Origin of the sequence: Natronocalculus amylovorans, assembly GCF_023638035.1 — an archaeon.
Taxonomy (GTDB): Archaea; Halobacteriota; Halobacteria; order Halobacteriales; family Haloferacaceae; genus Natronocalculus; species Natronocalculus amylovorans.
This window is the reverse complement of sequence record NZ_JAKRVX010000006.1, coordinates 1-56,133: the sequence shown is the minus strand read 5'-3', so window position 1 is coordinate 56,133 and position 56,133 is coordinate 1. Positions and strand designations below refer to the sequence as shown.

Below are 56,133 nucleotides of genomic sequence, written 5' to 3'. Positions count from 1 at the left end.
CATGAGCGATACCAACTCGGATGCAGGTGCAGACGGACCACTAGGTGGCCTCTTTGACGGACTTTCGCGCCGATCGTCAGACCTACTGTTGGTCTTTGGTGCGTTGTTCGCCATCTACGCGCTGTTTACGATTTTTGTCTTTGGACAGGGGATAAACAGCGTTGTGAGTACACTCCGATTCCTCACATTCCTCATACTGGTGTACGGAATGTTGGCGCTTGCACTCAATCTCCACTGGGGATACACCGGACTGTTCAATATCGGTGTTGCAGGGTTCATGGCTGTTGGTGTGTACACAATGGCAATGTTATCTGGTGACCCTGCAGGGAGCCCTCCGGGACTGGGACTCCCGGTTCCGATCGGCATTATTGGTGGAATGGTCGCAGCAGCGCTTGTCGGGCTTGTCGCTGCATTACCTGCCCTTCGGTTGAAGGCGGACTACCTTGCGATCGTTACGCTTGGCCTCTCCGAAATTATTCGGTTAACGTACAACTCCGAAGCATTCAACCAGTGGATACAGGGAGCGACGAGTACAATCACTTCCAGAGTTGGATTTCTTCCAGATGGCGGTGCTGGAACCGGTGCAGGAAGCGGAATTCAGGTACCATCCCCAGCAGGGCCAGTTCGTACGCTCTTTTTTGAGGGTGGGAGAGCAGGTAACCCAACACCACTTGGTGATGCTGTCTTCGCTGTCACAGATCCTATTGGTATCCAACAAAATGTGGTCGTAGAATGGGCGTACGTGCTGGTGCTTGCAGTGGTCTTGCTCGGATTCTATTGGCTCTTATCTCGAATCGGTAACTCGCCATTTGGGCGAGTACTGAAATCAATCAGGGAGGATGAGCTTGTTGCAAGTTCGCTCGGTAAACATGTTGAAATATTCAAAGTTAAAGTATTCATGCTCGGCTGTGCGCTGATGGGGCTTGCCGGAATCCTTTGGCAGGGAAGCTTTGGCTTTGTCAGTCCAAACGACTTCATGCCTGTTGTTACATTCTACATCTTTGTCGCCGTTATTATCGGTGGCTCCGGCTCCAATACAGGGAGCATCATCGGTTCCATACTCTTTGTTGGGCTACTGTTTGAAGGGCCACGTCGTGCACTTGGTGCGCTTGGTAATCGCGTTGATTTTGGACGTGCACCGAACAGTTTCGGTGACGCAGTGGCCCCGATTCTATCTGGAGATATTACGCCATTTTTCGCGTATGCAGTTGCAAACCGATCGGCACTTGTGTTCGTGCTTCTTGGGACCGTCCTCATTATTATTATTCAGACACGGCCTGATGGAGCACTTGGTGGACGAAACGAGCCTGCTGCAGCGGTTGACCTCTCAACGCGTCCAGAAAAACAACCAACAACGGCAACCGATGGAGGTGAGAACCAATGAGCGATGCATCTGACGAGACACACATAGATGAGGCTGTAGAGACCGCCTCAACATCACAGGGTGGTACGGCCACTGTTGAGCCAGAATCACGAGACTCCGAAGTTGAACGAGCGGCTGCGTCCACGCCCCGAACAGTCCCACTATCGGTGGATAACCTTCGGAAAACATTTGGTGGAATTACTGCTGTTGACGGTGTGAGTTTTACTGTCGAATCTGGGACTGTTACTGGGTTGATCGGCCCAAATGGTGCCGGAAAATCGACGACATTCAACCTCATCGCAGGTGCGCTCGAACCAAACAGTGGCACGGTGACATTCAACGGAGAGGACATTACTGGCAGGCGCCCCGATGAAATTGCCAACAAAGGCATGGTTCGAACGTTCCAGATCGCCAGAGAGCTGCCTGAGATGACGGTCCTTGAGAATCTGATGCTTGCACCAAAGCACCAACTTGGAGAAGACCTCTGGCGATCGGTCGTCCCTGGCGCACGGAGTACTGTTGTTGAACAGGAAGCGGAGCTTCGAGAGCGAGTGTGGGAGATGCTTGAGTTCTTTGAGATTGACCACATTGCAGAACAAGAAGCTGGGACACTCTCTGGTGGACAACGAAAACTATTGGAGATGGCCCGAGCGCTCATGACAGATCCAGACCTATTGCTGTTAGATGAGCCAATGGCAGGGGTGAACCCAACACTGGAAGAGAAGATTCTCGACCGGATTCATGACCTTCGAGTGAATGAGGGGCTTACATTCCTCCTTGTTGAGCACGATATGGATGTTATTATGGAAAACTGTGAACACGTGATTGTGATGCACCAAGGAAAAGTACTGGCAGAAGGAGAGCCAGAGGCGATCAAAAACAATGACCAAGTGATTGATGCATACCTTGGGGAGGATATCTAATGGCCACCGAACAGGCAGCTGAAGAGCGCGACGCAGATTCCCTAAATACGGACACAGAGTTACTTGAAGTCCGAAACCTCGACGCAGGATATGGCGATCTTCAGATTCTAACTGCTGTTGATTTGGATGTTACAGCGGGAGAATACGTAACGATCGTTGGACCAAACGGCGCAGGAAAGTCGACCGTTATGAAGTCCGTCTTTGGGCTGACGACGTACATGGGCGGATCAGTTGTATTCAACGACGAGAAGATTCATGGATTTAAGCCGGACGAAATTATCCACAAAGGCATTGGATATGTCCCACAGAATGACAATGTATTCGGAACGCTTACTGTTCGTGAAAATCTCGAAATGGGTGCCTATATTCTCGATGAAGTTCCCGAAGATCGGATCGAACTTCAGTTCGATCGGTTTCCAGTACTCCGTGAACGACAGAATCAGAAAGCAGGGACAATGTCCGGTGGGCAACGGCAAATGGTCGCAATGGCTCGCGCACTGATGCTCGATCCAGACCTACTCCTGCTCGATGAGCCAAGTGCAGGATTAGCACCTGATTTGGTTCAAGAGATGTTCGATCGAATCGACCGAATCAACAATGATGGAACGGCGATCTTGATGGTTGAACAGAATGCAAAAGAGGCGCTTCGCCGCTGCGATCGTGGATACGTTCTTGCGCAAGGCGAGAATCGATACATGGACACGGGTCGTGCGCTGTTAGACAATGAAGACGTAAGACAGCAGTTCCTCGGCGGGTAAGCACGCTAAAAAAAAATCGATTTTGTTCTATCGGATTATTCAGCTTCGAAATCGAGTGTATCAAGTGTCTCGATTCCACCGTCAAGGAACTGGAAGATTTCGTAGGCGACTGCGATCATATCTCCATTATCGTCGAAATCAACACTGCTGGATGCACCTTGGTAGTTGATCTCTTCGCCGTTCTCAACCATTTCAATGGCTTCTGGGAGATCCTCTGGCCCAACGACCTCTCCATCTGGGTTTGCGACATTTCGAATCTCATCGCGGATCGCAGTGCCATCGTTATCCCCTGCAGCAATGTTTGCGAGGATGAGCACCGCAGCAGCGTCGTACGCCTGTCCGTTGAATACACCAGGGCTCCGATCGTAGGCTTCTTCATACGATTCATTGAAGAAGTCGCTTCCAGGTCCATCTGAAAGCGGCGCTGTTCCGATGACGTTCTCCATATCGTTGCCAACCTCACCGGGGAGGTCCGAATCACGAAGTCCGTCCGGGACAATAATGTCGACCCCAGTGTCGTAGTCGGAGTAGTAGTCACGGAAGAGCTGAATACCACTTTGTGGGAACCCAACAACCATTAGCGTGTCAGGGTCTTCATCCAGTGCATCTCCTAGCTGTGGTGAGTATGACGGCTGCTCAGGCTCGAAAGACACTTGATTGAGAACGGTTCCTCCATCTTCTTCAAACGCGGAGACAAATTCTGCTTCGAGCGCTTGTCCATAGTCATCGTTAAGGAATAGTGTTGCAGCGGTCTCAGCTTCAAGCCGATCGCGTGCAACCTCTCCCATCACTTGTCCTTGGAGCGCGTCGCTCGGGCAGGTCCGGAAAATGTAGCCATCATCATCAAGGTCAGTTACACCAGGTGCTGTGCTTGATGGAGACATACCAACAACACCGTTTGGGATAAATACATTCTCTACAACTTGGAAGTTTACATTGGATGCTGCCGGGCCAACGACTGCTGGAACACCAGCATTTACCATCGAGTTTGCTTCACTCACACCAGCGGTCGGGTCGGTCTGTGTATCCCCTTCGACAATATTAATATCGTAGTCCACACCTGCATCCTCAAGTTGGTCTCTAACAAGAAGTGCACCGTCACGAATCGTCCCACCAAGTGATCCAAGATCACCGGTAATCGGCATCAGTACACCGAGCGAGACCTCACGGCCAGCGCCACCGTTGCCGTTGCCGTTTCCACTGTCGTCTCCGTTTCCGTCACCGTTGCCGTTGCCATTTCCGTTTCCGTTTCCAGTACAACCTGCGAGCCCTGCAGCACCGATCGCTGCGGCCCCAGTCACGAACGTACGTCTGTCAATATCACGTACCATAGCATACGGAATGTCAGTGGACTGTATAAACTTAGCCCTCAACACGATATTTTCAGAAAAATAAGAGGTAACAAAACCAAATATACACAGTAGAGCCACTCTTTCCCAGATGCTATCGGTGATATAGCACACAGTGGCAGTCTCTCAAAACGTTTGATTTTGGGGTCGCGGATAGTCTGATCTGTAACACCGGATATGTGTCTCTCAGACTTCAATACAGTCTGGACAGCGCATTTGTCCATTGACGCGACCAAGCGCTGCACTGAGAGACCCACAGACTTCACAAACACTATGATGTGCCCCAAACTCATCCTGTGCGTCAGTTGACTGCTCCCGTTCAGTTGGTTGGTGCTCAGACAAGAACTCGTCAGCATCTATCTCACCTGTTGCTAACAGCAGGTCCCGTTCTGTTACGACACCGATCGGCCCATTTCCATTGACAACCAATACTGACGAGGTATCGTCGGTAAAGAACCGTTCGCGGACGGCAGAAAGAGCAGCGTCGGCTGTTACAATAACTGGATTTTCACGCACAAGCGTTCCGACTGTACGAGTTACTGGATCACCCTCGAGCAACGCTTCAAGCATATCGTGGACTGTGAGTCGGCCGACGGGGTCATTTCCACGAAGAACGATTATGGAGTCCGATTCTTCTTCGGTAAGCAGTGATGCCGCATCAGCGAGCGTATCCGATTCACTGACACCAATAAATTCATGACGCATTATATCTCGTGCTGTGGTAGTAGTTTGCATGGGTGGAGATACACGGCAGGAGAGTAAAAGATGCATGCAGAATCATTATATTTGTGTGCGTCGTACACTCAGCACCTACATTTTTCTCTGCGTAAAATCCGTAGTTTCAAACACACTGCGGTTCCTACGGCGCGTAATGACTATTCCATCGTTTGTTATCGGCATTGCAGGGGGCACTGGTGCTGGAAAGACAACCGTGGCTCGTTTAATTACGGAAAATGTGGGTGATTCGGTCACACGCATTCCCGTTGACAACTATTACAAAGACCTCAGCCACCTTCCGATCGAAGAGCGTGAGACCGTGAACTACGATCATCCCTCCGCCTTTGAGTGGTCGCTTTTGCGAACCCAACTTGAGAACCTGCTTGAAGGGCGATCGATTGAGATGCCAGAGTATGATTTCACCGCTCATAACCGAAAATCCGATCGGACAATCGTTGAGCCAACGGACGTAATTGTTCTTGAAGGTATTTTTGCACTCTATGATGAAAAGGTCACAGAGATGCTTGATCTCCGGCTCTATGTTGAGACTGACGCAGATGTTCGGATTCTTCGGCGTATTCAGCGCGATGTTATTGACCGTGGTCGGAAATTGGAAGGTGTAATGCAACAATATCTTGATACTGTTAAACCGATGCACGAACAATTCATTGAACCAACAAAGAGCCACGCGGATCTGATCATTCCTGAAGGTGCAAATAGCGTGGCGGTGAACCTCCTTGAGGAGAAGATTCGAACAGAGGTCGAAGGGAACAGCAGTCGGAATTGGGAGCGTGATTCAATTGAGAACGAGCTCACAGGGACGTTAGAAATAGAAGACGATTAGCTGAGAGAATTATCCGCGAGTCCGAACAAACTCGTCTGCACCTTCGTAGAACCAGTATCCACCTCGGCGCATTGCCCGACCAAGCGCTTGATGAAGTTCAACAAAGTCTTCAAATTCCGCTTCAGGCACTTCTTCAAAGATTTCTCGCACGGAAACGACCGTCTCATAATCAATCCGGACAGGATCGTCCCCATACTCGGTGACAAACTCGTCTTTATTGAGTGGGAAATCTTCCTGCTCGTCGATTTTCTTTGCGATAATCGCGTGGCCGTAGTTCCGTCCACCCTCACTCCCTTTTTCTCCATCTGGGTCGTGTGGCCAATCCATGCTCACTTGTTACAAACGAGGTGGGATAGTCGTTACGTTCCAGTTTGGGACACGCCGAAGTGAACGGTAATGCCTTTAGCCGGTGCGAAATAACGAGAGGTCAATGGACGATCGGACACGAAACTATCTCCACGGTCGCTTTCGGGACTACTACCGACAAGCGACAATAACACCGCCACCGGCTGCAAATGAGCGTGAGTGGGGCCATATCCCATGGACTGCTGGAAATGGGACAACAATGATCCGACACCAGTCACAGCTTGATCTCGGCGATCTTTCTGATTTCTTCACGCGGACTGCACCACGGCATGCATATTTTTCGGCGGGGCGGTATCGCGATCCTGGTGCTAGTACGATGGGTAACAAAGGCTGGAACGAAGCCGATCTTGTGTTCGACCTTGATGCAGACCATCTTCCAGGTGTGGACCCAGACGAAACGACGTATAAAGAGATGCTTGCAGAGTGTAAAAATATCTTGCATCGACTACTTTCTTTTCTTGAAGATGATTTTGCATTCAACGATATGGAGATTGTCTTCTCCGGTGGACGAGGATACCACGTACACGTTCGGGATGAATCAGTCCGATCGCTCGGTAGTGATGGCCGAACAGAGATTGTCGACTATGTCCGCGGTGTTGCATTGGACACAGAGAGTTTGATCCAAACGGTCTCGAAAGCAGGGACGACCCAACGAATGCTGCGGAACCATGGCGGTTGGGGAAAACGCATTCACGCTGAACTGTTAACACTGACGACTGAGCTCCAATCGATGTCTGAAGCCGATGCGATCGAGCGGCTTGAATCCGTTGATGGGATTGGTGCAGGTCGAGCAAAAACAATCTACGGTGCCGTCGTCCGAAACCCGGATGCAATCGCCGCAGGCAATATGGAGGCCGGTGGGCCAGGTATCCGGATATTGGTGGATGCAATTGTTGAGCAGGTTATCACAGAACAGACTGCACCGATTGATGAGCCGGTCACGACGGACATCCACCGTCTTATTCGACTTCCAGGAACGCTTCATGGTGGCAGCGGATTAGAAGTCAAACGGATCGAACGAGAGGAACTTGAATCATTTGACCCCCTTCGTGATGCAGTCCCACGCAGATTTATTGGTCAAGAAATCGCAGTCAACTGCGAACAGCCACTGACTGTCGAACTTAATGGCGATACTACTAAGTTACCCGAGGGTGTGAGTATCGTACCGGAATACGTCGGTCTCTTCCTCATGTGTCGAGGCGACGCAACGAAAGCACGCGAATAACACCAGCTCTCTACAACGAATGAATCTTGACGAACTCCGATCTGTGCAGGACACCGAGCGCCGAAAAGATAGCCTCCAGCATCTTCGTGACGATTTTTATCAGGAGGTCGCAACCTATCTTTCGGATCTCAAATCAGCGCGCGATCGTCGCGCAGAGCAGGTTGAGAATCCGTTCTCCGATGAGGAGATTCGCCGGATGTCCGATGAGATTGAAACGGCAGAAGATATTTCCGAGTCACTGTACGAGCGACGAGTTGGAAAGGTAGTCAAACTCTCTAGTTTTGCTGCTGCAGAGATGCCTGTTGATAAGGAGGGTATGACTACCCAAGAGTACGAACTGTTTGTTTCACTTGTCGATCGGATTAAAGAGCACAAAGCCGAGATTTTAAGTGTACTTACGGGTCGATCGTCTCCGATGGAGACCAGTTTAGAAACCCAGACAGACACCGCCGAAGAGAAACCTGCGGATGAGACGTCAACGGATGGGATGTTGGCTGATGTGATGGGTACAGACGCAGAACCCACACCAAACCATTCTCCATCACCGACAGCAAACGAATCTACTGCCGGAGAAATTGATTCATCTCCAACATCCGATGTAGATGCAGAACAACAGCATACACCGGTTTCTCCAGCCTCTGCACCTGATGGCATTCCCCCGGAGGGGCCGGTTGGCGGTGCAAGTGCGAATGGGCAGGCAGCGGAGACGCCATCTCCGTCAACCACTGACTCGTCCGACTCGGAAGGTGCTGTTTCCGAGCAGCATACAACACGGTCAGACACTGTGTCTGGTGAGAAAAGTGACGCAAGTGGGACAAGCGCCAAGACAGAGACAGAGACCGATCGACAAACTGTTCGGATCAAGGCCGATGTTGGCTCTATCTTTGGTGTTGATGAGCGCGAGTACACACTGAAAGCAGAGGATATTGTCCAACTACCAGCAGCCAATGCAAAGCCATTAGTCGATCGGGACGCCGCTGAGCTACTCAAATAACAATCTTTGATGCTGTTTCTCGGAACTGTTTTGCAGCCACCGGCCGGAGTGGGGATATGCTTGCTAACGGAGCCGACGCCCCACTGTTTACACTTCCAAATCAGGATGGAGACGACGTCTCACTCGAAACCTATCGTGGCTCACACGTTGTACTCTACTTTTATCCACGCGCAGACACACCCGGCTGTACAACCGAAGCCTGTGGATTTCGCGATGCATGGGATCAGTTCACTGATGCGGGTATCTCCGTGCTTGCAGTCAGTGATGACCCGGTGTCCGACCTGCGCACGTTCGCTGATAAATACGATCTCCCATTTGAGCTCTTGTCTGATCCGGATGGAGACGTTTCAAAACTGTATGACTCATACGGTGAAAAGCAGATGTTTGGGAACACGTTTGATGGCGTCTTTCGGAACAGCTACGTTATCGGTCCTGATGGGACGATTACACATGTGTATGAAGGCGTCTCGCCCGAGGGACACGCCGAAGAGATTCTCTCTGATCTGTCGTCGTAACGTTGTTCGGACAGTCACCAATTAGCTACTGAATCGGCAATCTGTTTTCGTTTGAGCAGCACAAAACCAAAGAAGATTGTTAGAAACCCGAGAACAGTGGTTGCTGTAATTGACTCACCCAACAGAAGCCATCCAGCAATGGTCGCAATAATCGGTACAACGTACGATACAAGATTAATCTCAAATGGACCTAATTCGTTTAATAGTGTGAAATAAATGCTGTAGGCGATTGCGCTCGGAAAAATTCCTAAATATACAAGGGCAATAACTGCAAGCGGATCGTGCAATGGGTTCACGGCTGTTGCTTCAAATACGCCACTCACAAGATGCACACCGATCGCTGCGCCAAGCAATCCCCATGCGGTGATCGTTACGCTTGGAGTCGCTGTTTCGACACGACGCAACAGGACACTCCCGATCGAAATCGAGACGACTGCGATCGAAATCAATCCCACCCCGAATGTGACTCCTCCTGTGAGATTATTCGGATCAGGCTGTGCAACCAATCCCACACCGACGAGTCCGACAGCGATTCCAATAAGGCCGACTGTATCAATCCGGCCACGCTCGAGCAACAACGCAACTGACGCAGCCGTTGTAATCGGTACTAGGCTGTATACAATCGCTGCGATCCCACTCGTCGTGTACTGCTGGCCAACAAAGAGAAGCGCATTGTTTACACCAATAATAAAAAATGCACTGATAGCGACGGCAGTCCAATCACCTCGGGTCTGTGGAAGCGGTTGGGTACTCCGTAACAAAACATATCCTAACAGCACCACTGCAGCAATGTCAAATCGGAGTGCAACAAACCAAAGTGGGGGAAGCGTTTCAAGCCCAACCTCGATCGCAACGTAGGTTGTCCCCCAAAATACTGCTAACAACGCAAAAAGGCCAATAGATCGAAATGATGCCACATCGGTATACGCGCGCTCAACCGTGATATGTGGTCTGCTTTTGACTGTGTGACAGTGTAGCCACCACACCACGTTTCCGGTGAAATAAACTGAATATTCGTGTTGGATTCACGTGGGTGTGTTAGTAGCCACGTGTGATAAGATAGTCCGCGATCTCACAGAGAAGCGTCCGAGCATGGTTATCTGGGAGCACCTCCAGTTGTGCTTTGGAACGATCTGTGAGGTCCTCTGCCATCTCTCGAGCATATGCGATACTTCCGACTGCTTCAAGTTCTGCGACAGCCTCATCGATCGCGTCCTCAGTAACACTCTCTGGATCGGTTGTGTCAATGAGATTGGCAACATCAACACCCTGTTGTTTTGCATGGAGTGTGATGAGCGTCTCTTTATTCTCGACGAGATCTGAACCGCGCTGTTTACCGAGCTTCTCGCTTGGTACGGTAAGATCGAGAACGTCGTCTTGAATTTGGAACGCACGCCCCGAATCAATTCCGTACTGGTACAGTGCATCAACAACGTCACCATCTGCACCCATCAGAACTGCCGGAACAGCAGCGGCAGCGCCGTACAGTACGGCCGTTTTTAGCTCAACCATTTCCAGATACTCCTCTGGAAGGACGCTGTCTCGGCCTTCAAATGAAACATCGAGCGCTTGACCTTCACAGATCTCTGTACACGTTGTTGATAAGAGCCGCATTGATTCAAGTGCATCCTCCGGTGCAGCGCCGGTGTTAGTCATGATCTCAAACGCTTTTGAGTATAGTGTATCTCCTGCAAGAATTGCAGTAGACGTATCGTACTGCTTGTGAACGGATGGAACTCCTCGACGAAGATCATCATCATCCATAATGTCGTCGTGGATCAGGGTAAATGACTGGATAATCTCGATCGAGACTGCTGCTTTCATCATATCAATTGCCCCATCTGAAAGGGTTGGGAACGATCGATATGGGGTTGAAAGCGGTTCCACGTCTGCAAGTGATTCTGCAGCGAGTAACGTCACTGTTGGACGGAGCCGCTTCCCACCTGCTTCGAGAATGTATCTCGATGCTTCGTAGAGCCGCTCTGGTTTCTGTAGCGGTAGCTCTTTATCGATCGCGCTGTTGACGAGCTCACGGCGCTCACCAACTGCGTGCAAGACGCGCTCTTCCGTCGCGTTCTGTGTCATTACTCCACCAATTTGATCATGTTGCCGTTTCGTGTGACATGCACATCACGGCCCAGTTCGTAGCCCTGATTCTCACAGAGATCAACGTACGGTGCAAAGCCTTTGAGGTTCTGGTGCGCTGGAATCACGTGCTGTGGCTGTAGGGCATCCAACATTTCATAATGACCCTCTTCTCGGAGGTGCCCTGAAACGTGGATATCGTCGTAAATCCGTGCACCCTGCATCTTCAGAAGCCGCTCGGATTGGTACCGTTGTCCCTCGTTGGTTGGCTCTGGAATCACTCGTGCAGAAAAAATGACTTTGTCACCATCATCCAGTTCGAATGGCGTTTCACCGCGGCCCATTCGAGTCAACATTGCACGTGGCTCTCCTTGATGGCCGGTGACAATCGGGAGGAAGTTCTCTTTGCCTTCCTTCATAATTCGTTTGAACGTCCGATCAACGGATTTTCGATGACCGTACATCCCCAGATTCTCAGGGAATTCAACAAAGTTGAGTCGCTCTGCGGTGCCGGAGTATTTTTCCATTGATCGACCGAGCAACACCGGCTCACGACCGATCTCCTCTGCAAACTCGACGAGCGATTTCACACGTGCAATGTGGCTCGAGAATGTGGTTGCGACAATACCACCATCATAGTCCTCAATTGAGTACATAACATCTTTGAGATGACGACGTGCAACGGATTCAGATGGTGTGCGGCCCTTCCGGCCTGCGTTGGTACAGTCTTCAATGTATGCGAGGACGCCTTCGCCTTCGCGGCCAATCTCACGGAAGCGTTTCATGTCGATCGGATCACCAAGTACTGGTGAGTGGTCCATTCGCTTGTCGAGGCCATAGACAATCGCTCCCTCTGGTGTGTGAAGGACTGGGTTGATCGCGTCGATAATCGAGTGGGTGACGTTGACAAACTCAAGCTCGCACTTTTCGCCGATCGACATCGTCTCGCCGGCAGACATCTTCACCAGATCGTTCTCTACGGTGAACTTGTTTTCTCCTTGGAGCTGCTGTTTGACGAGTTCGATCGTAAACGGTGTTGCGACGATCGGTGCGTTGTATCGGTGTGCAAGCTTTGAGAGTGCGCCAATGTGGTCAAGGTGGCCATGTGTTGGGACGATCGCTTGCACGTCTCCTTCGAGGTCACTCATGACTCGATCGTCCGGGATGGCACCCATGTCGATCAGGTCCAAACTATGCATCTTTTCAGTCTCGACGTTGTCGTGGATGAGAACCTGCGAGAGGTTCAGACCCATATCGAAGATGACGACATCGTCGCCTGCGCGGACGGCCGTCATCTGACGACCGACCTCCTCATAACCGCCAATGGTTGCGATTTCAATTTCCATGGTTATCGTAGTGTGTTGTGGTTCCGAGCATCGAAATGCCACGTTGTGGCGATGTTGCTCACGTAAATCCGCGTGGGGGCCACGAGCCCCGGCCGGTCTGGTCCGTCGGTGTTCGACCCCGCTATGATTCGGCTGGTGCGATCGAAAATGCACCCGTTTCCGAAACACTTGCCCGCGGGTTTTCGGTATTGGTGGTTGTACGTCCTCTATTAAAAACTCGTGGGTTCGGTTATCGTCTTGTACCGAACGATTCGGTACGTTTATTACTCGCTCGGCGACCCGTTGAAACATGAGTGGACGACCGTTGGACGTACTCGAAGGCGCACTCGCACAGACTGTAACCGTCCGACTCAAAGACGGTGATACGGTCTACGGACAGCTTTCAGGCTATGACCAACACATGAACGTCGTACTTGATGCGGATGACTCCGTCATTGACGAGGCTGTTCTGGGTGACCCTACAGCAGAGCCGATCGAAGACACAACCATTATACGCGGCGATAACGTCGTTTCGATAACTGTATGACTGGAGCCGGAACACCGTCTCAAGGGAAGAAGAACAAGACGACACACGTCAAATGTCGACGCTGTGGCGAAAAATCATACCACGTCCGGAAAAAGGTCTGCTCGTCATGCGGCTTCGGAAAATCCGCAAAACGCCGCGACTACGAGTGGAAGACAAAGGCTGGCGAGTAATCGATACTCGTTTTTCCTTCTCTATACATTCACCAATCGCTGAGCGATTTCTTTCCCTCTTTTTTCGGTTCTATCTCCAACGCTGCACGTACTGACAACGAGACCGACAGCGCTGCATTTTCACGCTTGAATACACAAACATGCATATTTCAACAGCGAGAATGCATCGTTTGAACCAAACACGTGTCTTTTTACCCATTGACTCATTGTATACTGTATATGCCACAGGGCCGGGATTTCGGCGGCTATACTGATGGGCCGACAGAAAAATGCGGTGTCGTTGGGATCTCTTTGGACGATCGTAACGCTGCGCGACCACTGTACTACTCGTTGTACGCGCTGCAACACCGTGGACAAGAATCCGCGGGGATCGTTACTCACGATGGATTCCAACAACACAGCCACGTCGAAATGGGGCTTGTTGGCGATGCGTTCTCGGAGAACGACCTTGATTCGCTCAACGGAGCAACAGGGATTGGTCACGTTCGATATCCCACTGCTGGGAGCGTCAACTCCTGTTGCGCACAGCCATTCTCGGTCTCATTCAAATCGGGATCATTAGGGCTCTCACACAACGGAAATCTCGTCAATGCTGATGAGATCCGCGAAGAACTCGAAAACCTTGGTCATGCGTTCACCTCGGATGGGGATACAGAAGTTATTGCACACGACATTGCGCGAAATCTGCTGGACGAGGATCTGATCCGTGCCGTCAAACGAACGATGGAGCGGATCCATGGCTCATACTCGCTTGCGATTATGCATGATGACGTAGTGATTGGTGTTCGAGATCCACAAGGAAATCGACCGCTCTGCATCGGAGAACTTGAGGACGGCTACGTTCTTGCCTCCGAATCTGCCGTCATCGACACCCTCGATGGTGAGTTAATCCGCGACGTTCGGCCAGGTGAACTCGTCGTGCTTGAGCGCGGTGGCGCAGGATATGACTCATATCAGCTCGTTCAAGAAGAAAACACCGCCCACTGCTTTTTTGAACACGTCTATTTTGCTCGACCGGACTCAATTATTGATGAAAAACTTGTGTATGAGGTGCGAAGAGAGCTTGGCCGACAGCTCTGGGAAGAAAGTGGTGTTGAATCTGATGTTGTGATGCCCGTGCCTGACTCTGGACGTGCGTTTGCCTCTGGCTATGCTGATGCCGCAAACGAAACAACGGCTACCGGAGAGCCTCGTGAGGAAGATGATACCGGTGTTGAGTTTGCGGAAGGGCTGATGAAGAATCGGTACGTTGGACGGACGTTTATTATGCCGACACAGGATGAGCGCGAACGGGCTGTCAGGCTCAAGCTCAATCCGATCAAAAGCACGATCGAAGGGAAAACCGTGACCATCATCGACGACTCGATCGTCCGTGGAACAACATCAATGCAGCTTGTGAGCCTTCTCAAGGATGCCGGCGCAGAAGAAGTCCATATGCGAATTGGTGCACCACCGATCATTGCGCCGTGTTATATGGGTATTGATATGGCAACCAGAGATGAACTTATTGCAGCGAATAAAAGCGTTGCCGAAATTTGTGAGACAATCGAAGCAGACTCACTCGCGTATCTCTCAATTGATGCCGTTGCGTCCGCACTCGAACGCAGTCGTGCCGATCTTTGTCTTGGTTGTGTGACTGGTGAGTATCCGTACGATATTGATGGTGAGACAACTGATCGGGATGTCTCTCGACCAGACATCGGAACACAAGAGCCAGTCACCGCAGACGACTAATCGGTGGGTGTAACATTCTCAGCGGGTGAGATCCGGAGTTGTACTTATTGTCTACGCCAGCGTATGTTTTGGTTATGAGCGATGCAACAGCTCCACGTATCGATCGGCGTGACTGTTTACGCCTTGGTGTTGGACTGACTGCCGCGGCTGCACTCTCGACCCCGGTCACCGCACAAGAAGACCCGTATGATGGTTGGTTTGATGACGTTGATAATTATGAGGGTACGTCGGACTTCCGTGGTGAGGAGACGGTAACAGTCACTGTTGGGGCCGGTGATGACGGATTACTGTACGATCCTCCAGCGATCGCGATCGACGAGGGAGCAACAGTTGTGTGGGAGTGGACCGGTGAAGGAGGCGGTCATAACGTCGCCGAGAGCGATGGCGAATTTGAAAGCGAAATTGTCGATGATGATGGGCATACATTTGAGCACACCTTTGAAGGAGCGGGAATCTTCACATACGTCTGTACGCCGCATGAAGCGCTTGGAATGAAGGGTGCCGTTGCGGTTGGTGATGCGATCGATGAGGAGGCACTCATCGATGCAGACACGGACGAAGATACGGCTGAAGATGGTGATGGCGACGAGGAAGCCGAACCGGCAGCCGGATTTCTTGATGATTTCCCTATCCCACCTGCGTATCTAATTGGCGGTGCAGGGATTGTTGCACTGTTGTCACCAGCGCTGTTTGCAGTGCTGTTAAAATTTGTCTACAATCCTGGAGACGTAGATGGTGACAGTGACGGCAAAGTATACGGTCAGTAAAGCACGTATAAGAACAGATACACGACGATTCCGAGGCTGAACGAGATTAACCACAGAACAGCCGCAATTTTTCCGACTGTCTTGTGCCGTGTATCATAGATCTCCGCCACAGGGCGTGTCCCTGCGAGCAATAGCGCGTAGAAGACGAATGGAACACAGATTACGGCCAACAGTATGTGGATCGCAAGCGTTGGGAGATAGATGTAGAGGTAGACTGTATCCGGCCCCGGGAACTCGCCGGGTCCCAAAAGTGCAACACGATAGAGGTAGAACACGAGAAATCCAGCAAACAGGGCGAACGATGCAAGCATGAATTTTTTGTGTGTTCCAACACGGTTCTGTCTGATTGCGCGCCATCCTGCAAGAATTGTGCCGATCGCCGCAAGGCTCAGCACAACATTAAGATGCGGAATGAGTGCCAGCAATGGGTCGAACCGGGGGATAACTGACTGTGGGATTGCTTGAAGGACAGCCCCAAAGACAAGTGCAAGCGAGATGATGCTCAAGAGTGCAGTAAGTGCAGGGACATTATTTTTGAGCGTGGAACGTTCCATGGCAGCTATTGGGATGCTCGATCGAAAATGGTTCTGACTTGTGTGAACCGTCAGTTGATAGATTCGATCGCCGTGGCGATGTCACACAGAGTCACAGCGCCAGCAAAAGGAAGGGCTTTTATCTTCCCCACGGATACGAGAAAACGCAGAAAACACGCAACGAGCGTGGGTAGCCAAGCCAGGCCAACGGCGCAGCGTTGAGGGCGCTGTCCTGTAGAGGTCCGCCGGTTCAAATCCGGTCCCACGCATCGTTTAGGTGGTACACCCACCCGATGCAGGTGTTGCTCTCAGGCAGCACCCACGCACATTTTCCAAAAACTACAATCTTGACCAACAGGTCACGTGGACCGATCTCGTACCGCAAGTAGGATACACCCACATGGATCACTGACAGCCACGGGTTTAACATCACGCGGTGAGTACAGCATCGGTATGGCGAAATACTCAACAGGTCGATCTGGTGGTGGTGGGGATGGTGGTTCCTGTGAGCTATGCGGAAGCGAAAGCGCAAAGCTCCGCCGGGCAAACGTCGCAGGAGCGGAGCTGTTAGTCTGTAAATCGTGTGCCCCACACGGAGAAAACCAAAATAAAAACAAAAACCGACACCGAAAGAATGCCAACCGACAGCAGGACCAAGGCAACGATCGCCCTGACTCCGAACGGAGTCGAAAAAAGCGAGCCGCCCAACGCGCTGCAAAAATGTATGACGCAGGGAAAGGCGACTCGACACATTGGGAAAAGGAGGGGACAAACTACGAGCGCGATCGGCTCCCGTATCTCATCTCCGGCTATGGCGAGGTTGTCGAGACCGCGCGACAAGATGCAGGCTACACGCTTGAAGGGCTCGCAGAGACGCTTGATGTTTCTGAGAAAGACCTTCTCGCGGTTGAACAGGGTCGGGCAACACGCGCAGGTGTCGGTGGATCTGTCATTCGAGCAATCGAAGAGGAACTTGAGATCGCACTCGTAGACGAGTGACCCAAACCCAGGGTAGCTATTGATCGGCGTTGGCTGCTGTATCTTTTTGTGCGTTGTTGCGTGAGTACATAGCATACAATGACAGGGCAACGTGCTGCGGCAGATCCGACCGTGCGTTCATTCGATGCTGAAATACGTTCGATCGATCGGACAGATGTTGTGTTAGATCACTCATATTTTTATGCCGAAAGTGGCGGGCAGCCGGCCGATCGGGGGACGATCGCAGGCATCTCCGTCGAAGCAGTTCAAGAAGGGGAAGAAGGACATGTGCATACGCTCTCTGCGCCGATCGACGCAGCTATTGGAGAGACGGTTCCGTGTGTGATCGATGCACCATTCCGGACATACTGTATGCGAGCACATACGGCTAGCCATGCACTCTATGGAGCCGGAAGACGATTGTTGGATGATCTGGGGTACGGCGGGTTTGATATTGACGCTGAAAAAGTACGGGTTGATTTTGTTACACCAACTAAGATCGACGACTCAGTGCTGGTTGAACTCGAACGGCTTGTGAATCGTGTTGTTTGGGACTCGCTGTCGGTATCGTGGGAGGAAGTTCCCGTTGAAACTGCTCGAGAGATGGAGGAGATTGCATTCAATACAAAAACTGAAGATGGCGCAATGGCCAACGGAGACACCGTTCGCGTCGTCACGATTCACGGAACTGGTGACGGCGATGATCCGTGGGATGTTGCGGCGTGTGGTGGGACACACGTGGCGAATACGAACGAGATTGGACCGATCTCAGTTCTCTCTCGATCGAATCCTGGTGAAGGAATGACTCGCGTGGAGTTTGCTGTTGGTCCAGTTGGGATCGAACAGCGGAAAACGGTGCATCAGGCTGCGATCGACGCGGCTCATGCTGCCGAAACGGGCATTACGGAGTTACCGAACGCAGTCGATCGACTCACCACCACGCAGAATGAGCTACGTGCCGAAGTTACAGCACTCAAATCAAGGCTCCTCAAACAACACATACGCGGATTCGATCCAGTTGGCAATGGGTGGGCGGTCGGGACCGTAGGTGGGTTTGACGCGACCGACGCCGGCACTGTTGCCAAAGATGTTGTTGGAGATGAGGTGCCTGTTGTTGCTGTTGTTGGGAGTGCCAGTGCCCCGTTTGTGGTTATCGCATCCACCGGGTCTCCGGGTGCGGGCGAACTGGTAAACGATGTTACATCGGAGTTTGGTGGCGGCGGTGGCGGAAGCGAGACGTTCGCACAGGGTGGCGGATTGAGCGGCGATCTTGATGCGGTTGTGTCGTTCCTCACCGAGTGTGCAGCATCGCACGCCCACGAATAGCACACCTGCAAATAGCTAACTTCGGTACGTTCAACCGATTGCCGTTACAGTTTGTAGACAATGATCGGAAAGCTTGACCCAGACGTGCTCGCACGGGTGCTCGCACGGACTGGTGCACCGAACGACGCGGTGCAAACCGGGGCAACGTATGGGGAGGATGCTGCAGCGATCGATCTTGGCGATGCGATCTTGGTCGTTAGTAGCGACCCAATTTCGCTTGCATCCGAATCCGCAGGAACGCTTGCCGTCCCCATTGCGGCAAACGATGTCGCCGCGTCGGGTGCTGATCCGGAGTTTTTAACAAATGTTCTTTTTTTGCCAAGCGATGACCCAGCGCTGCTTAAAACGCTTACAACACAACTAGATGAGGCGGCAACAGCGATCGGTGCAACGATCGTTGGCGGACATACTGAGTATCTCCCCGAACTGTCCCGCCCGACGCTTTCGATCACCTGTTTTGGTCGGACCGATCGGTTCATTCCAACGGGCGGCGCAGCTCCGGGAGACACGATTATACTGACAAAAGGGGCGGCAATTGAAGGGACGGCGATCTTAGCAAGCGATTTCGAATCGACGCTTTTGGATCGAGGCGTTGAGCCCGAAATTATCGAGCGTGCACAAACATTTGTTGATGAGATTAGCGTGTTGCCCGAATCGAGGCTGCTGCGATCGGTTGCAACCGCAATGCATGACCCAACAGAAGGAGGCGTCCGCGCGGGACTCTGTGAGATGGCAGCCGCATCAGCGGTTGATCTACATATCTCACGTGAACAGATTCGGATCCGAGACGAAACCAAACAAATCTGTGACGCAATGGCCGTGGACCCGTTGTCGATCTTCGGCTCCGGTGCACTCCTTGCTGCGGTTCCATCCGAGAGCGCTGACGCTGCGCTGACATCGCTGCAAACAAATGGAATTGACGCAACGAGTATTGGAACGGCTCGATCGCCCACAGACGATGAGACCGGTGCAGTCGTTCTAGATAGAACACGGATTACCGACCCTGGAAAAGACGAATTGTATCCGCTCTGGGAGTAGTCGGAGAAACAATCACTTTTTTTCATATAGGTTCCAAACAGCAGTATGGAACTGACTGCTGAGCAGCGAACGATCCGTGATGTGGTTCGGGAGTTTGCTGTCGAAGAACTACGTGAGGGTGCACAGGAGGCGGACAAAACGGAGACGTTTCCTGAAGATCTGTGGGATGGACTTGCAGAACTTGATCTCACTGGCTTAACTGTCCCGCTCGAATACGGTGGCTATGAGGCCGATCGGGTTACCTATGCACTCGTTAATGAGGAGGTTGCGTACGGCCAACTTGCGGTTGCTACGGCGCTTTCGGTACACTGTCTTGCGACTTCGTGTCTCTCCGAGTTCGGAACTGACGAACAGAAAGAGCAGTGGCTTCCGGAGATGGCGACTGGCCGTCCAGTTGGGATGTTTTGCCTGTCAGAGCCGGAGGCAGGATCAAACCCTGCAGAGATGAGTACAACTGCTATTCGGGAGGGTGATGAATACGTCCTCAATGGGCGAAAACAGTGGATCACAAACGGGCAGCGAGGCGAAGTTGCGATCGTCTTTGCAAAAACCGACCCGGAAGACGACGGGTCAGTGACACAGTTTCTCGTTCCAAAATCCACAGCCGGTGTTGAGGTTGGCAAAAAAGAGGAAAAGCTTGGACTCCGCGCAAGCGATACCACCCAACTCACGTTTGATGACGTTCGTATTCCTGCCGAAAACAGACTTACTGCGGAGGGACGAGGGCTGTCAGCAGCGTTCCATATCCTCACTGGTGGTCGGGTAGGGATTGCGGCGCAGGCAGTTGGTGTCGCACAGGCGGCGTTCGATCAGGCACGAACGTATGCGCATGAAAGAGAGCAGTTTGATGCACCCATTTCGGAGATCCAGACAATTCGGCATAAGTTCGCAGAGATGGCAACCCAGATTGAGGCCTCACGCGGACTCGTCCATGAGGCCGCGCGACAGGATGATGCCGGTGAAGATAACAGAGTGACTGCGGCAATGGCGAAATACTTTGCAAGTGAGGCTGCTGTTGATGTGGCAAACGAGGCAGTTCAGATCCACGGCGGCTATGGGTATATGTCCGAGTTCGATGTTGAGCGGTTCTACCGTGATGCAAAGATTACAACGATCTACGAGGGTACATCTGAAATTCAAAAAGAGATCATCGCTCGTGGAGTGCTTGATTAGACTGCTACTGTAGCCAAAGCAGTTTTTCGCCCGAACCACGTCTCTGTTGTATGGAGTACGATGGATATGACGCGATCGTCTATGATCTTGATGGAACACTCGTCTATTTGAAGGTTGATTGGGCTGCGGTCGCCCGTGATGTTATTGCAGTGTATGCTGCGGAAGATATTGATGTCGCAGGCGAAGACCTGTGGACGCTCACAGCTCAAGCATCATCGGTTGGGTTGGGTGGCGCTGTTGAGGATGCAATCAGCGCACACGAACGAGAGGGTGCTCGGACATCCGATCGACTTGCGCTCGCGGATGATGTTTCTTCGCTTTCTGTTCCCGTCGGGGTCTGTTCGCTCAACTGCGAGGCGGCATGTGAGATTGCCCTTGAGACGCACACCCTCCACAGCGATGTCGACGCCATTGTTGGTCGAGATACCGTTCCAAAACAAAAACCCGATCCAGAGCCGTTGCTCGCAGCGATCGACGGGCTGGGTGCAACACCAGAAGAGACACTATTTATTGGTGATTCAGAGAGTGATAAAACAACCGCTGAGAGGGCTGGGACCGACTTTCGCTACGTTCCATAGCTGCTTAGGCGGTGTCTGTGTCCGTATCAGTTGGCTCACGTTCTTCCTCTGTGTCTGCTTCGTTTCCTACGCGGCGTTTTTCATACAGAAACAGTGCGATCGACGTACAGAGCCAAATGGGCGCGCCAACTTGGATCGCAAAGCTCGCACGTGCACCCCATCCAGGAAGTACTGTAAATGCCGAGAGGATCGCGACGATCGGCGCGCCAATGAGTATTGTGAGGACGAACGTCATTTGCATTACCCAGCCGAAATCAACACCCTCCGGGTCTGTGCGTTCGATAAGTTCCGGCACATCCGATAGTAGCTGGTCGGTGGTTAATGTCGTTGCGGTTTTCCGTGAAAGACCAGGACAGATCGGATTTGTTTACTTATTTGAGATAGAATGGCGGCTATGGTCACCACACGGGGCCTCCGAGAACAGGCCGGCTCGGAGCCAATTACGATGCTCACCGCATACGATGCGCCAACAGCAAAGCTCATTGACGAGGCTGGAATTGATATCATTCTTGTCGGTGATAGCATGGGCAACGCCGTATTGGGTCATGAATCAACGCTTCCCGTAACTATCGACGAGGTCAAAAGCCGAACCGCCGCAGTCTCCCGTGTCACAGAGAACGCACTTGTCGTTGCGGATATGCCGTTTCTTTCGTTCGGGGTTGATGAAGCAGAGACAATTAGAAACGCGGGCATGATGTTGAAAGAAGCCGGGGCTGATGCAGTCAAACTCGAAAGTGGTGCACACACTGTCGAGACGACACAGCGGTTGACAGAGCTTGGAATCCCGGTGATGGCACACCTTGGTTTGACACCCCAGCATGTGAATCAGATTGGTGGATACGGTCGTCAGGGGACAACAAAACAGGCAGCACGCGAAATCCTTGCGCTCGGACGCGAACATGAGTCTGCGGGTGCATTCTCGCTTGTCTTAGAACATATCCCGGAAAACTTGGCAGCACAGGTTACATCGGAGATTTCGATTCCAACGATCGGTATCGGCGCTGGTCGAGACTGTGATGGGCAGGTGCTTGTGATTACAGATGTACTTGGCTTAGATGAGTGGTCGCCACCATTTTCAAAACAGTTTGGCGACGTCCGTTCTGAAATTCAAAACGCAGTTACGGCATACAAAGATGCGGTCGAAAACGGGCAGTTCCCAACTGCAGAGCAAAGCCACATTGAAGAAGAACTAGATGAACTCTACTAAGTACTAGGTGGAGAGAAACGATCGGAGCGTCTCATTAAATTGGGCTGGATTTTCAAGCATCGGAAGATGCGCTGCATCATCGATAACCGCTAATGAGCAGTCGGGCATCTCGGAGACAAAGTATTCGTGGTAGCGTTTTGGCGTGAGTTTATCATGCTCACCAACAACAGCGAGCGTTTCGGTCTCGATCGTCGCAATTTTCTCCCGGACATCAAATGTGTGACAGGTCTGAAAGTCGCGGGAAACAACTGCTTGTCCGGCGTCCTGCATTGCAGCCAGTGACATCTCTACGAGCTGTGGGGATGGGTCATGAAAGAGCCGGTCGGGGGCGTGTAAGAATTCGATCGCCCGTTCGAAATCATCCGCCAGCCATGAAAGAAGATCATCAAGCACAGCAAGGCGAGCACCGGTTCCTGTAAGAACTAATTTCGATGGCTCATACTCACGGTTGAGGACCGTTTCAAGCACCACTGCACCGCCGAGAGAGTTACCAACAAGAATATCGGCATCAACTGCGCTTGCAACTGCGACAACATCGTCCACGTACGCACTCAGTGCTTCATATCCTGGATCAGTCTCGACATCATCACTGTTACCATGTCCACTGAGATCAAGCCCAACAATGGTATATTCGTCTGCGAGGCGGCTTTGTGACTTCCAAACCGCATGAGAGCCACCGCTTCCGTGGACACACAGGACTGTTTCCCCTGAACTGTCTCGATCGAACACTCGATACGCAGTCTCCCGTCCGTGGTGTGTAACCCGCTCCATACCACATACTCCCGACGAGCCAAAATAAACTATCGGGGTCAACAGCTCACGAAGTAACAACGATAGGTGTGAACCACAATACAAGTCTTTAACACAATCTAGGCGCCGTATTGCGAATTCTAAGCGATAAGTTTTAATACTAATAAGACTAACTACGAGTTAGTTAGATGAACTCAGCACAACTGTCTGGTCGTGATGAACGCTTCCTCCGTCGTTATGAGTACGACGACGGGTGGGTCATTGCGGCAGATCTACCAGTAGATGATGAATCGGTCGACGTTGATATCGTCGGAGCAACAGCAATTGTTGTGATTGACCACGGCAATCAGGTCTCCGAGACTGAGTTTACGCTCCCAGGTCCCGGGGCAACAGTTGATATGAAAAACGGCGTACTCACTATTACGGGACAACAATGAAACTCACTGTCAAACCACTCAAACAGAAGGATGCAAACCGCCGTCTTGCGGCGGTCGATCGCCTCGCAGCTGAAGAGCTTGAGCTCAGCGGTGGTGATTTCATCCGCATTGATGCGAACGAAGGAACTGCTATTGCGCGTGTATGGCCCGGCTATCCGGAAGATGATGGAACCGGAATCATCCGGATTGACGGACGGCTTCGACAGGAAGCAAATGTCGGTATCGATGATAAGGTCACGATCGAAAAAGCGGAGGTCAAGCGTGCAGAATCGATTACGATTGCACTTCCACAACGGCTCGGCATCCGTGGGAACATTGACTCGCTCATTCGGCGCGAGCTAGGCGGCCAGCCAGTAACAAAAGGCCAGAACGTCCAACTGCCGCTCGGATTTGGATTTATGGGCGGACAGAGCCAAGCAGTCCCACTCAAAATCGCGTCCACCAGTCCAACTGGGACCGTTGTCGTCACTGACGAGACTGAGGTCAAAATTTCCGAAAAGCCAGCCGAGCAGATCCACGGAAGCACCGCCGCAGGGCAGCCAGCCGCACCAACACCGGACATCACCTACGAAGACATTGGTGGTCTCGATAGCGAACTTGAGCAGGTTCGTGAGATGATTGAACTGCCAATGCGACATCCTGAGCTGTTCAAGCGGCTCGGAATTGAGCCACCGAAGGGTGTACTCCTCCACGGGCCGCCAGGTACCGGAAAGACGCTGATCGCCAAAGCGGTCGCAAACGAGATTGATGCGTCCTTCCACACCGTTTCAGGGCCGGAGATCATGTCGAAATACTACGGCGAGTCCGAAGAACAGCTCCGTGATGTGTTCGAAGAGGCGTCTCAAGAGGCCCCAGCGATCATCTTCATGGATGAGTTGGATTCGATCGCCCCAAAACGTGAAGAAGCAGGTGGGGACGTTGAACGGCGTGTTGTCGCCCAACTGCTCAGCCTGATGGATGGGCTCGAAGACCGTGGCCAAGTCGTTGTGATCGGCGCAACCAACCGTGTTGATGCGATCGATCCTGCACTTCGACGTGGTGGCCGCTTCGATCGTGAGATCGAAATTGGTGTGCCGGACCGGGACGGCAGAAAAGAGATTCTGCAGGTCCACACCCGGAACATGCCGCTAACCGAGGGGATCGATCTCGATCTCTACGCGGAGAATACGCATGGATTCGTTGGCGCGGATCTCGAATCGTTGGCAAAAGAGTCTGCGATGAACGCGCTACGGCGAATTCGTCCACAGCTTGATCTCGAAAGCGATGAGATCGATGCGGATGTGCTCCAGTCGATTCAGGTGACCGAAAACGATCTCAAGGAGGCGCTTAAAGGCATCGAGCCATCGGCACTCCGTGAGGTGTTTGTCGAGGTACCAGACGTCTCATGGGAGAACGTTGGCGGGTTAGAAGACACCAAAGAACGGCTCCGTGAGACGATTCAATGGCCACTCGAATATCCTGAAGTGTTCGAAGCGATGGACATGCAGTCAGCAAAGGGGGTCTTGCTCTACGGCCCACCAGGGACCGGAAAGACACTCTTGGCGAAGGCGGTGGCAAACGAGAGCGAGTCAAACTTCATCTCGATCAAAGGCCCAGAGCTCCTCAACAAGTTCGTCGGTGAATCCGAGAAAGGCGTCCGTGAAGTGTTCTCGAAAGCACGTGAGAACGCGCCAACGATCGTCTTCTTCGACGAGATTGATGCAATCGCAACCGAGCGTGGAAGCGGGTCAACCGACTCCGGCGTGGGCGAGCGCGTTGTCAGCCAACTGTTGACCGAGCTTGACGGGCTTGAGACGCTCGAAGATGTGGTTGTTGTCGCGACAACCAACCGCCCGGATCTGATCGATTCAGCGCTGCTTCGGCCGGGGCGGCTCGATCGCCACGTCCACGTCCCAGTGCCCGACGAGGAGGCTCGCAGGGCAATATTCGCCGTCCACACCGAGCACAAACCGCTTGCAGAAGATGTGGATCTTGATTCGCTCGCTCGGCGAACAGATGGCTACGTTGGTGCGGATATTGAGGCGCTCTGCCGTGAGGCTTCGATGGCTGCCTCGCGTGAGTTCATTCGCAGTGTCAAGCCCGAAGAGATCGGTGAATCAGTCGGCAACGTTCGTGTGACGATGCAGCACTTCGAAAATGCACTCGATGAAGTGAACCCAAGCGTAACCGATGATACGCGGAAACGCTACGATGAGATCGAACAGCGGTTCAAAAAGAGCGACGTTGAACGCGAAGAAAGCGAGTTCGGTGGCGCATTCCAATAATCAGTTTGGCTATCGAAGTTTCAGCCGCTGATGGCTGAAACGAGGCTATTTTATCAATCGCACCTCCAACTGTGTGCAATGACAACTGAGTCCGATGATGAACCATCGGTGCCGATCGTCTGTGAGGAATGTGGAACCAACGCTCGCATTCCACTCTCAGAACTGGCTGACAAGCTTGCATCGCACAACGATCGCGTCCATGATGGTGAACAGATCGCAGTCGTCGAGCCAGCGATTGTCGAACACATTGCAGATATGGCTGCGGACGATCTCGGAATCTTCGAAGAGTAGCAATTTTTGCTGACGTGAGCGCTGTACGCAGAGCGATCCCAGAATATCCCTGACGCGGTTACTTTTCCGTATTACATCGCTGACAGCGGGATCTTTCAGTATGATCATCCTCGTTCCCCTCGGCTGGCCAATCGTGTCCTCGTATCCAACAGATCACGGCCTCAAACCCGTCAACGGGTTTTGAGCCCCACGTCAACAGTACTATACCGGGTACTGACATATTTCCTGTTTAATTTACTTTCGTATTCGCTCCGATAGAACAGGCCGAATCCACGCTGTTTTTGCCGCCGCCAATCAAACCGATAGCTAATGGACGCAGATTTCAAAGCACGTGTAAAGGCGGAAGCCGAAAAACACGCGCTATTTAATGCACTAAAACATGAGAGCGATCCCGATGTTGGGGCAATCATGGGCCCGCTTATGGGTGATAACCCGGATTTCCGGCCACACGGTGGCGAAATCCCGGGGATTGCCGGACAGATCGTCGGGAAGGTTGCAGCGATGGATGCGGATTCGCGTCGTGATCGGCTCGAAGAGCTAGACCCTGAGCTGGCAGCCGAACTCGATGCAGAGGAGGAAGAAGATGAACATACCCTTCCATCACTTCCAAATGCGGATGCATACGAGGAGATACGGATGCGCGCCGCACCGAACCCGAATGGACCATGGCATCTTGGGCACGCACGAATGCCGTCCGTGATCGGGACGTACAAAGAGCGCTACGATGGGCACTTTATCGTTCGGTTTGACGACACTGATCCGGAGACAAAGCGCCCGGATCTGGCTGCATATGACCTTATCGTTGATGATATCGAGTACCTTGGTTTTGAACCGGATGAGGTGCTTCGTGCATCCGATCGGCTCGAAACATACTATGAGTATGCCCGTGAGCTGATTGAGATGGGCGGGGCATACACCTGTGACCTTCCCGGAGCGGAGTTCTCCGAACTCAAGAACTCGGGCAAGCCATCGCCAAACCGAGACAAAGATTCTGAGACCGTTCTCGAGGAGTTTGAGGCGATGGTCAACGGTGAGTATCACTCCGGCGAGATGGTGCTTCGCGTCAAAACCGACATCACCCACAAGAACCCAGCACTTCGTGACTGGGTTGGGTTCCGGATGATTGACACGCCGCACCCACGTGAAGAGGCAGCAGACTATCGCTGTTGGCCAATGTTGGACTTCCAATCCGGTATTGATGACCATCTTACCGGTGTAACCCACATTATTCGTGGGATCGATCTCCAAGACTCCGCGAAGCGACAACGGTTCCTGTATGACTATTTCGATTGGGAGTATCCAGAAGTGCTTCACTGGGGTCACGTCCAACTCGATGCGTATGACGTGAAGATCTCGACATCCACAATCAAACAGCTGATCGAAGACGGTGAGTTGGATGGATGGGATGATCCGCGTGCACCAACGCTTCGATCGGTTCGAAGACGCGGCATTCGTGGCGATGCAATCGTCGAATCGATGATCGGGCTTGGGATGTCCACCTCTGATGTCGATCTCGCAATGTCCTCGATCTATGCGAATAACCGCGAACTCGTTGACGACACGGCAAATCGCTACTTCTTCGTCCGCGATGGTGTCTCGGTGCCGGTGATTGAGGGTCCACAAGCGGGTCATCCGCCACTACATCCAGACCATGACGATCGTGGGACACGAACGATCCCTGTCTCGGATGCTGTGTTGATCGAACAAGATGATGTCCCCGCACTCGACGATCGCGTCTGGCTCAAAGGCTACGGTTGTGTCCGATACACTGATGATGGCTTTGTCTACGTTGGTGAGGATATTAGCGCCGTTCGAGAGGATGGTGTTGCTGTGATTCACTGGACACCGGACAATGGCTCGGTCCCAGTACGAATGCGAACCGCAGACGGAGATGTAACTGGCCACGCAGAGCCCGAGTTTACGGAGACTAGCGTAGACGATATTGTTCAGTTTGAGCGGATCGGATTTGCTCGTGTTGATACGCACACCGATGAGGAGTCTGTCACGTACTACACCCACCCGTAGTGGTTAGAAGACAACGACAGCGAGAAGAAATCCGAGAAGAATACAGATTGTCAACAACAGCTGCATAACGGTTGAGGCCAAGATTCCACCACCGGTGTATAGAGCCCGCTTGAGTGCCACTTCGATCGACGCACCCTTGTGCATCTCGAGGGAGAAGACGACCCCTAATACACCAGCAACGATCCCGACTGGGCCAGCAACAAAAAATAGGAGGACGGCTGCGATCGCGGCCGCTGCGACGACCTGATTTGACGCCCCGCTTGCTTTTGCTGCCAACGGCCCACCAAAATGTTCGAGCACTGCTGCCAAGACTCCCGCAAGCGTCAGTCCCAGGAGTATGAGGATGTGGATCGACCCCTCGCCAAAGAACACATATGCGTAGACACCTGCAAGGGAGAGTAATCCGGATGGCAACAGTGGAACAACACTTCCGACAACACCCAACAGTAGAAAGCCGATCGCAACGAGGAGGACAATCTCAACCATAGCTATGATTGGGTGTACAGAATAAAAAGTGCGCCTGCTCAGCGACCTACATGTAGCGAGCCTGTTCACGCGCAAGTCGATCGCCGCCAAATCGCATCCCGATCGGCCGAAAGCCACGGGCAATTGCCCGTTTTGTTGGCCGCGTTGTTGAATGACCAACCTCCGTAGCAATGTCTTCCCAAGCCCACCCTTGCAGGACGCGTCTGATGAGGATGTGTCGATCAGTCGATGTGAGTTCGCTGGCAGGGTCAATCAACTCAGCACACAACAGCATCTCAAACGCAGTTGGACTCGCGGCGAGCAATCCGGGGCCATACAAGACTGCCCCGACAAGCTCCCACTGGCGATCGGTCAGTGACACTGGAACTGAATCTGAGGTCGACCGATCGATTCCACCCAGCGTCTCTGCAACGACATCCGGATCCATCGAAGAAAGCGGCCCTGAAAGCGTCCCTCGAAGCCGATCGAGGAGCCAGTTCCGATGGCGATCTGCAAGTTGTTCACCAGCTGCAGAACATGGATCAACAAGCAGGACGGAGTACTTTCCGCTCGTCGCATTCTGTGTCGTTGCGAGGTGAATCGTCTGAAAGCCATTTCGGCTCCAAAATCGAACAAGCGACGGTGTCGCTCCAAATGAGACGCTTAAATAATCACATTGTGTCTGATATGTCGATCGAATCTCCGCAAGGAGTGCGCTTGCAAGGCCCTGGTTCTGCGTGCTCGTATGTGTTGCAATTCGTTGGATCCGTTTTCCGATTGGTGCTCCGGCCTCCGCATCTCGAAGGTGACTTGTGAGAATATCCGGAACAAGGTTTCCGGCGACGCGACCGCCTCGAAACAACCGTTCTCGTGTCTGGCTATCTAACCCACCTTCCTCGACGACCAATGCAACAGAGACGGGATGTCCAGCGTGCAATAGCGCGTGCACTGAGGCGTTCGGTGCATCAAGAAGCCTAAGAAGGTCGGTTGGTGTTGTTCGATAATGTGCAGAGACAAGCAGTCCGAATACCGATCGAAGGAGCGATTCATCGGTTGCTAACATGTCCTGTGTGAGCTGTTGGTACTGGACCGTCTCCGGTGTTGCTTCAGAAACGGCCTGCTCAACGGGTGGGGATGCATCTAGCAGGAGCGTCCGAAAGCTCCACTGCTCGATCGGATCATCTCCAGCGTATCGTATTGGCTCCGAAAGCGTGCAGTACTGTATGTGGTGGCTACTTGCGTCTAGCTGTTCACGAAAGCGGATGGTAAATCCTCTTCCGGTCCCCTCATAACCGCGAACCGTTGTCGAAAAGGCGATCGAGGTGGCGGCAGTGAGTTTGGTTAGCGTCTCAATTGGGATTGCTGCTGCCTCCTCAACAAAGAGCACCGACGTCTCGTTTGCGGCTTTTGTTGCATCCTCTACCGGCTGGAAGCTGATTGATCCGTCCGCGGGTGAGTCGAGGTTCTCGATCGTTTCGGCTGCGGCTGCAAGGAGTGTTGCTGCATGATCTCTCGTTGGTGCGGTAACTGTAACATCAATCCCGTCAGCACAGAGTGCTGCCGCAGCGAAGCCACATGCGGTCGATTTCCCTCGGCCTCGATCGGCTTCGATGACGATCGCTGTGTTTGGCGTCGCAAGCGATTCAAGCGCCTGGACTGCACGCACTTGGTCACGGGTGAGACACTGCTCATAGACACGCAGTGGAAACTGCGGCTGTGTTGGCACTCGTGGCTGCAGGTGAGGTGCTGTGTTCGTACTCGTCGGCTCATACCGATCGATGCGTGTGTTGTCATCTACTGAGACGATCGAAATACCGGGGTGTGTCTCAAGCAATCGGATCAGCCGATCGAGGAATCGACAGCCAACATCGTGCTTGGTGTACGGCGGTGACACCACAGCCGTCGCAAGCGAGGTTTCCTGTTGGTTCCAATCATCAAGCGGAGGGGTCAACATAATATAGAGCCCGCCACCATCGACTGCACCGACAGTTTGCCCAATCGTATCCGGTGTCCACTTCCCGTGACAGTCAACAACGACAATCTCTTTGGTTTGTCCAAGCAGGGTGGCTGCCTGATCGGGATGGTGTCGATCGTACCGAAATCCTTCCTGTTCGGTTACGAGGTGTACGTCATCTGTTCCGTAGGCGTCGATTGCAGTGTATGCCGCATCAATACCTGCAGATTGTGTGCCGGAGAACACGATCATTCGCCGCTCGTTCGTCTCCGTGGCCTCGGCTTTGAGCGATTGAACAAGCGAGCGAATGTCCATTCGTTATGGGTTTGTGTGGCTGCTCAACGTATCCGGTTCATCGTATCGCTCGAGCAGTTCCTGTCGATGATTTAGCTGTGCGTTTGCACGACGAAACACTCCCATCAGCGTGTGCACCTCTCGATCGGTCGGGTGTGTGCGGCCGATCAACCGTCGAATGAGCCGTGTCGTTTTCTCCGTTTTTCGATCGTTGTACCCCTGTGCAGCAAGGAATTCCGAAAGATATCCATAGAGCCGCTCAATATCCGGCTCGGCTGCACGTGTCTGGGTTACGTCTGGAAGCTGTGTCTCAGCGATCGTTAGCTCACGAAGCTCGTACAAAAGTACTGTCGCTGCCTGCCCAAGATTAAGCACCGGATATTCATCACTCGCAGGGATCGAACAGATCTGATCGATTTGTGCAAGTTCCTCGTTTGAGAGTCCAGTCCCTTCGCGACCAAACACGATCGCCGTCGGCGCCGAAAGCGTTCGGAGATCCTGTTTGATTTCGACAGGTGTTTTGAACGGATAGCGGATATGTCGACGACTATCCTCACCGGTGATGGCCGTACAGCCGATTGTATGGTAGTTGTTGACAACTTCATCGAATGTGACCTCACGCGCGTTTGGAAGGATATCCTCACGAGCATGTCCAGCGAACCCATACGCTTCGCTATCGCGGTGCAATTCAGGCGGGTCCACCAAGAGCAGTTCCTCAAGTCCAAAATTTTTCATCGCCCGTGCGATCGTTCCGATATTGCCAGGCGTTTTTGGGTCGACAACAACGACCACCGGCTTTTTGAACACCTCAGATTCTGTGTTTTCGCCGCTCATTTCTTGCTTGGGTACTGTGTCCCGAGATCAAGTCCATCAAGATCTTCGTCTGTTAACGGCTCGCACTCGTCACCTTTTGGCTCATCATCGTACTGACGGAGATCGATTCGCCGTGGCTCGTAGTCTTCCTGTAGCTCGGCGTAGATCTCCTCTGGACCGGGAGGTGTTGGGAGATCGTCCGGGTCTGTATCGACATGCTCAACGGTGCCATACTCCGCCGGCGATCGGTTCCCTGCTGCGTACCACTCGTGGAACGCATCAGCAAACTCCTCTTCGCCACGGAACTGGCTCCCGTCTTCGTGTTGATACCAATACATGAAGTCCGGCTCATGTTGTGCACAGAGAATCACCTCACCCATTGGCTCACCATACACGATCGCTGCCTCACGACAGCGGCGAATGTTCTCATTACCGTGCTCAAGATAGCAGGCATCACACGGCTTGTCCATTAGTGTGGTTAGCCGAACGAGTCGTTGTCGTGGATCGAGTGGAATCTCCTCCAGCGGCTTGAAGGTCCCATCCTCAGCGAAGATTTCTGACTCCTCGAAGCGCCATCCACGAAGCCCGACGCTTACTTTGCTCATACGGGCAGGTAATGGCTGTACTAATAAAAAGCGCGTGACTTGCTGTGTCGCCGATACCGGACGGTCTATGTGTCTGCCGACCGTCTATTTAGATATGCGAAACGTGGACGCTGCAGGGTTGGGCATTGGTGATGAATACCCCCCGCGAATTATGGGTGTACTCAACGTTTCTGACGAATCGCCATACAAACCAAGTGTGTTTGATAACCCGGGTGAGGCGGCAGAATATGTCGATCGAGAGCTGATTGATGAGGGTGCAGACATTGTTGATGTCGGGCTTGAATCCGCGAATAAAAAATTCGAGGTACTCACGGCTGACGAAGAGCTTGAGCGGCTCGATACTGCAATTGAAACGATCGAAAGCGTCTCCGGAGATGCTGTGTTCTCGATCGAAACACGCTATCATGAGGTTGCAGATGCAGCACTCTCTCGTGGGTTTGATATGGTAAACGACATCTGTGGCTTTGCCGATCCGAAGATGCCGGAGATCTGTCGTGAGTACGATGTTGCCGTTGCAAAGATGGCCTCACCACCGGATCTTAAGCGCCCTGGTGCAATTGAAGCGGTCGATGATATTTATGATGCGCTTGAGTTGAATGGTCTCACTGACAAGACGATCGTTGACCCCGCCTTCGGTGGGTGGAGCGAGGAGAAGACGATCGAAGACGATCAGGAAACCTTCCACAGGCTTCGTGAGTTCCGTGGCTATGGGCTTCCAATCTTGGTCTCAATTAACCGGAAGAACTTCTTGCGATCGGTCGCAGGCAGAGGGACAGAGGATGCCCTTGCGGTCTCGCTTGCTGCAACCTCGATGGCTGTCGAACGTGGTGCACACGTGATCCGAACCCACGACGTTCGAGAGACGAAGGATGCAGCACTCATCGGTGCTGAGTTTGCTCGTGATCGAGTCAGCTCTTCGCGGTCCGACCTGTCAGTTGAAGAGCTGGATATTACAACGCCACGGGAGGCTGGCCGTCATCTCGATCGGATTGGTGGCGACGAAACAGCCGCAGCACAGAGCGTCACGCGTGTGTTTGAGTTGGAAGGAGTATCGAGTGACAATCGCCCTGCGCTAACAACCGCTGCGGATGCGAGTGGTGTCGCTGTTGTAACGGGCGATCGTAGCGACTCAATCCTTGTGATTGGAACCGACGGTGCAGTCGATCGGTTTGCAGACGCGATCACCGCCGAAAGCAGTGCGCTTCAGTACGTCGCCGCACAGCTCACTGAGTCGTATGAAATTTGAAACATGGGAACCGGTGTATGAAGAAATCCTGCGTGATTTCGGCTTCGATCGCGCAGCTGATGAGCGGGCGCGCGATGTTGCAGCCGAGTACGCTCAGGCATTTGATCTCGATCGGCTCTCGGGTATCAATGGGCAGACCGTTGCGATCGTTGGCGCGGCACCTTCACTGACTGACACTGTAGAGCGCGTCTCTGGTGCGGACGTGACTATTGCAGCCTCAACAGCGGCAGATGTCGTTCGTGAGGCAGGCTATGCGGTCGATATCATGGTCACAGACCTGGATAAAAACAACGATACTGCAGCCGAGTTGACACACGAGGGAACGATCGTTGCTGCACATGCGCATGGAGATAACATCCCTGCGATTCAGTCGTGGTTTCCGACAGCGGACCGATCGAACGTACTCACAACAACCCAAGCAGCCCCGATCGAGACAGTAGACAATTTTGGTGGCTTCACCGATGGCGATCGGGCAGCATTTCTCGCCGATGCATTTGGTGCATCGGAGTTGATATTTGTTGGATGGGAGTTTGATGACCCAACCGTTGACAACATGAAAGCACAAAAGCTCGCGTGGGCTGAGAAACTCCTCTACTGGTTGGAGAACCGACGTGGTGAGCGGTTTTCGGTACTGGACGCAAACCGAGACATCTTATTGGATTTATCGGAGGAAACGTTTGACTAGACGTCTATCGGTTGTTCTTGCTCTTGCTCTTGTTCGAGATCGACACGAAGTTCAAACAGCCGGTCGCCACAGCCTTGGCAGGTTCCCGCAATCACATCGTATCTGAAACAGCAGGATTCGACAACATCCTGATCCATCGTGACCGTTCCTTCACACGTTGGACACTGCTCAATAAAGAGTCTAAATGCACCGACGATCTCTGCTCGCTGTGCAACAAAGAGGCGATCCCAGTCTGTAGTTTGGCTTGCAAACACGCGATGTGCGGCCATATCTGCAACAAATGCCGATCGTGATTCCCATGATCCGATCCGCTCCTCATCAATCCGGGCAACGTATGCATCATCTTCCCACCCCAGCGTGAGCTCAGATGCGGGAAGATCCGAAAACTGTGAGAGTGCCGCTTTGTCCGACTGCTCCGCACTCAGATCTGCAACTCGAACCCACCAGTCCTCTTTGATGATTGGATTGATAACCAAATCATCGATCGCTTCATCCTCAACAATGAACGCATGTTGCTGGAGATACTCGCCCGGGTCGACATCTGCAGCGGTTGGCTTCGGTGGTGCTTTTCCAAACCAGCGAAGAAGCCACTCTGGAAAATACTGCTTTGTCAGCTCTGGGGTGCCTGGGATAAGATAGCCGCGAAGCCAGATCGTCGCAACTGCAAATGCAAAAAAGACGAGTCCGAGGCTGGGAACAAAAACACCAAGCAATGTTGCGATCGTCGCGGCAATAATTAGATTGACGACAGTGCATGGAAAACATCGGTTTGCGCCGGTATATTGTGGATCTTTTGTGACTGTGACAAGCTCGTGTGCTCTCTGAAACATTGTACACAGTCGTCCCCAATACAGGGTAGTTATGACCATCGTACGGGTACGTAGGCAGTGCAATCCGTTTCTTTTGGCATCGGTGAGCAGTATGAGCATATATTCTCCAACCGTCGATAAAAACGTCAATGAGGACCATCCACAACAGATGGCTGCCTAATCTTATACACTCGCTGGTACATAGCCATCTTGGGAATATGCTTTCAAAATCAACAACAACCCAGACACACGAGACAGTAGGTGGTCCGACTAAAATCCACGAACCGGACTCAATGGATACGATTTTGAAAGCGCTGAGCAATCGTCGTCGCCGTGAGGTTATCCGTTATCTAAAACAGTATGACGGAACCGCAACTGTTCGAGATATTGCACACCAACTTGCCGCGTGGGAGAATGAAATACCGGAGATTGAGGTCAGCTATGATCAGCGCAAACGCGTTTACACCTCGCTTCACCAATCACACCTCCCAAAGCTTGCACGCGATGGATTCATTGAATACAACCGTAATCGAGGTACGGTTGCGCTTTCACCGGGTGCAAGTGAACTCAATATGTTCCTTGAAGTGACACAAGAAGGTGAACTGCTCTGGGGCGAGTATTATTTTGGGCTCTCGTTAGTGTTTCTTGCGGCGGTTGTCGCAGCAAGCATCGGAGCATGGCCGTTTGCGCTCGTCTCTGGCTACGTGTATGCTGCCCTGTTTGCGATCATTGGCTGTCTCTCTTCGCTGTACCATCTTCGATCGACGTACAAGAACGCGATTGAGACCTGATAATTGAACTGCGATGATTGGAAATAAGAGCTGATACGTGCTGATTCCAACAGCCAAAAACGGAGACGTATTTTCAGATACAAGATATCGACCGATATGAGGAACTGTTTAGTAACGTCCAGCGGTGGCTCCGGATAACTGCTATCGACGAATAATAGACCGGCTAGCGGTGCTCGGAGAGGAGATTGTAAATCGAAAATCGGTACGTCCAGAGCTGATAAACGCTGACGGTTGCAAGCAAGAAGAGACTGAAACTTGTCCACAGTAGCGGATCGATCACAGAGACGCCCGGTGCATCAAGTAACGATCCAAGGATTGCGAGGAATCCCACCAGCCCAACACCCCGGTACAGGTCTGCCCATGTGAACTCTCCGATCGCAAAGATGTCCTGATAGACCTGAATACTCCGTGCATGTGAAGATAGCGTTACCTCCTTGAGATCGCAGTCGTACACAACTACACCGGCCTCATGCAGCGTCGGAAGATGCGTCTGGACGAGCGAACTGTACACGCTTTCTCGAAGCGGCTTCGGTGGGGGTGACAGCCCAGACTCAACCTCTGCGATGTAGTGTGATAGTTCACGAACTGCGATCGGGCCACGTCCCATCCGAAGCTGATCAAGTGCAACTTGTCGCCGTTCGTTTGCTAAGATCGTGTGAATCTGTAGCTCTGAGATGTTCATTCATCTTCCTCCCTTGGGTGCCTCCAAGTGTCTATTGCGTACATGAGACAGTTGAGAGCAGGTCTCCGTAGGGTATATGTATGGATCCCTTGTCGATACTGACGGTTTCTCCAGCCGATAGCAGTCGAGTTGGTACGCGAACACATCTGTCGACAAATCAGTGTACTGCGTTGACTTTTCAGCCAATCGGCCCACGGTCTGTTTTTTCAATGGCTTGTAGATGGTATGTTGTTGTATCCCACTCGAACGATTCAGTTTGCACAGCCATCCTCTGGTGGTAGTTCCTACATGCCATGTCTGATTATTGAACTGTACGCACCCATCCGACTGGTATGAACCTCCATGATAATCGTTGTATGGCACGTTAGAACGCTTGATTGAGGAGTTTAGCGATGTCATGGGTAGTCGTAACTATACTGTAACCAGTCTGATGAGAAAGTACTCGAAGACACGGAATAACCGGCTTCGAACAATAAACAATGTCAAACGACAATACCAACCCAACAATTGGACTATCCCGCAGAAATGTACTCATCGGTCTCGGAGCCGTCGGTGTTGCCTCCGCAGGTGCAGGACTCGGTACCACTGCGTTCTTCAGTGATGAAGAGAGCTTCACAGACAACACAATCACTGCAGGCCAGTTCGAGCTTGAAGTAACGCAGATGACCACACTGGTCGATCAAGGTGGAGATGGCCCCGATGAGATCTCTTTCAACGCGATCGGAAGCGAGAATGAACCTGCTGAATTGAATGATGGGTTCCTCAACATCATGGACGCAAAGCCTGGGGACAGCTACCAGTACTGCTGGGATATCTGTGTTAAGCACAACCCAGGATTTGTTGAAATCACCCTTGGTGCTGAGGAGAGCTCTGGCAACGACAATGGTGTTCAGCACGTAGACGCAGACGGAACACTTGGAGAGTACATGCTCGCGGTTGCGACCCTTGTTGATCAGAATGGTGATGATGAGGTCGTCTTTACTGGGACACTTGGAGAACTTGTAGAAGCATTCGAAGAAGGCGGCCTCGTCCATGCGGTCGGTGGTGAGAACCCAACCTACTGTCACCTCCCATGTGAGACTGACGTTGAAGCGGCACCAGTGGGCGAACCGGTCGAACTTTGTGTGGACCTCTATCTCCCAACCAGCGCAGATGTCGGCGGAGAGGTTGAAGTTGCCGAAGAAATATTCGAAATCGGTGAGGATGACTCACCAGGAAATGCAGTTCAGGGCGCGCAGTTTGTTGGTTCAGTGGACTTCGCCGCAGAACAATGCCGTCACAATGACAACCCGTTCGAAAAGTACAACGTGAGCACGAACGCGCCACAAGCAGATCCAGTCGAAGGGGATGAGGATGGCAATGGCGATGATGATCTCACCGAGGGTGACGGCGAATAGGCTTCTGTCAGTATAGATCACTACCAATTTACATTCATACACATGACAAAAAATAATAATTTCAAAATTTCGCGGCGGAAGGTTCTCGGTGGTCTTGGTGCCGTCGGTATCGCTTCAGCAGGTGCAGGGCTCGGAACGACTGCGTTCTTCAGCGACAGTGAGAGCTTTGACGGAAACACGATCACCGCTGGTGAGGTCGATCTCAAGATGGACTACCGAATTACCTACGAAGGTGGCCCGGGCCGGCTTGAAGAGCTCCAGCGGATCTACAACGATCCTGATGGCCCGTACAACCCTGATGTTGAAGTCAAAGAGCTACCGGACTATCCAGGCACGTACGTATTAGATCAGGTTCCACGGCGAGGCAATGTGATTGATCCAACACCATGGGTCGAATCCGCAAATGTTGGTGTTGATGATGACGGTGAGTTCGCTGGTTTCGAGCGCGATGAGCTCACTGATGCTGGCTTCCCACTCTTCCAACTTCACGATGTCAAGCCGGGGGATTACGGAGAAGCAACAATCAGTATGCACCTCTTCGATAACCCTGCCTACGTTTGGCTTGGCGGTGGACTTCGTCGAAACGCAAGCAACGGTGTCAACGACCCAGAACAAGTACGGCTTGATCAATTAGGTGCGACCAACACTGCAGACGATTCAGCGCTTCCGGATGACGATCCAACGTTCTTTGCGGAAAATGCAAATGGTGAAGCACTCTACTACAACGTTGATGGAGACTGGGGTGGACAGCTTGCGGATGCAATCAAGGCTCGCGTCTGGTACGACGAAAACTGTAACAACATCTTTGATGAGCGAGAAGATGGCAAACCGATCGATATAGCGCTTGTGCTTGATGTGTCGGGCTCGATGACGTATGATTTAGAGAATCCAGGGGATCGGAGTCTCGATAGCCAAGATGAGGGTTCCCGTATCTTCGAAGCCAGAGAGGCGATCAAGCAGCTTGCTGCAAACCTCAGAACCGATATTGATGGTACTGGCGAGGACGATCGACTTGGACTGGTCAAATTCGGTGGCATCGATGAGTTGGAATTCCCGCTCACCGATGCAAGCGACCTAACGACGCTTAATAATGACATCGACGCGATCGAGTCGTACACGTTTGGACAAGACGATGGAAGCTCAGCACCATTTGACCCTGACGACACGCCATTCGGTATCTCTGGTACGAATATTGGTGCAGGGCTCTACGGTGGTCGGCAAATGCTCGAAGATGGGCAAGTAAATGGCCGCCGCCAGATTATGATTGTGCTTGGGGATGGTGCTCCAACGTGGTCGTATGAGTCTGAAAATGTCGACGATAACGATGAGGCAGATGCAGATTCAAGCGGTGAATCTGGATTCCCAAGCTACAGTACATGGCAAGACTGGTCACGCAATGACAAACTCATCGCCATGTCTGATGTCAACAATACTACTGCGGCAGCTGATACAGTGGCTGTTGCAGATGAAATTAAAGATGACACAGACATCACGATCGTGTCGATCGGTTTCGGATTAGAACAAGTCTCACAAACAGGACTTGCACGCACGACACTGCTTAGTATTGCATCAGAAGGGGTTGGTGAGTTCGAATCAGACGATGAAACTGGTGTCAAACTGTATTACGAAGCACCAGCGAGTGTTGATCTGTCAATCATTTTCTCGCAGATTGCACAGGTCGTCCTCGGTGAACAGGTAATTGCAGAAGGAACACTCAGGGAAGTGCTCGAAGTGCTTGCAGAAGGCGTTCCACTTGACGCAAACGAATTCACTGACGAGCGTGACTGTTACCCGCCATTCTTGACCCGCTGTCTCGGCTTCGAATGGTGGCTCCCAACTGATGTGAAGAATGAAGTCCAGTCAGACTCCGTCGAGTTTGATATCTCGTTCTACGCAGAACAATGCCGTCATAACGACGGCTCGAACAACCCATTCGCGGAGGCTGGAAACTAGATTTCTCGCCACAATCGTTCCCTAGTCACGTTATTCACACTCATTCTGAGCACACACGCTGTGTGGGGCTCAACTCTCCGATCGAGAGCAGTGGTTCGACTCCACGGGTGAGTTTTCCCATCTCGGGATCAAAATCATGACAGACAACAATATCAAACTTTCGCGGCGAAATGTGATCGGCGGTATCGGTGTGATCGGACTAGCAACAGCGGGTGCAGGACTCGGAACAACCGCATTCTTCAGCGATGAAGAGAGCTTCGACGGAAACACACTCACCGCTGGTGAACTCGACCTGTTCGTCCACGTTGATTACGAAGAAGATCAAGGGATCTTTGGAAGCTACTCGACGCCATCAGGAACGTTCATCAATGGAAATGTGGTCGGTGGCGAACCGGAGGGGGAACCGCTCCGAATCGAAGTCGAGGATCTCAAGCCTGGCGACTCCGGTGAAGGAAAATTCTGCTTTTCGATCGTATTCAACCCAGCATACATGTGGATGTGTGGTGAGCTAACATTAAACGAACAGAACGGGACGACAGGACCAGAAGAGACCGCGCTCATGGAGCAGTTCGGTGAGGTTCCAGATGATGGCCAACTTGCAGATGCAATGGAGATCACGATGTCATACTGTGATACGGATGGCACAGTTGGTGAGCAGATCATCGCTGGATCGCTTAGATCCGTGATGGATGCTCTCAGCAAAGGTGTTCCACTCTACGGTGATGGGAACGATGATGGCATCATCGCGAATAGAGCCGCGTTTGAGGGTGTTGATGAACCGTTCGTCGATGGCGAGCCGAACACTGCAGAGACCTGTGTCTGTTTCGAGTGGGAAGTCCCGACATCGGTTGGTAATGAGATCCAGACGGACTCTGTGACATTTGACTTCTCGTTCTACGCCGAGCAAGAGCGGCACAATGACGGTCTAACAAACCCATGCGTCGAGACGACAGAAGCATCCGGATTCCCTGATCTGGACGGAAGCATCTGGCATGCACGTGGGGTCTACGGTGATGGTGGCGGAGCAGCAAACCGAGAGTTGGACATCCGTGACGCGAGTGATACCCCGCTACACACTGGAAACGAGAATTTCAGCTGGCCAAACGGCGAAGCCGTTCCGTTTGAACTAACGATCGACGATGGCGATGCAAAATGGAACATCGGTGGTTCTGAGGTGATGGTTGAAAATGCGCCAACGCCAGTTGCTGATGGCGTTACTGTCATGGCAAAAGCCTCAACAAATGATGCCAGTATTCTTGTCTCCGATATCCAACTGAATGGTACAGTCCCATCAGGATCGAATTCGGTGTTTGTTGATGGGAATGTTGGCGGTCAACAGCAGATCGTTCTTAACGATGTGACCTTCGCAGAGGGAGATGTCATCTCCGGAATGGTGACGATGACGTGGGATACACAACCTGGTCGTGAGGGTCTCGGATTTAGAGTCGACGTCTAACTACTACATTCGGTACTGTATTTTTACACTCATTTGGGCTCCAAAGAGAGGTGGCCGATCGCATGGTTCAATTCCAGCAGTGAGTATCTGGAGGAAGATATGATCCACAATCAGCAACGATCGTCGACACAGCAACTCAATCACGAACTGCAGCCAATCACAGCAAAAACCAAAGGAGGGGCGCAGTTAGTACGCTCTCTACAGGTACGCCCTTCCGGTGTTGGTATGAACTGCATGCCGCTTCCGATTGGCGGTGGATGCCAAAGCCTCCCACTGGCTATTGTGACGGTACTGAACCCATACATATCCCCTCCGTTAGATAATGTCCTACTCAACCGGTGTCTCCTATCTAATGAATGGACGGTCCCGGAGGTGGGCGTATGAAATCAGATTCAATACCAACTCTCAAACGACGTGAACTGCTCGCAAGCGCCAGTGTAATCGGCGTTGGAAGTATGGGACTTGTCCGCGGTCGGTGGACGGTCTCTGCAAGCGATCGGCCATACACAAACTACACGTATGCGTCTTCGAATGGAATTGATCTTGTTGTTGGTTGGTATAGTACCTACAACCGTGGGGCAGGGGACGAATTCGTTTCCGGGCTCCCGCTTACCGAGGATGCTGAGTGGGCAGAAACTGAAACTGATGCCTATGTGAGCGATCCAACCAATGTCGCAGGACCAGTAATCGAGATCGACAACGCACTACCGGGAGACTCTGGGACGCTTAGCGTCGGGTTATCACTTGATCCAGACTCCGAGCCGGCAACGGTTTGGATGCGACAGCGGCTCGCAGCCGGCGAAAACATGCTTGCTGATACAGTTGCGATTGAGCTGTGGTACGATCATGGACCACTCGGGATTGGGAGCTGTCTTGGTGCTGAGAACGGTTCGACAGGCGATCCGATCGTCACTGGAACGCTTGAACACACCCGTCAAGATATCATCGGTGGGGTTTCTTTACAAGATGGCTTCCAGATTAACCCCGGGATGACTGACAACAGCTGTCTTGATCCCGACGATCGGTACTGTCTTGGGTTTGCATGGGAGCTTCCGAACGGCCTTCCCAACACATTACAGGGTACTGGTGTTGGCTTTGCACTTGACTTCGTTGCAGTTCCGTGTGACTTCACAGATAACCCATTCACACATGGGGTTGGAAATGAGTAATGGTGTTCCGGTCAGTCGACGACAGCTTCTTGCAGGCGTTGTTGGTATGGGTGCACTTGGTGCGGTTGGGAGCCTCTCCGGTGCCCGGACACAAGCATACTTGTCGGCCACAGAGTCCTTTAGTGGCGCAGTTGTCGCTGGTGATCTTTCGATCGACATCGGTTGTACTGGATGTACGGAAGACAATGGGATCGTTTCGTTTACGATCGACGATATCCAGCCCGGCGATCGCATAGCAAAAACGCTCACAGTCACTGTCGGAAGCAACCCGGGGCGGCTGTGGGTTGCAACAGATTGTCCAGAGCCGGCTGATGTGCTTGCACAGGCGCTCCGCGTAGAGCTTCGTTCTCGCATTGATGGGTACACACGATCGCTCTATGGTGGAGACGGGACAAAAACACTGAGCGACCTCCGAACTACTGCAATCAACGGATTAGCGATTGAATCACAGACGGAGACCGGTTGTCTTGACCCAGCACAGTCTGCGGAGATTGAACTTCGCCTACGACTCCCACCGGGAACCAGCGAATCGCTTGCGGATCAGTCAACACAGTTACGGCTGTTATTTGCTGCAGAGCAGTGCCGTCATAACTCAGCGCAAACGGCTTCAAACCCATTCGCGATTATAGACCGATGTGCACCGATCAAGAGCTGTCCACCGGAAAACTGCACGCTATCGCTTGGGAAAGTCGACATTAGTGATGGAATGATGCCGATCGAGATTGGTGACACGCTCGAACTTGACAACAGCTCGTATAAACTCATCATCGAAGATGTGGAGCAGAAAGACAATGACACGGAGACTGTTGCCGTTCAATTCACGATCGACTCGACTAATGGACACCCAACACCTTCCCTGTGCGGGGTCGATATCAAGGGTGGTGGACGCCCAACACAGCAAGGCGGTGATGGTGTAGAATCATACCGTATTGATCCACCATCACGTAGCACTAACGAGCTATTATACTCCTCTGTGAACTCGGGTGGAAATCTATCTGGGATCAGTTACATCGAGGTGTTCGTCTGCAAAGAGTATTCCAATGGGGATGATGGAGTAACGGAACCGGAGGAGCCAGCGGAACCTGGATGTGTACCATGTAGAGAGGGCGCTATCAACAGTGAACGGATCTCGACTGCAACGTTTGAGTACACTGGCCCCACAGACGACGTCACAATCGTTTTTGAGCCGCAAAACTCGAGTGGCGGACAGGTTACGACGATCGAATCAGCAACCATCTCATCGTCGGATGCATTCAGTATCGACTTCCCAGAAAGCGGAAATCCAAACTTCGATGTTTCTGTCCAGTCCAATGGAGCAAAAATACAGATCGGTTCAATCCATACGAGCTGCTCGAGAACGTTTGCGCTTGAAAATGCGGAGACCGACTACCAACTAACCGTCACTGAAGCAATAGCCAAAGGTGGAAAATTGGTGTGTAGCGAGGATTTACAATGAACATACAAATTAAAAAAATTGCAAACATAGTAGCTGTACTGCTGTTGATCGCTGTTGTCGCACCATTTGTTGTGTATGCAGCACCTTGGACTATCGGGGCGGATCATAGCTTCGTCGTCCTCACTGCCAGCATGACCCCGGCGATCGCTCCCGGTGACGTCGTTATCGTTGCCGACCGAGGACCTGAGACGATTGTTGAAGGTGACGTGATAACATTCATGCGAGGAACATCGGAGGTTCCTGTAACACACCGTGTGGTGGATGTTGTGGCAATCAGTGGGGAGCCAGCATTCCAGACGCAAGGCGATGCTAATAGTGCCGTAGATGCAGGGTTCGTTCTTGGCGATACTGTCCTTGGAACTGTCATATTTACGATTCCATATATTGGCTACATTATCCAGTTTGGAAACTCCACGTATGGCTTCATTGCACTTGTTATCGTGCCATTTGGGCTGTTAATTCTGTCTGAACTTTGGACGCTCGCAAAGAAACTTCGCCACGCACCTGAGTCGACTTTTGAAGATGAGGAGCAAACAGCCGGTGTTACTGATCCAACTACGGCACAACCGACACCTAGTGAAGCACAAACTGCGATCGGCGTAGTACCAGCAGCCGGTAGTGATGGTTCCGAGAGAGCACCCACAAATGATGGTGATGGTACTGTGAGCATCTCATCAGACATGGTGCTTGGTGCAACAATCGTACTGGTTCCCTTTGTCGTCTACAGCATGTATCTGCTGACGGTGCTCCGAACGGGGCTCACTACTAGTGTCGCTGTTGCTGCACTACTGTTGTTACTGATGGGTATCGGTACCATCATCACGACCCGTCGCAAGCACGCGGTACCACAGAGAGTGACCGATGGGGGCGTTGAGCCGGATACACAGTCAGTACACACTGACACTGAATCAGTTGGTCTCGAGGATTCGGCGTTTGTTTCGGCAGATCCGATCGAGGAACGATCGACAGAGAAGCGCCACGGAGGCAAAAATGAATAATATTCGTCGAGCAGTTATTCTTGCCGCGCTCACAGTAGCAATCTTTGCGATCGCATTTGGTGGTGGATATACTGTCGCGTTATTCACCGCAGAGCAAACTGTCGAAGGGACGTTCAAGACTGCAGAGTCTTTTGAGGAGATCACTCCAGAGCCACCGGAGACTACACCAGCACCTGAAGAAACGACTCCAGAGCCACCGGAGACTACACCAACACCTGAAGAAACGACTCCAAAGCCACCGGAGACTACACCAGCACCTGAAGAAACGACTCCAGAGCCACCAGAGACTACACCAACACCTGAGGAGGCAACCGAAGACCCTCAAGAGCCAAACGGCGAACAGACGTCAAATTACATCTCTCATAACGTAGTCTCGTAACGCAGGGTATACTGACAGAGATAGCAAGGTAGTATAGTTACAAAATCACCTGACAAAGCCTAATATATCAAATATTTATAGTATAGGCTCTAAAATATGCTAAATAGTAATCAGTCATTTCAGTCGCTCTAGATGCGGATATATGAACATTCAGAGACACGAAAATCTCAATGAATCCTATATACATCGGTATTCTATTTAGGTGACAATTCGTTTTTTACCAAAAAGTATAAATCTGTAAAAACAAAATTCAGGTTGTTATTTGGTAACCCAGTATATGTCACAAAGTATCTCTCAATCAAGAACTCAGGCTCCAACCGAGGCAGAGAACATAGATCACTCTCTAGACACTGTTTTCCAGACCCTGGGTAACCAACGCCGTCGATTTACAATCTCATATCTTAAAACAGTAGAAGAGACAGCAACGATTCGAGAGGTCGCGACACAGGTCGCAGCATGGGAAAACGATATTTCAGTAGAAGAGCTCTCATATCAAGACCGCAAACGTGTCTACACCTCACTATATCAGTCTCATCTCCCAAAGCTCGCCGCTGCAGGGTTTATTAATTATGACCGCGATCGTGGAATAATCAAGCTCACAAAAGAAGTCGATAATCTTGATCTCTATCTTGAACCGGTCAGAAAAGACGAAATTCCGTGGAGCGAATGTTATTTAGGGCTCGGAGCCGTATTTTTTGCGCTTACTGTTGCGGTTTGGGCCGGTGCGTATCCGTTTACGCTCATTTCACCACTCCTAATTCTTGGAGTCTTATCTTTGACACTGCTGTCCGTTGCAACGATCCATACAGTTGGAAATCAGAAACGGCGGTTATAGTTCCGTTGTGTCACGTATATAACCCAATCAGCCTTCTTCTGGCTCTGTCTGTGTATCCCGTAATGCAGGCGCAAGCAGTGTCCACGCCTCAGAGATCACGAGTAGCCCGATCGGTATGAGTACGAACAACGCAAATCCGGTTGGGGTGTTAATGAATTGAATTACGTACCCGATCCATGGAATAACCAACACAACGGCACCGATGAGATTGTCTGCGGGGACCGCCCCGCTATCAGGGTCGCTATTTGCATCACCCTGTGTTACATACGATGTTTGTCCATCTTCCGTTGTAATCTCGACCACCCGATGGGTCACTGGCGGTTCATTCTCACCACGAACATAGGTGATCACATCACCTGCTTCGACCGCTTCCGGGTCGGTTTCGCTCACGATCACAACGTCGCCAGTTTCAATCGCCGGCGACATACTAGCAGTCAAAACCACGTAGCTGTGATTTGCGCCAATCACCTGCGGGACGGCATAGATTACAAACGGTGCAACGACGGCAATAAGGATGACAACGACTGCGACTCGGACAGCCAGCTGTCGTGTCATGTATGTTGATAGCTCTTTCATTGGGATCACTCAAATGCAGACGAAGAACTCGACGTTGCTTATCGCCGGTTGGATGAGTTGTCCACCTTGGTTTTCACGTTCATTCGTGCAGATGAGTCCAGTTGTGAATACTGGTGGTTCGAACGAAATTGAATTTCGACGTTCACCGTTTGGTTGGCCATTTTCGGTTCCCTCTTCTGGTGGCCCTCCTGTGATAATAGATTCACATATCGGAAGGAGTTCATCAGTTTCCGTATCTCGGATCTCAAACGATGCACATACTGTCTCGCCGTTTTCGTCATCAGTTGTGTTTTCAACGGTACCAACATCAATGACATATCGGCCGCTCTCGAATTCGCTCTCAAGTTCGTCAAATTCATACGTCGTATTTGGCTCAAGCCGATCGTTTCCTGGTGTCTCAAGCTTTCCGAGAAGCGTACACTCCGGACACACTAATGGCTCAGGACATGGCTCCACATCAGCGAATGGATTTTCCGGATCGTCGTTGTGTCGGCACTGTTGGGTTCGAAGATCGAAGGTGACCGTCTCATCCGTGTTCTCATACTGATCTGGGTCCGCAACATCTTCCGGAAGGGTCACCGTGAGCGTTATACAGACGGTTTCGTCGCTGTCAAGACACGGTTCGATCAGGGTACCTTCCGAAATAGCAACTAGCACATCTTGGAGTGTGCCTGTTTCAACGATCGAACCGTCGCCATCACAGGCACGATCGACCTCGAGTGTGGCCTCAAGGACACCTGCAAGCGAACTTGTCTCCGGCGGGCATGCACGAACCCACAGCCATAGTGGGTTATCCGTTGCAGTAACCGAAAACGATTCAGAGACCATTTCCCCGGGTGAAAAGCCGGACAGTGAGAGTTCAACGCCATCAGGGCCGGCAGTACAGCTGTCATCATCAGTATCTTCACAGCTTGTCTCGATCGTAACCCCACCAACGGTCATGTGTCCAGAAACGGTGGTATTCGATTGGAGGTACGCTTGTGTCGATGCACCACTCAGTGCACCGATCGAGCCGACAACGAGTGTACTGCCAAGGAGCTCTCGTCGCGAAAGGAGTTTCTTCGGGTTCTTACTCATAATTGGGGACCTCTTTGGTACACTATGCGTTCGATCGCCGCACTACACGATACAGGCGTGAGTGCTGCTGGATTACGAGCAACGTCTTTGCTTCGTCCATCACGTAGAAGACGGCTCTCGTACCGTTTCAGTATGGACTCGATACGAGCCGTATAATGTCCACCTACTATCGACTGAAATCGTAGACGAATCATTTCCCCACGTATGCCGCATCGCTGCACGGACTTTCTGTTCCATCGTTGTATCTACACTGTTCGGCGGTAAATGTGAGACCGAACTTGACGCCGGCCCCCTGTACCTTGTTGTTGTTCAGTGTTTCCTCATCAGTAGTCTGCGATCGGATTGGAAGCTCCCATTTGAGACACAAACAGGTTTCATTCGGCTCTTTGTGTGTCTCTGAGCCGTCGAAACAGGTCCTGTTTGCAAGCGGGGGCTTCGTTGAGTCTGATCCGCCAGCGGTTCGCGCCTCCGCATCAAGTGGAATCCCCTGTTTGAGAGCTGAAAATACGTCTCGAAGGGTTCCAGAGACGAGCACTGACTTCGGATCGATCGGGTCGTCCTTGTGCGTGTCTTTTGTGCAGTAGTAGAGTGTTGCATCAATGTAGTCTGCGGCCTTTCCGCCGCCGGTTCCGACTGTTTCGTCAGTGAACTCCCCACAGCTCCAGAGGTACGAGTCGTTGTCGACGATTGAGAAGCAGAACCGAAGAAAACCCATATCGCCGGGCTTGATATCCCGGATATTGTATTTGACTTTCTGTTTTTTAGTATACTCGTCATCTGACTCATCTTTTTCTTCGACATCTGTTCCACCGCTTGAGATACCAACAGTTCCTGTTCCCCGATTGCTCCGACCAATTCCACCGGGTTCATCCCGTCGTCCTTGGTCACGGAAGAAGTCATAGTGAACTGCTAAGTCCACGTGCCCCATTTCGAGCTGGCTTTCATCGAGCGATTCTTGATCTCGTTGGAAGGCAGTTGTCCCGAGCCCAGCGCCAGCAGCCGTGACACCGACTGCACCAAGACCAACGAGGATCGACCGCCGTGATAATTCTGGTAGTTGTGGAGACATATTCACATCCCGATCGACACACTATCGAGGCCGATCATATGGATGCGTACACGTCTGTAGGCCTGTTAGCTATAGAGACTCATACTCGGCCAAACGACTAATAAGCCGCTTCTGAGGTCTCGTTAGTGTCGCCCGTCGCGATGAAACGGGCTGCTACTGAATTTTCTTCTGGCTTTTTGATAACTGAAGCCTGTGCATACATAACCGTGGGATAATCGACCATATTGGTACGAACAGATGCTTAGCCAGAAACCACATCTCAGCGAGATCGAGATCTACGATGTGCTTGCAAATGAACGACGATGGGAGACACTTCGTGTCTTGACGACAACTTCCGGTCGGATCACCGTCGCCGAACTTGCAACCGCGATCGCTGAGGTAGAAACCGCTACCCGCCCGGTCCCCAAATCAACACGCGATAGCGTGTATGCCTCCCTCCATCAGACCCACCTTCCGAAACTCGATGAGCTTGGGATCATCAAATACCATATCGATTCCCGAGAGATCGAACTTCGCGACGGCGCTAAACAGGTCGATCGATACATGGACGTCGTCACAAAATATGGCGTCACGTGGGGTGAGTACTACCAACTGCTTGGTATCAGTGGACAGATGCTCGTCATCTTTTCGCTCATTGGATTGCCACTTGTCGGCGCGATCGATCCGATCCTGTGGGCAAGCCTTGTTTTGGGTGTATTTGCGATCTCCGTCGGCTATCAGCTATGGACCTCCAGATGGCGGCTGCTGCAGCTGTTTGGATAACAGAGGTAAAAGTGTTAGTTTCCAATTAGTTATCTTGCACACTCGGCCTGTTCCGTTTTAATTCGGAGCACACAGCCATCGCTGTTCGCTCTGGGCTTATCGTCGCTTTGAAAAATAAATCTGTAACTTCGGATCAGTTGTTTCCGAATGGGGTTGCAGGTTCTGGATTGTGTCTGCACTGTTCGCCGTAGAATTTTAGATCGAACTTGACGCTCTCGTTTTGAATATCATTGCCGACATCGGCTGGAAGTTCCCATTCGAAGCCAAGGAACTGTGTATTCGACGGCTCAAAACAGACCTCATCGCCAGGGTCTTCGGGGTCAACAACCGTTGGTTCACCGTCGAAACAGAAACGAATCGCGCTGACACCGAACCGCTGTTCGTCAGTTCGGAATGGTGCTCCGAGACCGTCACCGCTGCTTGCTGTGAGCGTTTCTCCGTCACCATCTTCTTGACTGCAGACATTTGCATTCGGCCCACCTTTTATAATGACCGTATCTACTTCAAATCCATTTAATTCGAAGTCAAACTCTCTAACATCATCTTCAGAGACCGCAGTTACCGTGATTGTTACTGTACCGCCGAAGTCAGTATCGAATGTTTCTGAGTCGCCTTCTGCCAATCCTTCTAACTCGCTCGAATCAATCTCAAGGGCAGTCTGTAGTCCAAGCGAAATACATCGTGGGTTTCCATCTACGACCTCACAATCATCCTCAGTTAGTGTCACTCCATTACCGTTTTCCGGCGGTTCAACAGATCCTGGTTCCGGCGTTAAGAGCTCGCCCTCTCTGAGTTGATCGAGAACTTCTTGCAGTGACCCAGTTGCGATGACTGGTTCACCTGGTTCATAGACGTTATTACCGTCGTCGTACCAGACGCGGGCTTGAATTGCGTCTGCGAGTGCAGAGCCGTCAAACTCGTCATCTACGTGCCCGCCAAGCCAGATATATCCAGGATTGTCACAGAGTTTGGCACCAAATGTAATTTCGCCTCGATCGCCTGGTTTCACATCGTCGAGGTTGATCAACGGCTCTCCGTCTACGATCTCATTTGGATCGCCAAGTTCGTTGAGTACCTCCTCACAGGAGAACTCTAGGTTTTCACCATCGATCGCTGCTTGTTCTCGCCCGTCATCGTCATCGTCGTACTCGTCAAGATCAACATACTGTCGATCGCCAAACGACTGGAGCCCGTCTTCGTTTTCATCCGGGAATGCATTCACGAACGGCCGGCCAACTGATCCATAGTCGTCTGGTCGTCGATCGGTACTTGCACCGTGGTAGAGTTGTTGCCACGTGACGCTGAGTTCGAGCTGTCCGGCGGTGATGTGGTTATTTTCAAATGTGGTTCGATCGCTGAGGAACGCAGACGTACCGTAGCCTGCACCAGCAGAGACGACACCAACGGTCCCGAGTGCGCCAAGCATCTGTCGGCGCGAGAAGCGGGAGGTTTGTGTATTTTCTTCTGTCATTGTAATCGTCCCCAAGCGGGGAAACCCACTGACGGATTCGAACCGTCGATCCACACCAAAATGGGTGAAAAAGATTATCAGTGATTATGGGGCGTCTAGAACATCGACATACACTGCAGGATTTTCATCAGACGCGCTTGGGTCGTTATCTAGACCCTCAAACTCTATCTCTCCGGTAAGAGTCCAACTGACGGATGTGTCGATATCTGTCAGGTTTAGGGATGTTTCTCCACTTCCCTCGTTCTCAACCGCATCCGGACCGCTCGGAGCGGAACTGTTCAGCCGGATGTTCGTCACACGGGAGAGATGATCTGACTGGTTCCCTCTTGTAACAATTGAAATTGCGTTACCGTCAGAGGTCGTAACAGGGTACTCTACAGTCTGCTCATCGCCGTTTGCAAGGGTCATTTCCGCCTGCCCGGACGCTGCATCGTAAGTCAGCGTGAACTCTCCGGTAAACGCTGAGCTAGAGTAATCGAATCCGGAGGTATCAGAATCTTGGTCTGTATCCCCAACAATGAGTTCAAAGGTATTACTGCCACCGTTCCTTGCTTTTGAGAACCAGAGTTTCTCGGCTTCCAATACATTTTTTCCGAATCCATCCACGACTTCAGACGTAATGCATGGATTCGTCACACCGTCGTTGTGGCGGCACTGCTCAGCAAAGAAGTCAAGATCGAATTTGACGCTATCGTTCTGGATTTCGTTGCCAACCTCTGTTGAGAGGGACCACTGGAAGCAGACACACGGGTTTTCTTTCTCTCCGTTGTCTGCTGCGGTGTATTCAGTTCCATCGTAGCAGTTGCGGTTTTCGACACCGCTATCGAGCTCGCCATTACCATCTAGTGGGAATCCGTTCTTCAGGTCAGCAAGCACTTCTTTGAGGCTTCCGTGTGCAATAAGATCGTCTTCGACATCCTCTTTTGTCACCTGCTGATCGAAATCTTCACCATGTTCATCTTCGTCACAATAGTAGACAAGTACATCAAGCGCATCCCCAAGGAACCCGTCCATTTCCTCAGATTCAGTGTCGAGGTCTTTGTACCAGTCCTCATCATACTCGTCTTTCAGCTCGGCGATCGCCTTCTTTTTTGGGCGGTTGAGCTTCCCTAGGTTGTTCTCAGTAAGATGCCCACATAGCCAGAGGTATGCAGGGTTATCGTGGATGTTGAAACACAGTTTGTATTTTCCGAAATCACCTGGTTTGAGGTCATCAAGATCGATCGAGACGGGGTCTTTGTACTCGACATCATAGTAATCCTCGCTGACTTCGACTAATTTGTGTCCAGCAACAGTTCCGTCGCCTTCTTGTATTCCTCTAATGCCTTGATCCTCGTAGTATTTGAAATCAACAAAGAGTTCGAGTTGACCCGCTTCGAGGTGATTATCCCTAAAGCTTGTCCGATCGCTGAAGTATGCGGTTGTTCCGAGCCCTGCACCAGCTGATGCAACGCCGATCATTCCAATACCGCCGAGCATTTTTCGGCGGGAGAGTCCGGTTTTGGAGTTATCGTCTGTCATATGTGTATATACTCGCCTGCGTATGCAGGATGCCCACCAATGGAGTCGAACCGTTGTGCAGTCCCCTGTGGGTAGATCAAACGGCCAGTCAGGCCGATATCCTCGATTTGAGAACCCACGTTGGGGGTCTTTTATATACACACCACTGTCAGCGCGAGTCTGCAAACAGCCAGCGCTGAGCAGGTATTAGAGAACACAAATGAGTGCAAAGCGATCGCTGAGAGAGCGTTATTTGCGAGGTAATATTTAGGTATAAATATAATATTACCTGAATAAATATCATAAAAATAGCCGGCCAGCCGCAAGGAAATCTGGGTTCATAGGTACAGAATTTACAACGCAGCATGCAAACCGCAGGTTCTCTCACCTGGACCGATCGCTTTTGAAATAGACGATATATAATCCATAATAATCTGGAACGTACAGCTATCTCGCCAGACAATCATATTCTACGATGGATTATGTACGATCGGATTCTCTACCCAACGGACGGAAGCGAAGGTGCAGAATGTGCACTCAAACATGCTCGAACCATCGGTGAACAGTTTGGTGGCACCGTTCACATCCTCTTTGTCGTTGATGCTGGATTTAAATCACCGATGCAGATGCGCAAAGACGAACACGGTCGATGGACGACCGGAATGGTGCGACGACAGCGTGAGGACCCAGCACAGACGGGAATGACAAAAGATGATGTCGATATCGGCGATGTACTTGAGCGTGAAGGCACCGAACTCACAACGGATATTGTAGCCGAACTTGAAAAAGATGGGATCGATGCCGTCGCTGCAGTGGATCGTGGCGACCCTGCGAACGTTATTGAACGCTATGCGGAGGAGCACGAGATTGATGTGATCGTGATGGGGACACACGGACGAAGCGGGTTGGAGCGCCGACTGATTGGGAGTGTTACAGAACACATTATTCGCCATTCACAGACGCCAGTGTTGAGTGTCCGGTTGGAACAGGAGGCTGAGGCATAAACCACCATATGTGTTGACTTCGTAGGGGTGGTATGCAGCTGTTCTGGCACCGGCGTGATCTGCGATCGTCCGACAACCGTGGCCTCTTTGAAGCAACCAGTGCTGGCGAGACCGTTCCAGTGTTTGTCTTCGATCGCGACATCTTGGAACATGCAGCCCCACCACGAGTTGCGTTCATGTTGGACGCGCTCACGGCACTGCGATCGTGGTATCAAGATCACGGGAGCGATCTGATTGTGCTCAACGGCGATCCGGCGACGGTCCTCTCTCAGCTCGCCGCTGATGTTGGTGCCGATCGAGTGGTCTGGAATACCGACTATAGTGGTCTCGCTCGGGAACGAGACGATCGTGTTCGTGACGCACTCACATCGGAAGGTATTGCTGTTGAAACGTTCCACGACGCAATCCACCACAAGCCAGGCGCAATTACGACGAATAAAGGGGATATCTACTCGGTTTACACCTACTTTTGGAAGAAATGGCGCAAGAGAGCGAAAGCCGACCCGTATCCCGAGCCTGCTGCAGACGATCTGGCTTCCCTTTCAGGTGAGCCACTTCCGACCCTGTCTGATCTCGGTTTTGAAGAGCCGGAGGCAACCATTCCATCTGCAGGAACCGACGCGGCCAGAGAGCGTGCCGCAACATTCTGCGGAGAGGCAATCTATCGCTATGCCGATGATCGGGACTACCCAACCAAGAGTGGGACCTCACGGCTTTCAGTCGATCTGAAATTTGGAACGATCGGGATTCGAGAGCTCTACGCTGCAACCGAAAATGCGGCCGATCGTGCCAGCGGAAACGAGGCGGAGTCCGTCACGGAGTTTCAATCACAGCTTGCATGGCGGGAGTTCTACACACACGTGCTTTGGGACAATCCCCACGTCGTCACGCAAAACTACAAAAGCTACGAGAATCCAATCGAGTGGCATGATGATCCAGACGCATTGCAAGCGTGGAAGGACGGACAAACCGGCTATCCGATCGTTGACGCAGGTATGCGACAGCTCCGTGTGGAAGCATATATGCACAACCGCATTCGGATGATTGTTGCATCATTTCTCACGAAAGACCTCCTCATTGATTGGCAAGAGGGATATGAGTGGTTCAAACAGAAACTGGCCGATCACGATACGGCAAACGACAATGGTGGCTGGCAGTGGGCAGCCTCAACCGGAACCGACGCCCAGCCATACTTCCGTATTTTCAACCCAATGACACAGGGCGAACGATATGATCCGGATGCGGAGTATATCAAACAGTATATTCCAGAGCTTCGGGATGCTGATCCGGAGATTATCCATACATGGCATGAGGCGTCACCGACACAGCGATACAACAGCGCTCCGGAGTATCCAGAGCCGATCGTCGATCACAGCGAACGCCGGACAGAAGCGATTTCAATGTTTGAAGCCGCTCGTGGCGACGACTAACAGCATCCGCTCTCGCCGCGAGGCGAACCTATTTTGAGCCTGCTCACCTCTATCCCCCTATGAAAATCGGGATTTTGCTGTACCAAGGGTTTGACGAAATCGACGCGATCGGCCCATTCGAAGTGTTTGAGAATGCAATTGCAAACGGTGCGGATGCAGACGTACGGCTCTATACGTTAGAATCCACGGATCAGATAACTGCAAGCCATGGACTACGAGTTGGCGTTGATGGCGTCCTTCCAGAGCCAACGGCTGACGACCGACCAGATCTCCTTGTTGTCCCGGGCGGTGGATGGGCTGCGAAGAAACCCGAAGCAAGTGCATGGGCGGAAGCGCAGAAGGGCGAGGTTCCGGATGCGATCGCCGCATACCATGCCGCAGGAGTACCGATCGCTGCGGTGTGTACGGGCGGGATGCTTCTCGCTACTGCGGGTGTAACGGATGGACGACGAGCAATCACACATGGGAGTGCGATCAACGAATTGGAGGCAACAGACGCGGTGGTGGTCCATCAACGAGTGGTTGATGATGGTGATATTATCACTGCAGGTGGTGTCACATCCGGCATCGACCTCGCACTGCACCTCGTCGAGCGGGAGTTCGGTGAATCGATCGCAGCTGCAGTTGCAACCACGATGGAATACGAGCGACGAACCGAACCATATTCGCCTGCCTGACTATCTGACAACAATTGGATACCTGTAACGTATTCTCATTACTAAATCTCAGTTGACAGGAGACCGATGGGTGTTGCTAATCGCCACATATGAGTGCTATACGCCGCCCAAACCCACTATTTTGTGACCCATGTTATCAAATGACTCCTCAACCTTTAACAGGTTACCGGCCGTGTAACAAAGTGGAGGAATTATACCATGAGCTACGAACTTGATCCATTACCATACGACTACGACGCACTCGAACCACACCTCTCCGAGCAGGTGCTTACGTGGCACCACGACACGCACCATCAGA

The 56,133-nt window shown here is 51.9% G+C and carries 57 protein-coding genes, 1 tRNA gene and 2 pseudogenes (1 of these 60 only partly in view); 40 read left to right on the top strand and 20 right to left on the bottom strand.

The window, feature by feature from the left end; translation table 11 throughout:
- The 4 genes in view from AArcSt2_RS13035 to AArcSt2_RS13020 are tightly spaced (each overlapping or abutting the next) and all read left to right on the top strand, a layout consistent with a single transcriptional unit that may run on beyond the window.
- On the top strand, window positions 1-5 hold the 3' end of the coding sequence (locus tag AArcSt2_RS13035) for a branched-chain amino acid ABC transporter permease (RefSeq protein ID WP_174654103.1). It extends 1,132 nt beyond the left edge of the window; only the last 5 of its 1,137 coding nucleotides appear in the window; the start codon falls outside the window, past its left edge; its stop codon occupies window positions 3-5.
- The gene (locus tag AArcSt2_RS13030; RefSeq protein ID WP_250585246.1) at window positions 2-1,384 is read left to right on the top strand and encodes a branched-chain amino acid ABC transporter permease; all 1,383 of its coding nucleotides are present in this window, start codon (window positions 2-4) and stop codon (window positions 1,382-1,384) included. The genes AArcSt2_RS13035 and AArcSt2_RS13030 overlap by 4 nt, the downstream gene beginning before the upstream one ends.
- Window positions 1,381-2,286, top strand: coding sequence for an ABC transporter ATP-binding protein (locus AArcSt2_RS13025; RefSeq protein ID WP_174654105.1), 906 nt, complete (start codon window positions 1,381-1,383; stop codon window positions 2,284-2,286). Before AArcSt2_RS13030 ends, AArcSt2_RS13025 begins: the two co-directional genes overlap by 4 nt.
- Complete coding sequence (locus tag AArcSt2_RS13020; RefSeq protein WP_174654106.1) at window positions 2,286-3,044, top strand: ABC transporter ATP-binding protein; 759 nt, start codon at window positions 2,286-2,288, stop codon at window positions 3,042-3,044. The genes AArcSt2_RS13025 and AArcSt2_RS13020 overlap by 1 nt, the downstream gene beginning before the upstream one ends.
- Before the next feature lie 35 nt (window positions 3,045-3,079).
- Here the strand turns inward: AArcSt2_RS13020 and AArcSt2_RS13015 are convergent, their stop codons facing one another.
- Together AArcSt2_RS13015 and AArcSt2_RS13010 are read right to left on the bottom strand one after the other, a co-directional pair.
- Window positions 3,080-4,375 (bottom strand): ABC transporter substrate-binding protein, encoded by a 1,296-nt coding sequence (locus AArcSt2_RS13015; RefSeq protein ID WP_250585244.1) that lies wholly within the window; start codon window positions 4,373-4,375, stop codon window positions 3,080-3,082.
- 204 nt (window positions 4,376-4,579) lie between these two features.
- Window positions 4,580-5,128, bottom strand: coding sequence for a CBS domain-containing protein (locus AArcSt2_RS13010; protein WP_250585241.1), 549 nt, complete (start codon window positions 5,126-5,128; stop codon window positions 4,580-4,582).
- A gap of 136 nt (window positions 5,129-5,264) precedes the next feature.
- On the opposite strand from AArcSt2_RS13010, the gene udk reads away from it, so the two are divergent.
- Window positions 5,265-5,954, top strand: coding sequence for a uridine kinase (gene udk / locus AArcSt2_RS13005; protein ID WP_174654109.1), 690 nt, complete (start codon window positions 5,265-5,267; stop codon window positions 5,952-5,954).
- A 9-nt stretch (window positions 5,955-5,963) separates the two neighbouring features.
- Here udk and AArcSt2_RS13000 read toward each other — a convergent pair whose 3' ends face one another.
- A complete protein-coding gene (locus AArcSt2_RS13000; protein ID WP_174654110.1) occupies window positions 5,964-6,281 on the bottom strand; it encodes a DUF5785 family protein in 318 nt (105 codons plus the stop codon).
- Between the two features lie 103 nt (window positions 6,282-6,384).
- Here AArcSt2_RS13000 and priS point away from each other — a divergent pair, with 103 nt between their 5' ends.
- From priS to bcp, 3 genes are read left to right on the top strand one after another with little or no spacing between them, the layout of a single operon-like run.
- A complete protein-coding gene (gene priS / locus AArcSt2_RS12995) occupies window positions 6,385-7,545 on the top strand; it encodes a DNA primase small subunit PriS (protein ID WP_174654111.1) in 1,161 nt (386 codons plus the stop codon).
- Window positions 7,546-7,564: 19 nt separating this feature from the next.
- On the top strand, window positions 7,565-8,539 hold the full coding sequence (locus AArcSt2_RS12990) for a DNA replication complex subunit Gins51 (RefSeq protein WP_250585239.1): 975 nt from the start codon (window positions 7,565-7,567) through the stop codon (window positions 8,537-8,539).
- Window positions 8,540-8,595: 56 nt separating this feature from the next.
- The gene (bcp, locus tag AArcSt2_RS12985) at window positions 8,596-9,054 is read left to right on the top strand and encodes a thioredoxin-dependent thiol peroxidase (protein WP_250585237.1); all 459 of its coding nucleotides are present in this window, start codon (window positions 8,596-8,598) and stop codon (window positions 9,052-9,054) included.
- Between the two features lie 14 nt (window positions 9,055-9,068).
- On the opposite strand, the gene AArcSt2_RS12980 is transcribed toward bcp, so the two are convergent.
- From AArcSt2_RS12980 to AArcSt2_RS12970, 3 genes are all read right to left on the bottom strand, one after another.
- The gene (locus AArcSt2_RS12980) at window positions 9,069-9,971 is read right to left on the bottom strand and encodes a DMT family transporter (RefSeq protein WP_250585235.1); all 903 of its coding nucleotides are present in this window, start codon (window positions 9,969-9,971) and stop codon (window positions 9,069-9,071) included.
- Window positions 9,972-10,092: 121 nt separating this feature from the next.
- On the bottom strand, window positions 10,093-11,139 hold the full coding sequence (gene idsA3 / locus AArcSt2_RS12975; protein ID WP_174654115.1) for a geranylfarnesyl diphosphate synthase: 1,047 nt from the start codon (window positions 11,137-11,139) through the stop codon (window positions 10,093-10,095).
- A complete protein-coding gene (locus tag AArcSt2_RS12970; protein WP_174654116.1) occupies window positions 11,139-12,485 on the bottom strand; it encodes a ribonuclease J in 1,347 nt (448 codons plus the stop codon). The genes idsA3 and AArcSt2_RS12970 overlap by 1 nt, the downstream gene beginning before the upstream one ends.
- Window positions 12,486-12,774: 289 nt before the next feature.
- Between AArcSt2_RS12970 and AArcSt2_RS12965 the strand changes: the two genes are divergently transcribed.
- The 4 genes from AArcSt2_RS12965 to AArcSt2_RS12950 all read left to right on the top strand — a co-directional run bounded on the left by AArcSt2_RS12965 (window position 12,775) and on the right by AArcSt2_RS12950 (window position 15,682).
- Entirely contained in the window at window positions 12,775-13,011 is a 237-nt protein-coding gene (locus tag AArcSt2_RS12965; protein ID WP_174654117.1) for an LSM domain-containing protein, read from the top strand.
- A complete protein-coding gene (locus tag AArcSt2_RS12960; protein ID WP_174654118.1) occupies window positions 13,008-13,181 on the top strand; it encodes a 50S ribosomal protein L37e in 174 nt (57 codons plus the stop codon). The genes AArcSt2_RS12965 and AArcSt2_RS12960 overlap by 4 nt, the downstream gene beginning before the upstream one ends.
- Window positions 13,182-13,400: 219 nt before the next feature.
- The gene (gene purF, locus AArcSt2_RS12955; RefSeq protein WP_250585234.1) at window positions 13,401-14,915 is read left to right on the top strand and encodes an amidophosphoribosyltransferase; all 1,515 of its coding nucleotides are present in this window, start codon (window positions 13,401-13,403) and stop codon (window positions 14,913-14,915) included.
- Window positions 14,916-14,989: 74 nt separating this feature from the next.
- Window positions 14,990-15,682: a halocyanin domain-containing protein gene (locus tag AArcSt2_RS12950; protein WP_250585232.1), complete on the top strand. Its 693-nt coding sequence runs from the start codon at window positions 14,990-14,992 to the stop codon at window positions 15,680-15,682.
- Here AArcSt2_RS12950 and AArcSt2_RS12945 read toward each other — a convergent pair.
- Window positions 15,676-16,236: a DUF420 domain-containing protein gene (locus AArcSt2_RS12945; protein ID WP_250585230.1), complete on the bottom strand. Its 561-nt coding sequence runs from the start codon at window positions 16,234-16,236 to the stop codon at window positions 15,676-15,678. The genes AArcSt2_RS12950 and AArcSt2_RS12945 overlap by 7 nt on opposite strands.
- Before the next feature lie 163 nt (window positions 16,237-16,399).
- Here AArcSt2_RS12945 and AArcSt2_RS12940 point away from each other — a divergent pair.
- The 6 genes from AArcSt2_RS12940 to AArcSt2_RS12915 all read left to right on the top strand — a co-directional run bounded on the left by AArcSt2_RS12940 (window position 16,400) and on the right by AArcSt2_RS12915 (window position 21,308).
- Window positions 16,400-16,484: transfer RNA gene (locus tag AArcSt2_RS12940), tRNA-Leu, on the top strand.
- A 184-nt stretch (window positions 16,485-16,668) separates the two neighbouring features.
- Window positions 16,669-17,214, top strand: a complete 546-nt coding sequence (locus AArcSt2_RS12935) for a helix-turn-helix domain-containing protein (RefSeq protein WP_250585228.1) — start codon at window positions 16,669-16,671, stop codon at window positions 17,212-17,214.
- Window positions 17,215-17,292: 78 nt separating this feature from the next.
- Window positions 17,293-18,519 carry an alanine--tRNA ligase-related protein gene (locus tag AArcSt2_RS12930; protein WP_250585226.1) on the top strand — a complete coding sequence of 409 codons (1,227 nt, stop codon included), beginning with the start codon at window positions 17,293-17,295 and terminating at the stop codon, window positions 18,517-18,519.
- A gap of 60 nt (window positions 18,520-18,579) precedes the next feature.
- Window positions 18,580-19,557: an AIR synthase family protein gene (locus AArcSt2_RS12925; protein ID WP_250585224.1), complete on the top strand. Its 978-nt coding sequence runs from the start codon at window positions 18,580-18,582 to the stop codon at window positions 19,555-19,557.
- Window positions 19,558-19,602: 45 nt separating this feature from the next.
- Window positions 19,603-20,730, top strand: a complete 1,128-nt coding sequence (locus AArcSt2_RS12920; protein ID WP_174654125.1) for an acyl-CoA dehydrogenase family protein — start codon at window positions 19,603-19,605, stop codon at window positions 20,728-20,730.
- A 50-nt stretch (window positions 20,731-20,780) separates the two neighbouring features.
- Window positions 20,781-21,308 carry an HAD family hydrolase gene (locus AArcSt2_RS12915; protein WP_174654126.1) on the top strand — a complete coding sequence of 176 codons (528 nt, stop codon included), beginning with the start codon at window positions 20,781-20,783 and terminating at the stop codon, window positions 21,306-21,308.
- 4 nt (window positions 21,309-21,312) lie between these two features.
- Here AArcSt2_RS12915 and AArcSt2_RS12910 read toward each other — a convergent pair whose 3' ends face one another.
- A complete protein-coding gene (locus AArcSt2_RS12910; RefSeq protein WP_174654127.1) occupies window positions 21,313-21,603 on the bottom strand; it encodes a DUF5822 domain-containing protein in 291 nt (96 codons plus the stop codon).
- Between the two features lie 99 nt (window positions 21,604-21,702).
- On the opposite strand from AArcSt2_RS12910, the gene panB reads away from it, so the two are divergent.
- A complete protein-coding gene (gene panB, locus AArcSt2_RS12905) occupies window positions 21,703-22,515 on the top strand; it encodes a 3-methyl-2-oxobutanoate hydroxymethyltransferase (RefSeq protein ID WP_250585223.1) in 813 nt (270 codons plus the stop codon).
- Between the two features lie 3 nt (window positions 22,516-22,518).
- On the opposite strand, the gene AArcSt2_RS12900 is transcribed toward panB, so the two are convergent.
- A complete protein-coding gene (locus tag AArcSt2_RS12900; protein WP_174654129.1) occupies window positions 22,519-23,286 on the bottom strand; it encodes an alpha/beta fold hydrolase in 768 nt (255 codons plus the stop codon).
- A 167-nt stretch (window positions 23,287-23,453) separates the two neighbouring features.
- Here AArcSt2_RS12900 and AArcSt2_RS12895 point away from each other — a divergent pair, with 167 nt between their 5' ends.
- The 4 genes from AArcSt2_RS12895 (at window position 23,454) to AArcSt2_RS12880 (ending at window position 28,282) form a co-directional block, all read left to right on the top strand.
- Window positions 23,454-23,702 carry an Hsp20/alpha crystallin family protein gene (locus AArcSt2_RS12895; protein ID WP_174654130.1) on the top strand — a complete coding sequence of 83 codons (249 nt, stop codon included), beginning with the start codon at window positions 23,454-23,456 and terminating at the stop codon, window positions 23,700-23,702.
- A complete protein-coding gene (locus AArcSt2_RS12890; RefSeq protein ID WP_250585220.1) occupies window positions 23,699-25,966 on the top strand; it encodes a CDC48 family AAA ATPase in 2,268 nt (755 codons plus the stop codon). Before AArcSt2_RS12895 ends, AArcSt2_RS12890 begins: the two co-directional genes overlap by 4 nt.
- 78 nt (window positions 25,967-26,044) lie before the next feature.
- Window positions 26,045-26,257 (top strand): DUF8149 family protein, encoded by a 213-nt coding sequence (locus AArcSt2_RS12885; RefSeq protein WP_174654132.1) that lies wholly within the window; start codon window positions 26,045-26,047, stop codon window positions 26,255-26,257.
- Window positions 26,258-26,566: 309 nt separating this feature from the next.
- Window positions 26,567-28,282, top strand: coding sequence for a glutamate--tRNA ligase (locus AArcSt2_RS12880; RefSeq protein WP_174654133.1), 1,716 nt, complete (start codon window positions 26,567-26,569; stop codon window positions 28,280-28,282).
- Window positions 28,283-28,285: 3 nt separating this feature from the next.
- Here the strand turns inward: AArcSt2_RS12880 and AArcSt2_RS12875 are convergent, their stop codons facing one another.
- From AArcSt2_RS12875 to AArcSt2_RS12860, 4 genes are read right to left on the bottom strand one after another with little or no spacing between them, the layout of a single operon-like run.
- Window positions 28,286-28,768 (bottom strand): DUF456 domain-containing protein, encoded by a 483-nt coding sequence (locus AArcSt2_RS12875; RefSeq protein ID WP_174654134.1) that lies wholly within the window; start codon window positions 28,766-28,768, stop codon window positions 28,286-28,288.
- 46 nt (window positions 28,769-28,814) lie between these two features.
- Complete coding sequence (gene tmcA, locus AArcSt2_RS12870) at window positions 28,815-31,016, bottom strand: tRNA(Met) cytidine acetyltransferase TmcA (protein ID WP_250585218.1); 2,202 nt, start codon at window positions 31,014-31,016, stop codon at window positions 28,815-28,817.
- Window positions 31,017-31,019: 3 nt separating this feature from the next.
- Window positions 31,020-31,829 carry an RNA methyltransferase gene (locus AArcSt2_RS12865; protein WP_174654136.1) on the bottom strand — a complete coding sequence of 270 codons (810 nt, stop codon included), beginning with the start codon at window positions 31,827-31,829 and terminating at the stop codon, window positions 31,020-31,022.
- Window positions 31,826-32,413: a DUF8114 family protein gene (locus AArcSt2_RS12860; protein WP_250585216.1), complete on the bottom strand. Its 588-nt coding sequence runs from the start codon at window positions 32,411-32,413 to the stop codon at window positions 31,826-31,828. Before AArcSt2_RS12860 ends, AArcSt2_RS12865 begins: the two co-directional genes overlap by 4 nt.
- A 94-nt stretch (window positions 32,414-32,507) precedes the next feature.
- On the opposite strand from AArcSt2_RS12860, the gene AArcSt2_RS12855 reads away from it, so the two are divergent.
- Both AArcSt2_RS12855 and AArcSt2_RS12850 read left to right on the top strand, forming a co-directional pair.
- A complete protein-coding gene (locus AArcSt2_RS12855; protein WP_174654138.1) occupies window positions 32,508-33,659 on the top strand; it encodes a dihydropteroate synthase in 1,152 nt (383 codons plus the stop codon).
- Window positions 33,649-34,344: a 6-hydroxymethylpterin diphosphokinase MptE-like protein gene (locus AArcSt2_RS12850; RefSeq protein ID WP_250585215.1), complete on the top strand. Its 696-nt coding sequence runs from the start codon at window positions 33,649-33,651 to the stop codon at window positions 34,342-34,344. Before AArcSt2_RS12855 ends, AArcSt2_RS12850 begins: the two co-directional genes overlap by 11 nt.
- Here AArcSt2_RS12850 and AArcSt2_RS12845 read toward each other — a convergent pair.
- On the bottom strand, window positions 34,341-35,174 hold the full coding sequence (locus AArcSt2_RS12845) for a DUF8054 domain-containing protein (RefSeq protein ID WP_250585213.1): 834 nt from the start codon (window positions 35,172-35,174) through the stop codon (window positions 34,341-34,343). The two genes, AArcSt2_RS12850 and AArcSt2_RS12845, sit on opposite strands and share 4 nt — an antisense overlap.
- Window positions 35,175-35,371: 197 nt before the next feature.
- Here AArcSt2_RS12845 and AArcSt2_RS12840 point away from each other — a divergent pair, with 197 nt between their 5' ends.
- Window positions 35,372-35,944, top strand: coding sequence for a helix-turn-helix domain-containing protein (locus AArcSt2_RS12840; RefSeq protein ID WP_250585211.1), 573 nt, complete (start codon window positions 35,372-35,374; stop codon window positions 35,942-35,944).
- A 163-nt stretch (window positions 35,945-36,107) separates the two neighbouring features.
- Here AArcSt2_RS12840 and AArcSt2_RS12835 read toward each other — a convergent pair whose 3' ends face one another.
- Complete coding sequence (locus AArcSt2_RS12835) at window positions 36,108-36,626, bottom strand: DUF7344 domain-containing protein (protein WP_250585209.1); 519 nt, start codon at window positions 36,624-36,626, stop codon at window positions 36,108-36,110.
- A gap of 479 nt (window positions 36,627-37,105) precedes the next feature.
- On the opposite strand from AArcSt2_RS12835, the gene AArcSt2_RS12830 reads away from it, so the two are divergent.
- The 9 genes and pseudogenes from AArcSt2_RS12830 to AArcSt2_RS12790 all read left to right on the top strand — a co-directional run bounded on the left by AArcSt2_RS12830 (window position 37,106) and on the right by AArcSt2_RS12790 (window position 46,269).
- Window positions 37,106-38,023: an MATH domain-containing protein gene (locus AArcSt2_RS12830; protein ID WP_250585207.1), complete on the top strand. Its 918-nt coding sequence runs from the start codon at window positions 37,106-37,108 to the stop codon at window positions 38,021-38,023.
- A 42-nt stretch (window positions 38,024-38,065) separates the two neighbouring features.
- Window positions 38,066-38,228: pseudogene (locus AArcSt2_RS12825) on the top strand (SipW-dependent-type signal peptide-containing protein); the annotation flags it as partial.
- Between the two features lie 2 nt (window positions 38,229-38,230).
- Window positions 38,231-39,976: a vWA domain-containing protein gene (locus AArcSt2_RS12820; protein ID WP_343233294.1), complete on the top strand. Its 1,746-nt coding sequence runs from the start codon at window positions 38,231-38,233 to the stop codon at window positions 39,974-39,976.
- A 136-nt stretch (window positions 39,977-40,112) separates the two neighbouring features.
- A complete protein-coding gene (locus tag AArcSt2_RS12815) occupies window positions 40,113-41,432 on the top strand; it encodes a choice-of-anchor W domain-containing protein (protein ID WP_250585205.1) in 1,320 nt (439 codons plus the stop codon).
- Window positions 41,433-41,812: 380 nt separating this feature from the next.
- Window positions 41,813-42,601, top strand: coding sequence for a hypothetical protein (locus AArcSt2_RS12810; RefSeq protein WP_174654145.1), 789 nt, complete (start codon window positions 41,813-41,815; stop codon window positions 42,599-42,601).
- Window positions 42,594-44,057 carry a hypothetical protein gene (locus tag AArcSt2_RS12805; protein WP_250585203.1) on the top strand — a complete coding sequence of 488 codons (1,464 nt, stop codon included), beginning with the start codon at window positions 42,594-42,596 and terminating at the stop codon, window positions 44,055-44,057. The genes AArcSt2_RS12810 and AArcSt2_RS12805 overlap by 8 nt, the downstream gene beginning before the upstream one ends.
- Window positions 44,054-45,055, top strand: coding sequence for a signal peptidase I (locus AArcSt2_RS12800; protein WP_250585201.1), 1,002 nt, complete (start codon window positions 44,054-44,056; stop codon window positions 45,053-45,055). The genes AArcSt2_RS12805 and AArcSt2_RS12800 overlap by 4 nt, the downstream gene beginning before the upstream one ends.
- Window positions 45,048-45,434 (top strand): hypothetical protein, encoded by a 387-nt coding sequence (locus AArcSt2_RS12795; protein ID WP_250585199.1) that lies wholly within the window; start codon window positions 45,048-45,050, stop codon window positions 45,432-45,434. The genes AArcSt2_RS12800 and AArcSt2_RS12795 overlap by 8 nt, the downstream gene beginning before the upstream one ends.
- A 277-nt stretch (window positions 45,435-45,711) precedes the next feature.
- Window positions 45,712-46,269: a DUF7344 domain-containing protein gene (locus tag AArcSt2_RS12790; protein WP_250585196.1), complete on the top strand. Its 558-nt coding sequence runs from the start codon at window positions 45,712-45,714 to the stop codon at window positions 46,267-46,269.
- A 27-nt stretch (window positions 46,270-46,296) separates the two neighbouring features.
- Here the strand turns inward: AArcSt2_RS12790 and AArcSt2_RS12785 are convergent, their stop codons facing one another.
- From AArcSt2_RS12785 to AArcSt2_RS12775, 3 genes are all read right to left on the bottom strand, one after another.
- A complete protein-coding gene (locus AArcSt2_RS12785; protein ID WP_250585194.1) occupies window positions 46,297-46,845 on the bottom strand; it encodes a signal peptidase I in 549 nt (182 codons plus the stop codon).
- Between the two features lie 9 nt (window positions 46,846-46,854).
- The gene (locus AArcSt2_RS12780) at window positions 46,855-47,922 is read right to left on the bottom strand and encodes a hypothetical protein (protein WP_250585192.1); all 1,068 of its coding nucleotides are present in this window, start codon (window positions 47,920-47,922) and stop codon (window positions 46,855-46,857) included.
- Window positions 47,923-48,112: 190 nt separating this feature from the next.
- Complete coding sequence (locus AArcSt2_RS12775) at window positions 48,113-48,991, bottom strand: hypothetical protein (RefSeq protein ID WP_250585190.1); 879 nt, start codon at window positions 48,989-48,991, stop codon at window positions 48,113-48,115.
- 237 nt (window positions 48,992-49,228) lie between these two features.
- Between AArcSt2_RS12775 and AArcSt2_RS12770 the strand changes: the two genes are divergently transcribed.
- Complete coding sequence (locus tag AArcSt2_RS12770) at window positions 49,229-49,753, top strand: DUF7344 domain-containing protein (RefSeq protein WP_174654153.1); 525 nt, start codon at window positions 49,229-49,231, stop codon at window positions 49,751-49,753.
- Window positions 49,754-49,886: 133 nt separating this feature from the next.
- Here AArcSt2_RS12770 and AArcSt2_RS12765 read toward each other — a convergent pair whose 3' ends face one another.
- Together AArcSt2_RS12765 and AArcSt2_RS12760 are read right to left on the bottom strand one after the other, a co-directional pair.
- Window positions 49,887-51,224 carry a hypothetical protein gene (locus AArcSt2_RS12765; protein WP_250585188.1) on the bottom strand — a complete coding sequence of 446 codons (1,338 nt, stop codon included), beginning with the start codon at window positions 51,222-51,224 and terminating at the stop codon, window positions 49,887-49,889.
- Window positions 51,225-51,308: 84 nt separating this feature from the next.
- Window positions 51,309-52,745 carry a hypothetical protein gene (locus tag AArcSt2_RS12760; RefSeq protein WP_250585186.1) on the bottom strand — a complete coding sequence of 479 codons (1,437 nt, stop codon included), beginning with the start codon at window positions 52,743-52,745 and terminating at the stop codon, window positions 51,309-51,311.
- A 461-nt stretch (window positions 52,746-53,206) separates the two neighbouring features.
- Between AArcSt2_RS12760 and AArcSt2_RS12755 the strand changes: the two genes are divergently transcribed.
- The 4 genes and pseudogenes from AArcSt2_RS12755 to AArcSt2_RS12740 form a co-directional block, all read left to right on the top strand.
- Window positions 53,207-53,728, top strand: coding sequence for a universal stress protein (locus tag AArcSt2_RS12755; RefSeq protein ID WP_250585183.1), 522 nt, complete (start codon window positions 53,207-53,209; stop codon window positions 53,726-53,728).
- A gap of 32 nt (window positions 53,729-53,760) precedes the next feature.
- Window positions 53,761-55,158 (top strand): cryptochrome/photolyase family protein, encoded by a 1,398-nt coding sequence (locus AArcSt2_RS12750; protein ID WP_250585181.1) that lies wholly within the window; start codon window positions 53,761-53,763, stop codon window positions 55,156-55,158.
- A gap of 59 nt (window positions 55,159-55,217) precedes the next feature.
- Window positions 55,218-55,835, top strand: coding sequence for a DJ-1/PfpI family protein (locus AArcSt2_RS12745; RefSeq protein WP_250585179.1), 618 nt, complete (start codon window positions 55,218-55,220; stop codon window positions 55,833-55,835).
- A gap of 198 nt (window positions 55,836-56,033) precedes the next feature.
- Window positions 56,034-56,133, top strand: a pseudogene (locus AArcSt2_RS12740) (superoxide dismutase); the annotation flags it as partial.

Bases quoted from the DNA above. Each gene is read 5' to 3' on its own strand.
- AArcSt2_RS13030 (WP_250585246.1), top strand. From the start codon at position 2: ATGAGCGATACCAACTCGGATGCAGGTGCAGACGGACCACTAGGTGGC.
- AArcSt2_RS13025 (WP_174654105.1), top strand. From the start codon at position 1,381: ATGAGCGATGCATCTGACGAGACACACATAGATGAGGCTGTAGAGACC.
- AArcSt2_RS13020 (WP_174654106.1), top strand. From the start codon at position 2,286: ATGGCCACCGAACAGGCAGCTGAAGAGCGCGACGCAGATTCCCTAAAT.
- AArcSt2_RS13015 (WP_250585244.1), bottom strand. From the start codon at position 4,375: ATGGTACGTGATATTGACAGACGTACGTTCGTGACTGGGGCCGCAGCG.
- AArcSt2_RS13010 (WP_250585241.1), bottom strand. From the start codon at position 5,128: ATGCAAACTACTACCACAGCACGAGATATAATGCGTCATGAATTTATT.
- udk (WP_174654109.1), top strand. From the start codon at position 5,265: ATGACTATTCCATCGTTTGTTATCGGCATTGCAGGGGGCACTGGTGCT.
- AArcSt2_RS13000 (WP_174654110.1), bottom strand. From the start codon at position 6,281: ATGGATTGGCCACACGACCCAGATGGAGAAAAAGGGAGTGAGGGTGGA.
- priS (WP_174654111.1), top strand. From the start codon at position 6,385: ATGGACGATCGGACACGAAACTATCTCCACGGTCGCTTTCGGGACTAC.
- AArcSt2_RS12990 (WP_250585239.1), top strand. From the start codon at position 7,565: ATGAATCTTGACGAACTCCGATCTGTGCAGGACACCGAGCGCCGAAAA.
- bcp (WP_250585237.1), top strand. From the start codon at position 8,596: ATGCTTGCTAACGGAGCCGACGCCCCACTGTTTACACTTCCAAATCAG.
- idsA3 (WP_174654115.1), bottom strand. From the start codon at position 11,139: ATGACACAGAACGCGACGGAAGAGCGCGTCTTGCACGCAGTTGGTGAG.
- AArcSt2_RS12970 (WP_174654116.1), bottom strand. From the start codon at position 12,485: ATGGAAATTGAAATCGCAACCATTGGCGGTTATGAGGAGGTCGGTCGT.
- AArcSt2_RS12965 (WP_174654117.1), top strand. From the start codon at position 12,775: ATGAGTGGACGACCGTTGGACGTACTCGAAGGCGCACTCGCACAGACT.
- AArcSt2_RS12960 (WP_174654118.1), top strand. From the start codon at position 13,008: ATGACTGGAGCCGGAACACCGTCTCAAGGGAAGAAGAACAAGACGACA.
- purF (WP_250585234.1), top strand. From the start codon at position 13,401: ATGCCACAGGGCCGGGATTTCGGCGGCTATACTGATGGGCCGACAGAA.
- AArcSt2_RS12950 (WP_250585232.1), top strand. From the start codon at position 14,990: ATGAGCGATGCAACAGCTCCACGTATCGATCGGCGTGACTGTTTACGC.
- AArcSt2_RS12945 (WP_250585230.1), bottom strand. From the start codon at position 16,236: ATGGAACGTTCCACGCTCAAAAATAATGTCCCTGCACTTACTGCACTC.
- AArcSt2_RS12935 (WP_250585228.1), top strand. From the start codon at position 16,669: ATGGCGAAATACTCAACAGGTCGATCTGGTGGTGGTGGGGATGGTGGT.
- AArcSt2_RS12930 (WP_250585226.1), top strand. From the start codon at position 17,293: ATGACAGGGCAACGTGCTGCGGCAGATCCGACCGTGCGTTCATTCGAT.
- AArcSt2_RS12925 (WP_250585224.1), top strand. From the start codon at position 18,580: ATGATCGGAAAGCTTGACCCAGACGTGCTCGCACGGGTGCTCGCACGG.
- AArcSt2_RS12920 (WP_174654125.1), top strand. From the start codon at position 19,603: ATGGAACTGACTGCTGAGCAGCGAACGATCCGTGATGTGGTTCGGGAG.
- AArcSt2_RS12915 (WP_174654126.1), top strand. From the start codon at position 20,781: ATGGAGTACGATGGATATGACGCGATCGTCTATGATCTTGATGGAACA.
- panB (WP_250585223.1), top strand. From the start codon at position 21,703: ATGGTCACCACACGGGGCCTCCGAGAACAGGCCGGCTCGGAGCCAATT.
- AArcSt2_RS12900 (WP_174654129.1), bottom strand. From the start codon at position 23,286: ATGGAGCGGGTTACACACCACGGACGGGAGACTGCGTATCGAGTGTTC.
- AArcSt2_RS12895 (WP_174654130.1), top strand. From the start codon at position 23,454: ATGAACTCAGCACAACTGTCTGGTCGTGATGAACGCTTCCTCCGTCGT.
- AArcSt2_RS12890 (WP_250585220.1), top strand. From the start codon at position 23,699: ATGAAACTCACTGTCAAACCACTCAAACAGAAGGATGCAAACCGCCGT.
- AArcSt2_RS12885 (WP_174654132.1), top strand. From the start codon at position 26,045: ATGACAACTGAGTCCGATGATGAACCATCGGTGCCGATCGTCTGTGAG.
- AArcSt2_RS12880 (WP_174654133.1), top strand. From the start codon at position 26,567: ATGGACGCAGATTTCAAAGCACGTGTAAAGGCGGAAGCCGAAAAACAC.
- AArcSt2_RS12875 (WP_174654134.1), bottom strand. From the start codon at position 28,768: ATGGTTGAGATTGTCCTCCTCGTTGCGATCGGCTTTCTACTGTTGGGT.
- tmcA (WP_250585218.1), bottom strand. From the start codon at position 31,016: ATGGACATTCGCTCGCTTGTTCAATCGCTCAAAGCCGAGGCCACGGAG.
- AArcSt2_RS12865 (WP_174654136.1), bottom strand. From the start codon at position 31,829: ATGAGCGGCGAAAACACAGAATCTGAGGTGTTCAAAAAGCCGGTGGTC.
- AArcSt2_RS12860 (WP_250585216.1), bottom strand. From the start codon at position 32,413: ATGAGCAAAGTAAGCGTCGGGCTTCGTGGATGGCGCTTCGAGGAGTCA.
- AArcSt2_RS12855 (WP_174654138.1), top strand. From the start codon at position 32,508: ATGCGAAACGTGGACGCTGCAGGGTTGGGCATTGGTGATGAATACCCC.
- AArcSt2_RS12850 (WP_250585215.1), top strand. From the start codon at position 33,649: ATGAAATTTGAAACATGGGAACCGGTGTATGAAGAAATCCTGCGTGAT.
- AArcSt2_RS12845 (WP_250585213.1), bottom strand. From the start codon at position 35,174: ATGTTTCAGAGAGCACACGAGCTTGTCACAGTCACAAAAGATCCACAA.
- AArcSt2_RS12840 (WP_250585211.1), top strand. From the start codon at position 35,372: ATGCTTTCAAAATCAACAACAACCCAGACACACGAGACAGTAGGTGGT.
- AArcSt2_RS12835 (WP_250585209.1), bottom strand. From the start codon at position 36,626: ATGAACATCTCAGAGCTACAGATTCACACGATCTTAGCAAACGAACGG.
- AArcSt2_RS12830 (WP_250585207.1), top strand. From the start codon at position 37,106: ATGTCAAACGACAATACCAACCCAACAATTGGACTATCCCGCAGAAAT.
- AArcSt2_RS12820 (WP_343233294.1), top strand. From the start codon at position 38,231: ATGGACTACCGAATTACCTACGAAGGTGGCCCGGGCCGGCTTGAAGAG.
- AArcSt2_RS12815 (WP_250585205.1), top strand. From the start codon at position 40,113: ATGACAGACAACAATATCAAACTTTCGCGGCGAAATGTGATCGGCGGT.
- AArcSt2_RS12810 (WP_174654145.1), top strand. From the start codon at position 41,813: ATGAAATCAGATTCAATACCAACTCTCAAACGACGTGAACTGCTCGCA.
- AArcSt2_RS12805 (WP_250585203.1), top strand. From the start codon at position 42,594: ATGAGTAATGGTGTTCCGGTCAGTCGACGACAGCTTCTTGCAGGCGTT.
- AArcSt2_RS12800 (WP_250585201.1), top strand. From the start codon at position 44,054: ATGAACATACAAATTAAAAAAATTGCAAACATAGTAGCTGTACTGCTG.
- AArcSt2_RS12795 (WP_250585199.1), top strand. From the start codon at position 45,048: ATGAATAATATTCGTCGAGCAGTTATTCTTGCCGCGCTCACAGTAGCA.
- AArcSt2_RS12790 (WP_250585196.1), top strand. From the start codon at position 45,712: ATGTCACAAAGTATCTCTCAATCAAGAACTCAGGCTCCAACCGAGGCA.
- AArcSt2_RS12785 (WP_250585194.1), bottom strand. From the start codon at position 46,845: ATGAAAGAGCTATCAACATACATGACACGACAGCTGGCTGTCCGAGTC.
- AArcSt2_RS12780 (WP_250585192.1), bottom strand. From the start codon at position 47,922: ATGAGTAAGAACCCGAAGAAACTCCTTTCGCGACGAGAGCTCCTTGGC.
- AArcSt2_RS12775 (WP_250585190.1), bottom strand. From the start codon at position 48,991: ATGTCTCCACAACTACCAGAATTATCACGGCGGTCGATCCTCGTTGGT.
- AArcSt2_RS12770 (WP_174654153.1), top strand. From the start codon at position 49,229: ATGCTTAGCCAGAAACCACATCTCAGCGAGATCGAGATCTACGATGTG.
- AArcSt2_RS12765 (WP_250585188.1), bottom strand. From the start codon at position 51,224: ATGACAGAAGAAAATACACAAACCTCCCGCTTCTCGCGCCGACAGATG.
- AArcSt2_RS12760 (WP_250585186.1), bottom strand. From the start codon at position 52,745: ATGACAGACGATAACTCCAAAACCGGACTCTCCCGCCGAAAAATGCTC.
- AArcSt2_RS12755 (WP_250585183.1), top strand. From the start codon at position 53,207: ATGTACGATCGGATTCTCTACCCAACGGACGGAAGCGAAGGTGCAGAA.
- AArcSt2_RS12750 (WP_250585181.1), top strand. From the start codon at position 53,761: ATGCAGCTGTTCTGGCACCGGCGTGATCTGCGATCGTCCGACAACCGT.
- AArcSt2_RS12745 (WP_250585179.1), top strand. From the start codon at position 55,218: ATGAAAATCGGGATTTTGCTGTACCAAGGGTTTGACGAAATCGACGCG.